This is a genomic window from Photobacterium atrarenae (assembly GCF_024380015.1).
GTDB lineage: Bacteria > Pseudomonadota > Gammaproteobacteria > Enterobacterales > Vibrionaceae > Photobacterium > Photobacterium atrarenae.
Window position 1 is genome coordinate 3,070,728 of record NZ_CP101508.1, and the last position, 57,671, is coordinate 3,128,398.

General features: G+C 54.0%; 43 protein-coding genes, 2 tRNA genes and 6 rRNA genes (2 of these 51 cut by a window edge). 21 read left to right on the forward strand and 30 right to left on the reverse strand.

Translation table 11 applies throughout. The features are described from left to right. From NNL38_RS14195 to rplU, 5 genes are all read right to left on the reverse strand, one after another. Positions 1-566 carry the 5' portion of a threonine/serine exporter family protein gene (locus NNL38_RS14195; RefSeq protein WP_255388663.1) on the reverse strand. 229 nt of this gene lie to the left of the window's left edge, so only the first 566 of its 795 coding nucleotides appear in the window; the start codon lies at positions 564-566; the stop codon falls past the left edge of the window. A 126-nt stretch (positions 567-692) separates the two neighbouring features. Continuing rightward, a complete protein-coding gene (gene cgtA / locus NNL38_RS14200) occupies positions 693-1,862 on the reverse strand; it encodes an Obg family GTPase CgtA (protein ID WP_255388664.1) in 1,170 nt (389 codons plus the stop codon). Between the two features lie 87 nt (positions 1,863-1,949). Then, positions 1,950-2,876: a DMT family transporter gene (locus NNL38_RS14205; RefSeq protein WP_255388665.1), complete on the reverse strand. Its 927-nt coding sequence runs from the start codon at positions 2,874-2,876 to the stop codon at positions 1,950-1,952. A gap of 65 nt (positions 2,877-2,941) precedes the next feature. Beyond that, a complete protein-coding gene (gene rpmA, locus NNL38_RS14210; RefSeq protein ID WP_007467532.1) occupies positions 2,942-3,199 on the reverse strand; it encodes a 50S ribosomal protein L27 in 258 nt (85 codons plus the stop codon). An 18-nt stretch (positions 3,200-3,217) separates the two neighbouring features. Beyond that, positions 3,218-3,529, reverse strand: a complete 312-nt coding sequence (rplU, locus tag NNL38_RS14215; protein WP_255388666.1) for a 50S ribosomal protein L21 — start codon at positions 3,527-3,529, stop codon at positions 3,218-3,220. 464 nt (positions 3,530-3,993) lie between these two features. Here rplU and ispB point away from each other — a divergent pair, with 464 nt between their 5' ends. After that, positions 3,994-4,965, forward strand: coding sequence for an octaprenyl diphosphate synthase (ispB, locus tag NNL38_RS14220; RefSeq protein WP_255388667.1), 972 nt, complete (start codon positions 3,994-3,996; stop codon positions 4,963-4,965). A gap of 158 nt (positions 4,966-5,123) precedes the next feature. Next, positions 5,124-5,318: a hypothetical protein gene (locus tag NNL38_RS14225; RefSeq protein WP_255388668.1), complete on the forward strand. Its 195-nt coding sequence runs from the start codon at positions 5,124-5,126 to the stop codon at positions 5,316-5,318. 82 nt (positions 5,319-5,400) lie between these two features. Here the strand turns inward: NNL38_RS14225 and mdh are convergent, their stop codons facing one another. Further along, positions 5,401-6,339 carry a malate dehydrogenase gene (gene mdh, locus NNL38_RS14230; RefSeq protein WP_255388669.1) on the reverse strand — a complete coding sequence of 313 codons (939 nt, stop codon included), beginning with the start codon at positions 6,337-6,339 and terminating at the stop codon, positions 5,401-5,403. A gap of 377 nt (positions 6,340-6,716) precedes the next feature. Between mdh and argR the strand changes: the two genes are divergently transcribed. From argR to NNL38_RS14250, 4 genes are all read left to right on the forward strand, one after another. Beyond that, entirely contained in the window at positions 6,717-7,187 is a 471-nt protein-coding gene (gene argR / locus NNL38_RS14235; protein ID WP_255388670.1) for a transcriptional regulator ArgR, read from the forward strand. A gap of 291 nt (positions 7,188-7,478) precedes the next feature. After that, the gene (locus tag NNL38_RS14240) at positions 7,479-8,447 is read left to right on the forward strand and encodes a TAXI family TRAP transporter solute-binding subunit (protein WP_255388671.1); all 969 of its coding nucleotides are present in this window, start codon (positions 7,479-7,481) and stop codon (positions 8,445-8,447) included. Between the two features lie 131 nt (positions 8,448-8,578). Next, on the forward strand, positions 8,579-11,161 hold the full coding sequence (locus NNL38_RS14245) for a TRAP transporter permease (protein ID WP_255388672.1): 2,583 nt from the start codon (positions 8,579-8,581) through the stop codon (positions 11,159-11,161). 72 nt (positions 11,162-11,233) lie between these two features. Then, on the forward strand, positions 11,234-11,683 hold the full coding sequence (locus NNL38_RS14250) for a universal stress protein (RefSeq protein WP_255388673.1): 450 nt from the start codon (positions 11,234-11,236) through the stop codon (positions 11,681-11,683). A gap of 82 nt (positions 11,684-11,765) precedes the next feature. On the opposite strand, the gene NNL38_RS14255 is transcribed toward NNL38_RS14250, so the two are convergent. Both NNL38_RS14255 and mpl read right to left on the reverse strand, forming a co-directional pair. Beyond that, positions 11,766-12,398 (reverse strand): flavin prenyltransferase UbiX, encoded by a 633-nt coding sequence (locus NNL38_RS14255; protein ID WP_255390660.1) that lies wholly within the window; start codon positions 12,396-12,398, stop codon positions 11,766-11,768. A gap of 11 nt (positions 12,399-12,409) precedes the next feature. Next, positions 12,410-13,768, reverse strand: coding sequence for a UDP-N-acetylmuramate:L-alanyl-gamma-D-glutamyl-meso-diaminopimelate ligase (mpl, locus tag NNL38_RS14260; RefSeq protein ID WP_255388675.1), 1,359 nt, complete (start codon positions 13,766-13,768; stop codon positions 12,410-12,412). 209 nt (positions 13,769-13,977) lie between these two features. On the opposite strand from mpl, the gene fbp reads away from it, so the two are divergent. Beyond that, on the forward strand, positions 13,978-14,997 hold the full coding sequence (gene fbp, locus NNL38_RS14265) for a class 1 fructose-bisphosphatase (RefSeq protein WP_255388676.1): 1,020 nt from the start codon (positions 13,978-13,980) through the stop codon (positions 14,995-14,997). Between the two features lie 170 nt (positions 14,998-15,167). Continuing rightward, complete coding sequence (ppa, locus tag NNL38_RS14270) at positions 15,168-15,698, forward strand: inorganic diphosphatase (RefSeq protein ID WP_255388677.1); 531 nt, start codon at positions 15,168-15,170, stop codon at positions 15,696-15,698. Positions 15,699-15,960: 262 nt separating this feature from the next. Here the strand turns inward: ppa and NNL38_RS14275 are convergent, their stop codons facing one another. From NNL38_RS14275 to tamA, 3 genes are read right to left on the reverse strand one after another with little or no spacing between them, the layout of a single operon-like run. Further along, entirely contained in the window at positions 15,961-16,308 is a 348-nt protein-coding gene (locus NNL38_RS14275; protein ID WP_255388679.1) for a gamma-glutamylcyclotransferase family protein, read from the reverse strand. 11 nt (positions 16,309-16,319) lie between these two features. Then, positions 16,320-20,069 (reverse strand): autotransporter assembly complex protein TamB, encoded by a 3,750-nt coding sequence (tamB, locus tag NNL38_RS14280; RefSeq protein ID WP_255388681.1) that lies wholly within the window; start codon positions 20,067-20,069, stop codon positions 16,320-16,322. Beyond that, positions 20,066-21,787, reverse strand: coding sequence for an autotransporter assembly complex protein TamA (gene tamA, locus NNL38_RS14285; RefSeq protein WP_255388682.1), 1,722 nt, complete (start codon positions 21,785-21,787; stop codon positions 20,066-20,068). Before tamA ends, tamB begins: the two co-directional genes overlap by 4 nt. Positions 21,788-21,956: 169 nt before the next feature. Between tamA and msrA the strand changes: the two genes are divergently transcribed. Continuing rightward, a complete protein-coding gene (gene msrA, locus NNL38_RS14290; protein ID WP_255388683.1) occupies positions 21,957-22,598 on the forward strand; it encodes a peptide-methionine (S)-S-oxide reductase MsrA in 642 nt (213 codons plus the stop codon). A 4-nt stretch (positions 22,599-22,602) separates the two neighbouring features. Here msrA and NNL38_RS14295 read toward each other — a convergent pair whose 3' ends face one another. Continuing rightward, positions 22,603-22,812, reverse strand: a complete 210-nt coding sequence (locus NNL38_RS14295; protein ID WP_255388684.1) for a DUF1107 domain-containing protein — start codon at positions 22,810-22,812, stop codon at positions 22,603-22,605. Positions 22,813-23,097: 285 nt separating this feature from the next. Here NNL38_RS14295 and NNL38_RS14300 point away from each other — a divergent pair, with 285 nt between their 5' ends. The 7 genes from NNL38_RS14300 (at position 23,098) to NNL38_RS14330 (ending at position 29,734) form a co-directional block, all read left to right on the forward strand. After that, positions 23,098-23,649: a YtfJ family protein gene (locus NNL38_RS14300; protein WP_255388685.1), complete on the forward strand. Its 552-nt coding sequence runs from the start codon at positions 23,098-23,100 to the stop codon at positions 23,647-23,649. 433 nt (positions 23,650-24,082) lie between these two features. After that, positions 24,083-24,817: a zinc uptake protein ZrgA gene (gene zrgA / locus NNL38_RS14305; RefSeq protein ID WP_255388686.1), complete on the forward strand. Its 735-nt coding sequence runs from the start codon at positions 24,083-24,085 to the stop codon at positions 24,815-24,817. A gap of 55 nt (positions 24,818-24,872) precedes the next feature. Continuing rightward, the gene (locus NNL38_RS14310) at positions 24,873-25,568 is read left to right on the forward strand and encodes an ABC transporter ATP-binding protein (RefSeq protein WP_255388687.1); all 696 of its coding nucleotides are present in this window, start codon (positions 24,873-24,875) and stop codon (positions 25,566-25,568) included. Then, complete coding sequence (locus tag NNL38_RS14315; protein WP_255388688.1) at positions 25,565-26,824, forward strand: ABC transporter permease; 1,260 nt, start codon at positions 25,565-25,567, stop codon at positions 26,822-26,824. Before NNL38_RS14310 ends, NNL38_RS14315 begins: the two co-directional genes overlap by 4 nt. 10 nt (positions 26,825-26,834) lie before the next feature. Next, positions 26,835-27,317: a DUF3299 domain-containing protein gene (locus NNL38_RS14320; RefSeq protein WP_255388689.1), complete on the forward strand. Its 483-nt coding sequence runs from the start codon at positions 26,835-26,837 to the stop codon at positions 27,315-27,317. Positions 27,318-27,864: 547 nt separating this feature from the next. Beyond that, positions 27,865-28,506, forward strand: coding sequence for an NAD(P)-dependent oxidoreductase (locus NNL38_RS14325; RefSeq protein WP_255388690.1), 642 nt, complete (start codon positions 27,865-27,867; stop codon positions 28,504-28,506). A gap of 340 nt (positions 28,507-28,846) precedes the next feature. Then, the gene (locus tag NNL38_RS14330; RefSeq protein ID WP_255388691.1) at positions 28,847-29,734 is read left to right on the forward strand and encodes a TIGR03899 family protein; all 888 of its coding nucleotides are present in this window, start codon (positions 28,847-28,849) and stop codon (positions 29,732-29,734) included. A 201-nt stretch (positions 29,735-29,935) separates the two neighbouring features. On the opposite strand, the gene NNL38_RS14335 is transcribed toward NNL38_RS14330, so the two are convergent. The 14 genes from NNL38_RS14335 to cysG form a co-directional block, all read right to left on the reverse strand. Continuing rightward, positions 29,936-30,012 (reverse strand) — tRNA-Asp (locus tag NNL38_RS14335). Between the two features lie 56 nt (positions 30,013-30,068). After that, positions 30,069-30,184: ribosomal RNA gene (rrf, locus tag NNL38_RS14340) — 5S ribosomal RNA — on the reverse strand. A 127-nt stretch (positions 30,185-30,311) separates the two neighbouring features. Then, a 23S ribosomal RNA gene (locus NNL38_RS14345) occupies positions 30,312-33,196 on the reverse strand. A 267-nt stretch (positions 33,197-33,463) separates the two neighbouring features. Further along, positions 33,464-33,539 (reverse strand) — tRNA-Glu (locus NNL38_RS14350). Positions 33,540-33,606: 67 nt separating this feature from the next. Continuing rightward, a 16S ribosomal RNA gene (locus NNL38_RS14355) occupies positions 33,607-35,158 on the reverse strand. Positions 35,159-35,448: 290 nt separating this feature from the next. Continuing rightward, positions 35,449-35,564: ribosomal RNA gene (gene rrf, locus NNL38_RS14360) — 5S ribosomal RNA — on the reverse strand. A gap of 127 nt (positions 35,565-35,691) precedes the next feature. Further along, positions 35,692-38,576 (reverse strand): 23S ribosomal RNA (locus NNL38_RS14365). Positions 38,577-38,907: 331 nt separating this feature from the next. Beyond that, a 16S ribosomal RNA gene (locus tag NNL38_RS14370) occupies positions 38,908-40,459 on the reverse strand. Together the 16S, 23S and 5S rRNA genes with 2 tRNA genes alongside form the textbook arrangement of a ribosomal RNA operon. Positions 40,460-41,204: 745 nt before the next feature. After that, a complete protein-coding gene (gene cysQ, locus NNL38_RS14375) occupies positions 41,205-41,945 on the reverse strand; it encodes a 3'(2'),5'-bisphosphate nucleotidase CysQ (protein ID WP_255388692.1) in 741 nt (246 codons plus the stop codon). Positions 41,946-41,960: 15 nt separating this feature from the next. Continuing rightward, positions 41,961-42,584 carry an adenylyl-sulfate kinase gene (gene cysC / locus NNL38_RS14380; protein ID WP_255388693.1) on the reverse strand — a complete coding sequence of 208 codons (624 nt, stop codon included), beginning with the start codon at positions 42,582-42,584 and terminating at the stop codon, positions 41,961-41,963. Positions 42,585-42,619: 35 nt separating this feature from the next. Continuing rightward, a complete protein-coding gene (locus NNL38_RS14385) occupies positions 42,620-44,347 on the reverse strand; it encodes an SLC13 family permease (protein WP_255388694.1) in 1,728 nt (575 codons plus the stop codon). A gap of 4 nt (positions 44,348-44,351) precedes the next feature. Then, positions 44,352-45,782 carry a sulfate adenylyltransferase subunit CysN gene (cysN, locus tag NNL38_RS14390; RefSeq protein WP_255388695.1) on the reverse strand — a complete coding sequence of 477 codons (1,431 nt, stop codon included), beginning with the start codon at positions 45,780-45,782 and terminating at the stop codon, positions 44,352-44,354. Positions 45,783-45,792: 10 nt separating this feature from the next. Beyond that, positions 45,793-46,701, reverse strand: coding sequence for a sulfate adenylyltransferase subunit CysD (gene cysD / locus NNL38_RS14395; RefSeq protein ID WP_255388696.1), 909 nt, complete (start codon positions 46,699-46,701; stop codon positions 45,793-45,795). A 13-nt stretch (positions 46,702-46,714) separates the two neighbouring features. Next, positions 46,715-48,121 (reverse strand): siroheme synthase CysG, encoded by a 1,407-nt coding sequence (gene cysG, locus NNL38_RS14400; RefSeq protein WP_255388697.1) that lies wholly within the window; start codon positions 48,119-48,121, stop codon positions 46,715-46,717. Positions 48,122-48,533: 412 nt separating this feature from the next. Here cysG and NNL38_RS14405 point away from each other — a divergent pair, with 412 nt between their 5' ends. The 3 genes from NNL38_RS14405 to NNL38_RS14415 all read left to right on the forward strand — a co-directional run bounded on the left by NNL38_RS14405 (position 48,534) and on the right by NNL38_RS14415 (position 51,792). Then, positions 48,534-50,492, forward strand: coding sequence for a bifunctional 2',3'-cyclic-nucleotide 2'-phosphodiesterase/3'-nucleotidase (locus NNL38_RS14405; RefSeq protein WP_255388698.1), 1,959 nt, complete (start codon positions 48,534-48,536; stop codon positions 50,490-50,492). A 94-nt stretch (positions 50,493-50,586) separates the two neighbouring features. Further along, positions 50,587-51,156: a Crp/Fnr family transcriptional regulator gene (locus NNL38_RS14410; protein WP_255390661.1), complete on the forward strand. Its 570-nt coding sequence runs from the start codon at positions 50,587-50,589 to the stop codon at positions 51,154-51,156. A gap of 171 nt (positions 51,157-51,327) precedes the next feature. Beyond that, a complete protein-coding gene (locus tag NNL38_RS14415; RefSeq protein WP_255388699.1) occupies positions 51,328-51,792 on the forward strand; it encodes a GNAT family N-acetyltransferase in 465 nt (154 codons plus the stop codon). Between the two features lie 67 nt (positions 51,793-51,859). On the opposite strand, the gene NNL38_RS14420 is transcribed toward NNL38_RS14415, so the two are convergent. Then, a complete protein-coding gene (locus NNL38_RS14420; RefSeq protein ID WP_255388700.1) occupies positions 51,860-52,549 on the reverse strand; it encodes a LysM-like peptidoglycan-binding domain-containing protein in 690 nt (229 codons plus the stop codon). Between the two features lie 121 nt (positions 52,550-52,670). On the opposite strand from NNL38_RS14420, the gene bamJ reads away from it, so the two are divergent. Together bamJ and NNL38_RS14430 are read left to right on the forward strand one after the other, a co-directional pair. Then, the gene (gene bamJ / locus NNL38_RS14425; protein ID WP_255388701.1) at positions 52,671-53,291 is read left to right on the forward strand and encodes a BamJ family beta-barrel-assembly machinery protein; all 621 of its coding nucleotides are present in this window, start codon (positions 52,671-52,673) and stop codon (positions 53,289-53,291) included. A gap of 225 nt (positions 53,292-53,516) precedes the next feature. Further along, positions 53,517-54,008, forward strand: a complete 492-nt coding sequence (locus tag NNL38_RS14430; RefSeq protein WP_255388702.1) for a DUF2780 domain-containing protein — start codon at positions 53,517-53,519, stop codon at positions 54,006-54,008. Positions 54,009-54,165: 157 nt separating this feature from the next. Here NNL38_RS14430 and NNL38_RS14435 read toward each other — a convergent pair whose 3' ends face one another. The 3 genes in view from NNL38_RS14435 to NNL38_RS14445 are tightly spaced (each overlapping or abutting the next) and all read right to left on the reverse strand, a layout consistent with a single transcriptional unit that may run on beyond the window. After that, a complete protein-coding gene (locus NNL38_RS14435; RefSeq protein ID WP_255388703.1) occupies positions 54,166-54,927 on the reverse strand; it encodes a phosphoadenylyl-sulfate reductase in 762 nt (253 codons plus the stop codon). Beyond that, on the reverse strand, positions 54,920-56,611 hold the full coding sequence (cysI, locus tag NNL38_RS14440; protein ID WP_255388705.1) for an assimilatory sulfite reductase (NADPH) hemoprotein subunit: 1,692 nt from the start codon (positions 56,609-56,611) through the stop codon (positions 54,920-54,922). The genes NNL38_RS14435 and cysI overlap by 8 nt, the downstream gene beginning before the upstream one ends. Then, positions 56,611-57,671, reverse strand: the 3' portion of a protein-coding gene (locus NNL38_RS14445) for an assimilatory sulfite reductase (NADPH) flavoprotein subunit (protein ID WP_255388706.1). 751 nt of this gene lie beyond the right edge of the window; the window shows 1,061 of its 1,812 coding nt (coding positions 752-1,812); its start codon lies beyond the right edge, outside the window; its stop codon occupies positions 56,611-56,613. The genes cysI and NNL38_RS14445 overlap by 1 nt, the downstream gene beginning before the upstream one ends.

Sequence of the window (57,671 nt, forward strand, 5' to 3'; positions counted from 1 at the left end):
CCGGAAATCAGGGTTGTGACAAAAGCCGTGATGCCAAAGTTCACCAGCGGATTAAAGTGGCGATGGCCGATTTCCTGGCGCACCGTCATCCCGATCGCCGAGGCGACAAAGGTCAGCCAGAACACCGGCCAGTCCGCACCGGCCAGACGGCTGAACGAGGCACAGGACAGGCCTATCATCCCGACCACCAGCCAGCGGTTATAGCGCAGCGGCTGGATCCGGTTGAGCCGCTGATGGACCTCTTCAATCCCCAGTACCCCGCGCTCGGCCATGATGCACACTCGCTGAATCTCCGTCACCACCTGCATGCTAATCCCGCGATCCTGACAACGCCGGGTGGTGGTAATACAGCGACCATTGCTCAAGGTGGAGATCACCATCGAGCTGGCCGAGAGCGACACCTCGACGCTCTCCACCCCCAGTGCCAGCCCGAGCCGGCGGGTGACATCCGTCACCAGGGTACTTTCAGCCCCGTGTTGCAACAGCCGCTGCCCGGCCAGAACGGCCAGCCGGGAAATTTCCCGCTGCGCCGGCTCTGTTAACATCCGCGGCTCCGTTTCCGCCATTTGTCACTCTCCCTTGTTATCCCAATCTCACAATTATCGGGCTATCCGGATTGTGCTGTGTTGACCAGACACAAAAAAGCCGCTCCCAGGAGCGGCTTTAGCGATCAGAACGACCCTCAGAAACAATTATGGCTTGTAGATAATTTCCACATCATAATCATCTTCGTTCCAGTCATCCCAGTCGTCGTCATCGTCATCTTCGACTTTTTTGACCTGCTCTTCATGGTAATCATCCCACTTGAACGCGACTTTCTTCTCTTCCGTCTCTTCTTCTTCGATGATCTCTGCCGGCATTTTCTCGATCTGAGCCATCAGATCATAGGTCAGCTCTTTGGTCCCCATCCGGTTCAGGGCAGAGATACAGTAGTAATCTCCTTCCCATGCCAGCGCATCCAGGATCTCATCAATTTTAGCCTGCGCTTCTTCTTCCGGCAGCAGATCCACCTTGTTGAACACCAGCCAGCGTGGCTTGTTCGCCAGCTTCTCGCTGTACTGCTCCAGCTCATTGAGGATGGTAAAGGCATTTTCAATCGGATCAGAACCATCGGCCGGCAACAGATCGATCATGTGCAGCAGCACCCGGCAACGCTCCAGGTGTTTCAGGAAGCGGATCCCCAGACCAGCGCCGTCAGCCGCACCCTCGATCAGCCCCGGAATATCGGCCACGACAAAGCTGCGCTCGTTATCGACCCGGACCACACCCAGGCTTGGCACCAGGGTGGTAAACGGGTAATCCGCAACTTTCGGCTTCGCCGCAGAGACCGAGCGAATGAACGTCGACTTACCGGCATTTGGCAGTCCCAGCATCCCGACATCCGCCAGTAGCAGCAGCTCCAGACGCAGCTGGCGGACTTCGCCTTTAGTACCCATGGTTTTCTGGCGCGGCGCACGGTTGACCGAGGACTTAAAGCGGGTATTTCCCAGCCCGTGGAAGCCCCCTTTGGCCACCATGATTTTCATCCCGTGCTGGGTCAGGTCAGCAATCACCTCACCGGTTTCTTCATCCAGCGCCCGGGTCCCGACCGGGACAGACAGCACGCAGTCTTCACCCCTTTTGCCGGTACAGTTGCCGCCGCGACCATTTTCACCACGCTGAGCCGCATGGAATCGTTCAAAGCGGTAGTCAATCAGGGTGTTCAGGTTCTCATCTGCCAGCAGGTACACGTCACCGCCATCACCACCGTCACCGCCATCCGGGCCCCCTTTCGGGACATATTTCTCACGTCGGAAACTGACGGTGCCGTTGCCACCGTCTCCAGCATCAACTTTAATTACCGCTTCATCTACAAACTTCATTCTATTCTCCGCACTATGGCGTTTTCATTCTTTCGACCAGGCATGTCACCAGCCCAATCGCTATTAACCTATTGTAACGGACCTGAGCTAGTTATGCTGCCTGATCAGCCGGTGGCCAATGGCACTGAACATCGCCCCGCAAACCACGACGACAGCTCCCAGGTAACCCAGTGTATTGAGTGGCGTCGCCGCAACAAACTGTGGCCAGAGCCAGCTGGCAAGGTCGACAAACAAAATCGTACACAGGGGGGTTAAGGTGATCACCGCGCTCACTTGCGAAGCCTGCCAGCGAGCCATCGCTTCGGCAAAGGCACCATAGCCCACCAGGGTATTGATACAGCAGAACGCCAGCATCCCCAGTTGCCGGGGATCCATCTGCTGGATCTGCGCCGGTGAAGCCAGTGGCGTCAGCAGGATCGTACAGATCACATAGATCATCAGCAGGATCTGAGGTGAGCTGAACTGCTTCAGCATCACTTTTTGCGCCAGGGCATAAACAACCCAAACCACGGCAGCCATCAGGGCAATCATCACGCCCAGGGTGTAGTCCGACAGGCTGGTGAACAACTCAATCAGCCGGGTGTTAAAAAACAGCCCCAGCCCCAGTACCAGGCAACTGACCCCGATGATTTGGTGCCGGCCCAACTGCTCTTTGAACAGCCAGATACTCGACAGCAGCAACAACAGCGGTGCCAGCTGAATGATCACCCCCACCACGGCCGGGTTAAGATATTCCAGCGCGGTGTTAAACAGGACAAAATTGCTGGCAAGGCCGAGGCTCGCGACCAGTAAAATCAGGCCGCCGGAGACTTTCAATGCGCTGACTTTAGGCAGCTGGCCACGCCACTGAAGCCACGCCCACAGCCCAATCGCTGCCGTCAGGAAACGGTACCAGACAATGGTCTCGGGCGACATCACCTCCACCGCCTGCTTCATCGCAATCGGTAGCGCGCCCCAGAACAGAACCGTGACCAGGGCCAGCAACAGCCCGGCGGTCGGGTGTTGATTCGGCATACCCCTTCCCCATAACAAAAAGCCCCGCCGAAAGGCAGGGCTTTATCATTCTTGTCGAGCCTGAATTATTCAGCTTCGATAGAAACGAATTTACGGTTCTTAGGACCTTTAACTTCGAATTTCACTTTGCCGTCAGACAGAGCGAAAAGCGTGTGGTCTTTACCCAAACCTACGTTGTTACCAGCGTGGAACTTAGTACCACGTTGACGAACGATGATGTTACCTGCCAGTACAGATTCGCCACCGAAACGCTTAACACCTAGGCGTTTGCTTTCTGAATCGCGACCGTTACGAGTAGAACCGCCAGCTTTTTTGTGTGCCATCTTTAAATTCTCCTGTTATTAAGCGCTGATGCCAGTGATTTTGACTTCAGTGAACCACTGACGGTGGCCCGCTTGCTTACGAGAGTGCTTACGACGACGGAACTTAACGATTTTAACTTTATCGCCACGACCGTGAGTAACAACTTCAGCAGTTACTTTACCGCCAGCTACAAAAGGTGCGCCTACAGTAACTTCTTCGCCGTTGGCTACCAGAAGAACTGAATCAAACTCAACGCTAGCACCAGTTTCTGCGTCTAGTTTTTCTAAGCGAATGGTCTGGCCTTCGCTTACACGGTGTTGTTTACCACCACTTTGGAAAACAGCGTACATGTCTTACTCCGCTTTTCCGCATAGGCCATTTGCCGGATGAATTCTTGGCTATGGGTATGCGCTTAATCTTGTCATCAATAGGGCGCGAATGTTACGTGAAAAAGGGACTTGTGGCAACCCATTAAGCAAAGAAAATTGGTGAAAAGCTAGCCAGCGGTGAAAGACCCTGATTTAACTCTCGCCTAAGTTATGAAGACAGCGCATTTTTAGTGTAGTATTCGGTAATTATTTTGGTGTCAATTCACAATAACTAACTCGACAAATCAAGATCTAGCGAAAAAATGCCTCTATGGCACAAATGCAACTCAGCCGAGCAGTCAACCGGGCGACTTCAAGTATCATCAACACTTTGCCCGACCCGACCACTGGCGCTTGAGCTCGCTGGCACTTGAGATCGATTGGTGATCGAGTTGAATACCCTGAATCATTCCGCCTGGTGCGGCAACAATTTTGCTGGATGTACAATGGACTTCAAAGCTATCCAAGCGCTTACCGCCAAAGATATGGCGGAAGTCGATGCGAAGATACTGGCGCAGCTGAACTCTGAAGTGGCGCTGATCAACCAACTCGGTTTCTATATTGTCAGCGGGGGCGGGAAACGCCTGCGCCCAATCCTGGCCGTCCTGGCAGCCCGGGCGCTGGGTTACGAAGGCGACAAGCACACCACCGCCGCCGCCTTCATCGAATTTACCCATACCGCGACCCTGTTGCACGATGACGTGGTGGACGAGTCGGATATGCGCCGCGGCAAAGCCACAGCCAACGCCATGTTCGGCAACGCGGCCAGCGTGCTGGTCGGCGACTATATCTACACCCGCTCGTTTCAGATGATGACCAGCCTGCGATCCTTGAAGATCCTCGACATCATGAGTGAAGCGGTGAACGTGATCGCCGAAGGTGAAGTGCAGCAATTGATGAACTGCAATGATCCTGACACGACAGAAACCAGCTACATGCAGGTGATCTACTCCAAGACCGCCCGCCTGTTTGAAGCCGCAACGCAGGTCGCAGCCATCCTGGCCGAGTCGCCGGAAGAGGTCGAAATTGCCCTGCAAAACTACGGTCGCTACTTGGGCACCGCATTCCAGCTGATCGACGATGTGCTGGATTACACCGCCGATGGCGAGGAAATGGGCAAGAACGTCGGCGATGATCTGGCCGAAGGCAAGCCAACCCTGCCGCTACTCCATGCCATGCAGCACGGCAATGCCGAGCAGGCCGCGATGATCCGCGAAGCCATTGAGCAAGGCAACGGTCTGGACAAGCTCGAGCCAATCCTGGCCTGTATGCGCGAGGTAGGCTCCCTGACCTATACCCAGCAGCGGGCAGAAGAAGAAGCCGAAAAGGCGATTGCCAGCCTGGCAGTTCTGCCGGAGTCTGAGTATAAAGAAGCGCTCATCGCCCTGGCACATCTGGCGGTCAAACGCAGCAAATAACTGGCCAGCCGAACCGCCGCGAAAGCCTGCCGATTGTGCAGGCTTTTTTGATCAACCTTGATCACAACAGCTGCCACACGCTCCCTCCACAGCGACAAATGCCGCCCCCGTCCGTGTTCTATAGTTAAAGCAGATCCAAAACGATCCAATGGAGGTCGATGATGCAAGCCAAAGATCTAAAGCCCGGCATGTGGGTGGAATGTCGTGAAGGCGTCGCCGAAGTGATTGATATCGATGTCGAGCACAATACCGCCATCGTTGAGAACTTGCGCGATCACAAGCGCATCAATATCAACTGTGACGACATCAATGAGCAGCCTCAGCTCCATACCGGCTGCGACAGTTATTACTGAGTCGGGTCGCGCCAGCGCTGGAAAAAAGAAAGCGGCCCGCAGGCCGCTTTCGATTGATGGGAACTCAGCATCAAGCCGCGGCTTATTTCGCTGCGAACTCTTCGCCTTTGGCAATATCGCCTTTCAGCGTATCGAGCATGCTTTCCAGTGCTTCTTGTTCAAACGCACTCAGCTTGCCGTAATCCATGATCTCTTCTACGCCGTCTTTACCCAGCAGAACCGGCTGTGCAAAGAAGCGCGCGTGCTGACCGTCGCCTTCCACGTAAGCGCACTCAACCACGCCCTGCTCGCCTTGCAGCGCGCGAACCACAGACAGACCAAAGCGACAAGCCGCCTGACCCATCGACAGCGTTGCAGATCCGCCACCAGCTTTGGCTTCAACCACTTCGGTCCCCGCATTCTGAATGCGTGGCGTCAGCGCCTTGATTTCTTCCTCAGTGAACTCAACACCCTCCACCTGAGACAGCAGCGGCAGAATCGTGACACCTGAGTGACCGCCGATCACCGGCACGCGTACCTGGCCCGGATCCAGATCTTTCAGCTCAGCGACGAACGTCTCAGAACGGATCACATCCAGCGTGGTGACACCGAACAGTTTACGCTTGTCGTAAACGCCGGCTTTTTTCAGAACATCAGCAGCAATCGCAACCGTCGTGTTCACTGGGTTGGTAATAATCCCGACCACAGCATTCGGGCAAACCACAGCGATCTTCTCAGCCAGTGATTTGACGATCCCAGCATTCACATTGAACAGATCCGCACGATCCATACCCGGTTTACGCGCCACACCGGCAGAGATCAGCACCACATCCGCGCCTTCCAGGGCCGGCGTTGGATCTTCACCACCGTAACCTTTGATCGAAACCGGCGTCGGGATATGGCTCAGATCAGCCGCAACCCCAGGGGTTACCGGTGCGATGTCATACAGCGCCAGGTCAGAGCCGGCAGGCAGACGGTTTTTCAATAGCAGGGCCAGGGCCTGGCCGATACCGCCAGCAGCGCCAATCACAGCAACTTTCATGTTCGTTCTCCTTTACGATAGAAGTATATTTTTCAGACCGAAGACCAATCAAATGAAATCACTAACTTCACTAAACACATGATTTCATTTGATTGGTATGCACCGACGTTATAGCAACAAGTCCCGAAATACAATCAAACCCCACTCGCTTTGAGAGCTTACGCATAGGCATGTACAAAATGCGCTACATGTTTATAACATTATTTGTTGCGCAATGCAGCTCTCTCCAGACGCCGCGAGTGATCTCCTGATAAATAGTTATGCACTGATAACCGCTATAATGGTGACAAGCACGCCAGTTTCGGCCAACACTGTTTGCTCCGGCCCGGGGGCTGTGACAGAATACGGCACCTCGTCCCTGTATATGAAATTTACTTATGCGAAATTCAGATAAACAAGAGCGCTTGATTAAAGCATTCAAAGCCATTCTCAAAGAAGAAAAATTCAGCTCACAAGGCGAAATCGTCGACGCATTGAAAGCTCAGGGGTTCGACAATATCAACCAATCTAAAGTCTCCCGCATGCTGACCAAGTTTGGCGCGGTGCGCACCCGCAATGCCAAAATGGAAATGGTCTACTGCCTGCCGGTTGAGCTGGGCGTGCCGACCACCAGCAGCCCGCTGAAAGAATTGGTGATGGAAGTGGGTTATAACAACGCCCTGGTGGTGATCCACACCGGTCCAGGTGCAGCGCAGGTGATTGCCCGCCTATTAGATTCACTTGGCAAGGCGGAAGGGATCCTGGGGGTAGTTGCCGGGGACGACACCATTTTCATTACGCCAACCCAGGCCCTGACGACCAAAGAGCTGTTCGACTCGGTATGCGAGCTATTTGACTACAGCGCTTGAAAATTTCCGAAGACTCTCTCTCTATAAAATGAGAGAGAGTTCACAATCAGACAAACTGACCGCCATCACCAACAAATTGCACAAGCTATTGATTGGTCTAAATAATTATTCTCCTTCGCTGCTTTTTCCTGCCGTTTTCCCTGCCTTCCTTTCCATACATTCTTTAACATAATTTCAAATTTTCCCTAGGCTTTTGTTATCATCATTTTGATTTGCTTAGGCAAATATGCCTTTTCCACCGATGGATCACGTTTCCATTCTGGAGATAACAACAATTAGGAAGGGATTAACATGGCATTAAAACAACTCTTGAAGATCAGCGCATTAGCCGCCGCTGTCACGACCAGTGGCATGGCCGGCGCCCAGGACTTTATTACCATCGGCACAGGCTCTGTCACCGGTGTGTATTATCCAACCGGTGGCGCTATCTGTAAGCTGGTCAACAAGGAACGCAAACAATACAATGTTCGCTGTTCGGTTGAATCAACCGGCGGCTCTATCTATAACGTCAATACCATGCGGGCTGGTGAGCTGGACTTTGGGGTCGTTCAGTCAGACTGGCAATACCATGCCTACAACGGCACCAGTAAATTTGAAGAGCAGGGTCCGTACAAGAAAGTCCGCGCCGTCTTTTCTATTCACACCGAACCGTTCACCGTGATCGCCCGGGCAGATGCCGGCATCAATGGTGTGGCCGATCTGAAAGGCAAGCGGGTCAACATCGGGAACCCGGGCTCGGGCGACCGTGCCACCATGGGCGTGGTGATGGACGCTATGGGCTGGACCAATGAAGACTTCAAACTGGCTTCTGAGCTGAAAGGCTCCGAACGCTCACAAGCCCTGTGTGATAACAAGATTGATGCCTTCGTTTACGTGGTTGGCCACCCAAGCGGCTCTGTCAAAGAAGCAACCACGTCTTGTGATGCCAAGCTGGTTCCGGTCACCGGTGCCGCCATCGACAAGATCGTTGCCGATAACCCGTACTATGCCAAAAGTACCATCCCGGGCGGGATGTATAAGGGGACCGACTCTGATACCAACAGCTTCGGTGTAGCAGCGACCCTGGTCTCGTCAACCGACGTCTCTGACGATGTGGTTTACGCCCTGGTGAAGTCCGTGTTCGAGAACTTCGATACCTTTAAGCGCCTGCACCCGGCGTTTGCTAACCTGAAACCTGAAAATATGGTGAAAGACGGCCTGTCGATCCCGCTCCACCCAGGTGCGGTTCGCTACTACAAGGAAAAGGGTTACCTCAAGTAATCCTGCCGGAACCATCACATAGCACCTTGTGCTATTCATGCGCCGCACACGCGGCGCATGCTGTTTCACCTTCCTATAAAAACAACAATCACAATTGACAAAACTACCTAGTCCATCAAGAAGGATGATGCATGACGAAGACAACTGAGACGTCGACAGAGGTGCAGGAAATGGTGGCTCAGGCAGATACCGGGGCCAGAAAACCCGTCGGTATCCCCGGCCGAATTCTCTGGTTCGTGCCGCTGTGCTGGTCACTATTCCAGTTATGGTACGCTTCGCCCCTCCCTTTTATCTTTGACTTTGGTGTCCTCAATGACACCGAAGCCCGCTCTATCCACCTGGCGTTTGCGATTTTCCTGGCCTTTACCGCCTATCCGGCCCTGGCCCGTTCGCCGAGAGACCGGATCCCGGCTATTGATTGGTTGTTGGCCCTCGCCGGCAGCTTTTCCGCGGCCTATATCTACCTGTTCTACACCCAGCTGGCCAACCGGGCCGGCGCCCCGACCGGACCGGATATTGCCATTGCCGTGACCGGGATGATCCTGCTGCTGGAAGCCACCCGCCGCGCCCTCGGCCCGCCGTTGATGGTGGTGGCCGCAGTCTTCCTGCTCTATACCTTCGGCGGCCCGCACATGCCGGATGTCATCGCCCACAAAGGCGCCAGCCTGAACAAGGCCATGTCCCACCTGTGGCTCACGACCGAGGGGGTATTTGGGATCGCGCTGGGGGTCTCGACCTCGTTCGTGTTCCTGTTTGTCCTGTTCGGCGCGATGCTCGAACGGGCCGGCGCCGGGGCCTACTTTATTAAAGTGGCGTTCTCCCTACTGGGTCATATGCGTGGCGGTCCGGCCAAGGCAGCCGTAGTCGCATCCGGCCTGTCCGGTCTGGTGTCCGGCTCGTCGATTGCCAACGTGGTCACGACCGGAACATTCACTATTCCGCTGATGAAAAAAGTCGGCTTCCCGGGCACCAAAGCCGGCGCGGTGGAAGTGGCCGCCTCGACCAATGGTCAGCTGACCCCGCCGATCATGGGGGCCGCGGCCTTCCTGATGGTGGAATATGTCGGCATTTCCTACGTCGAAGTAATTAAGGCTGCGCTGCTGCCGGCGCTGATCTCCTACATTGCCCTGCTCTACATCGTCCACCTGGAAGCCTGTAAAGCCGGGATGACCGGACTCAAGCGCCATTACAAGCCGACCCTGGCCCAAAGCCTGTTGTCGTTCAGCGGCACGATCCTGGGGCTGATTGTCCTAAGTGCGGCGGTCTACTACGGCATTGGCTGGACAAAAGATGTCTTCGGCGCGGCGGCCACCTCAATGATTGCCGTGGTGATCCTGATCGCCTATGTAGCACTGGTCAGACTTGCCTCTCGCTATCAGGATCATCTGCTCGAAGATCCGAATGCGGAGATCACCGAAGTGCCGGATCCGGGTCCGACCATCAAGTCCGGCCTCTACTTCCTGCTGCCGATTGTGGTGCTGGTCTGGTGCCTGACGGTCGAGCGCTTCTCGCCGGGACTCTCTGCCTTCTGGGCCACGATCTTTATGATCTTCATTCTGCTGACCCAACGCCCGCTGCTGGCAATGTTCAATCAGGAGAAATCACTGATGCAAGCCGCCCTGGAAGGCGGTGTGGATCTGCTGGAGAGCCTGGTCTCCGGCGCTCGCAACATGATCGGGATAGGTGTCGCCACCGCTGCGGCCGGAATTGTGGTCGGGGTGGTCACCCTGACCGGAATCGGCCTGGTGATGACCGAGTTCGTCGAGTTTATCTCAGGCGGTAACATCATGCTGATGCTGCTGTTCACTGCACTAATCAGCCTGATCCTCGGCATGGGCCTGCCGACAACCGCCAACTACATCGTGGTCTCCACCCTGATGGCCCCGGTCATCGTCACTCTGGGCGCCCAAAGCGGGCTGATCATTCCACTGATTGCCGTGCACCTGTTCGTGTTCTACTTCGGGATCCTCGCCGACGATACCCCGCCGGTGGGTCTCGCCGCCTTTGCAGCCGCTGCCATCGCCAAGAGCGATCCGATCCGCACCGGTATTCAGGGCTTTACCTACGATATCCGGACTGCAATCCTGCCGTTTATGTTTATCTTCAACACCCAGTTACTGTTGATGAATATCGACTCCTGGTGGCACCTGTTCCTGACCGTCAGCTCCGCAGTGATCGCCATGCTGACCTTCTCCGCAGCAACCCAGGGATGGTGGTTTACCAAGACCAAATGGTGGGAAGTGATTGCGCTATTGTTGATCACCTTCTCACTTTTCCGTCCGGGTTTCTGGTGGGATATGGTCTATCCGCCTAAGGTGGAACAACCGGGGGTGGCCATTCATGAAGTTGCCGGTCAGCTGGCGATCGGTCAACCGCTGGAACTCCAGGTCAGCGGGGAAAACCTCGAAGGCAAGCAAATCAGCAAGCATGTGCTGCTGCCGTTTGACCCGGATGCCGCCGATGCCGAGGCGCGGATCGCCTCGACCGGCCTGATGCTGCGCCAGGACGGCGACAAAATGCTGGTCGATCTGATTGAGTTCGGCAGCGCGGCCGAAGCTGCCGGGATCGATTTTGACTGGGAAATCACCCAAGTGAGCCTGCCGGCCGAGCGGCCGATGAAGGAGTGGGTCTTTATTCCAATCCTGCTGCTCCTAGGCGCTTTAGGCTGGAATCAGCGCCGGCGTGCCCGCCAGCATGTTACTGCCGACGCATGACAAAGGACAAAAGATACAGGTCTAAACTATAGGGAGAGCATGCTCTCCCTTCACTGCTGAGAGAATAATAATATGTACAGACAGATATTAGTGCCCGTCGATTTAAATGAAGAAGGGTTTGCCGACAGAGCCGTCGAGCAAGCGGTTTGGCTGGCCCGGCAATCCAATGCCACCATCCATTTGCTCAATGTCCTGCCCGGGATCCATATGTCGATGGTCTCGAGCTACTTCCCCAAAGATGCCGCACGTCAAATGATGCAGGATGCCCAGCACCAGCTGAAAGAATTTGCAGCCCAGCATATCCCTGACGAAATCGTTCATCACCATTATGTCTCAGAAGGGAAAACCTGGGCGACAATTTTAGAACACGCCGAACGAGTCGGTGCGGATTTGATTGTGCTCCCAAGCCACAAACGTTCAAGGCTCGACAAGGTCATGCTGGGCTCGGTGGCGTCCAAAGTGGTGGAGAACTCCCCGATCACCGTTATGGTGATCAAGCCTCAGGTGCACCTCCCCGAATAACTACCGACGTCCTGAATAGGTATAGTCAACAAAAAGCCCGCAGTTGCGGGCTTTTTCAGAAAAGTCCAGTCAAACGAGCAGCTTAGTGAGATGATGAAGCCGCACGCTGATCGTAACCCCAGCGCGGCACCAGCCCCTGATCAACCCCGAGATGGTCCAGGATCCGGGCCACCATGAAGTCGACCAAATCGTCAATACTGGCCGGCTGATGGTAGAACCCCGGCGCAGCCGGCATAATCGTCACGCCCATCTGGGACAGCTTGAGCATATTTTCCAGGTGCAGGGTCGAAAACGGCGTTTCGCGCACCACCATCAACAACTGGCCTCGCTCTTTGAGCACCACATCCGCCGCACGCTCAATCAGGTTATCCGACATCCCGTGTGCGACCGATGCCAAAGTCCCGGCCGAGCACGGACACACCACCATCTGCTTCGGCGCTGCAGAGCCTGAGGCCACCGGTGAGAACCAGTCTTCTTTGCCACACACTTCCAGCTTCTCAGTATCGCAGTTAAGATGCGCGACCAAGGCCTGCTTCGCCGCCTCCGGGCCGGACGGTAACTTAAGACCATGTTCGGTCGCCAGTACCACCCGTGCCGCCGAGGAAATCAGCAGGTAAACCTGGTAATCCGCTGCCAGCAGGCATTCCAGCAGGCGAAGGCCGTAAGGCGCGCCGGAGGCGCCAGTCCAGGCCAGGGTGATCCGTTTATCGTGCATAGGCTCTCCCATTATTTCTTCCCTGCCAGGGCGGTCAGCAACTTCTCATGGATCCCGCCAAAACCGCCGTTACTCATTACCAGTACCTGATCGCCCGGCTGCGCAGCGGCGGCAATTTTCGCCACCAGCGCATTCAGATCACCACCGGTTTGCGCCGGTTGGCTGCAAGCCTCAGCGATTTCGTTTACCGACCAGGGAATATTATCCGGCTGATAAATGAACACTTCGTCGGCCTGGGCCAGCGCCGGGGCCAGATCCTGCTTGTGTACACCGAGCTTCATGGTATTGGAGCGCGGCTCCAGCACCGCCAGGATCCGCGCGTTGCCGACTTTGGCCCGCAAGCCGCCCAGAGTCAGTTCGACCGCGGTCGGGTGGTGAGCGAAATCGTCATAGACGGTAACCCCGCCCTGCTCGCCTTTCAGCTCCAGGCGACGTTTGGTATTGATAAATTTTCCCAGCGACTCACAGGCCAGATCCGGCGTCACGCCGACATGACGGGCCGCGGCAATCGCCATCAACGCGTTGCTGACATTATGATCCCCGACCAGATCCCAGCGCACCGTGCCGGCCAGCATGCCATCTAAATACACCTCGAAACAGCTGCCATCCGCGACTTGTTTGCAGGCCTGCCAATTGCCATTTTCACCGGTATATTCCAGCTCGCTCCAGCATCCCATCTCCAGGGTTTGCTCGATATTAGCAACGCCTTTAGGCGCCAGGATCCGGCCATTGCCCGGCACCGTACGCACCAGGTGATGAAACTGGCGTTGGATCGCTTTCAAATCATCAAAAATATCTGCGTGATCGAACTCCAGGTTGTTCATCACCAGGGTTCGTGGTCGATAATGAACAAACTTAGAACGCTTATCGAAAAAAGCACTATCGTATTCGTCCGCTTCGACGACGAAGAACATACTTTCCCCTAACCTCGCGGAAACACCGAAGTTTCCGAGCACGCCACCGACCAAAAATCCCGGCTGATAACCGCAATCTTCCAGGATCCAAGCCAGCATACTGGCCGTCGTGGTCTTGCCATGCGTGCCGGCAACCGCCAAAACCCAGCGATCGTGCAGCAGGATCTCCTGCAGCCATTGCGGTCCGGAGGTATAGCGCAAGTTATGATTCAGTACATATTCCACACAAGGGTTGCCGCGGCTCATGGCATTACCCACCACCACGAGATCCGGGGCCGGGTCGAGCTGTGCCGGGTCATAACCCTGAATTATTTCAATGCCTTGCGATTCAAGCAAGGTGCTCATGGGCGGGTAAACGTTTGCATCGCAGCCGGTCACCTTGTGGCCCAGCTGGCGGGCCAAGATCGCGGCACCGCCCATAAATGTGCCGCAAATTCCGAGAATATGGATATGCATAACTGTCGGCTCACTGGATTAATTGTTGTTTATTTCACGCGAAAGCGTTACTTCAGTACCATAAAAAAGATCTTTATATACAATTCTTTATACGCAAATAAAGCACGTAATCACAGGCACCTTGCCTGACAAAAGGTACATAAATTGTCCACCAGAGACATTGTACCTGACTTAACAGCCCCAATGACAACAAGATGCAAGGATTGTATATGTCCGATATGAGAACCCTTGGCGAGTTCATTGTCGAGAAACAAACTGACTTCCCCCACGCCAGCGGTGAGCTTTCTTCACTGTTGGGTTCGATTAAGCTGGCAGCGAAAATCGTCAACCGTGAAATCAACAAAGCAGGTCTGGTCGATATCACCGGCTCTGTTGGCGGAGAGAATGTGCAAGGCGAAGAGCAGCAAAAGCTGGACGTTTATGCCAACGACAAATTTAAAGCTGCCCTTGAAGCCCGTGATCAGGTGTGTGGTGTCGCCAGTGAAGAAGAAGACGAAGCCGTCGCCTTCAACAAAGAGCTGAACCGCAACGCCAAGTATGTCGTTTTGATGGACCCACTGGATGGTTCTTCGAATATCGACGTAAACGTTTCCGTCGGCACCATCTTCTCGATTTACCAGCGTGTCTCGCCAGTCGGCACGCCACCGACCGAGGAAGATTTCCTCCAGCCGGGTCACCGCCAAGTTGCCGCGGGTTACATTATCTACGGCTCGTCAACGATGCTGGTATACACTACCGGCAATGGGGTCCACGGCTTTACCTACGATCCGTCCCTGGGGGTATTCTGCCTGTCGCACGAGAACATGGAGATCCCGCAAGACGGCCGGATCTACTCCATCAACGAAGGCAACTACATCCGCTTCCCGATGGGTGTGAAGAAATACATCAAGCATTGCCAGGAAGATGTCCCGGCGGATAACCGCCCATACACCTCACGCTATATCGGCTCGCTGGTTGCAGATTTCCACCGCAACCTGCTCAAAGGCGGCATCTACATGTACCCGAGCACCGCCACACACCCGAACGGCAAACTTCGTCTGCTGTATGAGTGCAACCCGATGGCCTTTTTGATCGAGCAGGCGGGCGGTGTCGCCTCTGACGGCAAAAACCGGATCCTGGACCTCAAACCAACTGAGCTCCACCAGCGGGTGCCGTTCTTTGTCGGCTCAACCCACATGGTTCGTAACGTGGAAGCCTTCCTGGCCGAGTTCCCGGACACCCACGAGTAAGCCCCCAAAGCTCACTTTCAACAGGCTGCTCCGGCAGCCTGTTTCTTTATCCGCCATTTTCATCGCCGCCCCGGGGAAAACGCGGGTCCAAATAGACAACGCGCAGATGAAGTTGGTATGATTATTTCTACACATCTACATCCAGTTAATTCACCAAAAGGAAAAACATCATGAGCCTTAACCAGGTGCCAGCAGGAAAGGACATGCCGGAAGATATCTACGTGGTTATCGAGATCCCAGCCAACGCAGATCCAATCAAATACGAAATCGACAAAGACACCGGTGCTGTATTTGTTGACCGTTTTATGGCAACACCAATGTTCTACCCATGCAACTATGGTTATGTAAACAACACGCTGTCTCTTGACGGCGACCCAGTTGATGTTCTGGTTCCAACCCCGTACCCACTGGTACCAGGTTCCGTGATCCGCTGCCGTCCGGTTGGCGTACTGAAGATGACTGACGAGTCTGGTGAAGACGCGAAAGTGGTAGCAGTGCCGCACAGCAAGCTGACCAAAGAGTACGACCACATTCAAGATGTTCAGGATCTGCCTGAGCTGCTGAAAGCACAGATCACGCACTTCTTCGAGCGTTACAAAGAACTGGAAGCCGGTAAGTGGGTGAAAGTTGACGGTTGGGAAGATGCAGCAGCAGCGAAAGCTGAAATTCTGTCTTCTTTCGAGCGCGCGCAAGAGAAATAATACCAATCAAAGTAAGTGTTCAGAAATAGCGCAGGAAAAATGTTTGAGAACAAGGCAGGATTTTCAGATAAGTAGTTATTCTACAATCAAAAATTCTAACGCAGTTATCGAGCATTTGAACAAGCTAGGATGACCCCTTATTTACTGCGATTGGTATAACCTGTTGCTGAGCGCTTAAAAAAGCGCGCCTTGCTCTGCAGCAAGGCGCGCTTTCTTTTATCCGGCTATCCGGCAAGAGTACCCTCAATACGGACTAGCACGTTTACCGCTGGCACCAGTCGCCATGTGCAATCACCGGCAACCCGGCCACCGACCGCACATAAAGATAAATCCACGCCAGACCGAAGTCGGTCTCGATTTGCTCCCGGGTATAAACGGCCGGGTACTCCTCCAGGACATCCAGCGCGGCAAAGGTCACGCTGTCCACTTCATAGACCTCTCCCACCAAGGCGCTGCCCGCAGGCTGACGGACTGCCCCGGGATACCCACCGAAGTCATACAGCAGGTAACCACACGGCAGCTGGCAGCGGCCCAGCAGGAGCGCTTGGCGCAACAGTCTGTGGTTAGATTGGCCCGCACGCAGCGTGCCGTAAACAAACACCTTCTCCATGGTCGCGCCCCTTAGTTAAACTCAAACTGGTACAGCAAGTCGACCGCACTGTCGAGCCCGGAGACGGCCTCGATATAGAGATCCTGCATCAACCGATAACGCACCGTAAACTCGCCAATTGAGTCGAAGATCCCAACCCCGTATTTCACCTGTAGCCCCGGGGCAATATAGCCACTGATTGTCACCTGGGAGCTGTCCCCGGAGCCGGCGGTATCGAGAGCCAGATCCTGAACACCGAAGGCCTTACCGACATCGCCCACCAGCTGGCCGCTTTTCGCCAGCCCCATGCTAATCAGCGCGGTAGTCATAGCACTACCGCTGTCACCGGACTCGGCATCGATATCTTTCCCGCGCAGCAGGTAGGATAAAGCGTTTTGCTGTGGCATCGCCGGGTCGGAAAAAATATCCGCCTTAGGCTTGTCCGCCGGACCGCTAACCCGGATCCCCGCCGTCACGTCATCTTCAATGCTGTCTGGGTTCCGAATCGCTTCAATCGCCAGGTAAGGCTGATCCGCCGGGCCGGTAAACAGGATTTGTCCCTTGCGGATCAACAATTCCTGGCCAAACGAGCGATAGGTACCATTGCGCAGGTTCACTTCCCCGTAAACCATCGGCCCCTTGTCCTGTTGGCGAACATTGAGCTCACCCACCAGCCCGGCTTTCAGACCAAAGGCTGACAGTTTGACGTTATTGCCGATTTTCACCCGGACATTGGTTTTCACCGTAAACGGGATCGCCGGTTCAGTTTCTATCGGCTGCAAGTCATCGGTCAGCAGGATCTCATCATCCGAGACCGCCACGGCGGATTCCGGCAGCTGATCAACCGTGATCCGCCCCCAGGGAATCGCCACCACGCCCGTAATCTCGGCCAACTTCGGCGCCGCTTTAATCGTCAGATCCGGCGACACTTTCAATGCCAGCATCGGTGGTACATTCACTCTCAGCTCACGACCGTTAATCTGCAGCTGACTTTGCCAGGCCGCCAAATCCTGCCAGTTTCCCCTCCCTTGCAGCCGCAGCTTTCCGTCCGGTGTCAGCACCTCACCGCGCAGCGTGCCACTATAGCCGCTGAAGCTGGCGGTAATATTGGCCTGGTTAATATCAAGCGGAACCTGACGGCCGACCGCCTTCACCCGGGAAATATCCAGCAAGCCATTGATCGCCGGGTGCATTACCGGCCCACTGATCAGCAGATCCGCATCCACCTGGCCATCGAACTGATCATAGCCTTGAATCAACGGGGTGAGGAAGCCCAGCGTAAAGCGATCAATTTGCACCCGGGCATCCAGTTGCTGTTCACCCGTCAGCTCGGTGATCCGGGCCCTGCCGCTGATATCCCCGTTATCCCGAATGGCAATGGCCCACTCAGAGCGCAATACGTTCCGCTTCAGCTCGGCATTGAGGGTGACCCGATCCCAGCCCACTTTCATAGGCTCAGCTTCCGGGTCGTCCTGTTTGACCACGGAACCCGACGGCAGCAACACCTGGGCTTTCACGTAAGGGGTAGCCTCCGGCGCCCAGGTTGCTTCAACATTTGCCCCCAGGGCGCCTTTCAACTCAACCGTTTCCGGCATAAAGGGCGCAATCAGGGTAAAGTCAAAGTTGTTCACCGCCAGTTTCGCACGGCCCGAGGCACCGGCTTCCATGGCTTCACTCAGGCACAGGGCGGATTTATCCTGCTGCCAGCAATGCGGCGCGACGCTGACCAGCTGATTTTGAAAGCCAAAGCCCAGTTTGGTCGGCCGATTCAAACGCCACGGACCAATCTCCGTGCCAATTTCACCTTGCTGCAATACCCCTTGCCAGCCTACTTCGCGGTTGAGCTTCCCGCTCAGTTGCAGTGCGGCGCTGACCGGCTCAGCATCCAGATCCAACACCAACTGGTGCTTAGCTTCCGTCCCTTGGAAAGCCAGTGACAGCGTCTTGAGCTTAGCACCTTCCGTCACGCCATTACTGGCATTCAGCCGGATATCCGCTTTCAGCGTCGGCATCGGCGTCACCCGGCCTTTCAGGCTCAGCTGCTCCAGCGTCGCCAGCTCCTGCCAGGCCAGCCCGTTGGCGTCGAGCTGCAAATCAATGTCCGGCTCAGCCATTTTGCCGCTCAAGGCAATGTTCCCCTGGATCCGCCCCTTGGCATCCGGCAGCGAGCGGGACAGATCCGGCGCATTGACCTGTGCTGTCATATCCCAGGTCTCACTCAGCCTGCCTTTCGCGGTGAGGCCATTCGGCCCATGCTGCAGGCGCAGGCGCTCAGTCAATAGCTCAATATTGCCCTGGCCACTTTTATCACTGGCATTGAGCTGACCATCTAATGTCAGACGTTGCTCCATCAGTAAGCCGTCCACCGCCAGCTCCGGCAATTCAACAAACCAGCCCCCCTGCTCGGTCAGCCCACCCGATGTACGCAGCTTGCCGCTTAGTTCCCCTTTGGCTTCAGGCCACTCCAGTCCGGGTTGAATGTGGCTGAAATCCAGCGCCCCCTGCCAACGGACCTGATCTTTCCAGCTGGCTTTGGCACTGCCGGTAATGGTGCCGCCCAGGGTATCCACCACCAGCTTCTTCAGCGTCACTTGGGTCAGATCGCCCTGGCCTTCTAGCGCCGTTTTTACCGCAGGCATCGGCGCCCCGTCGACAGCTGTCGCCACGGTAAAGGTAAAGCCATTGAGATCACCGGCCGCTTTCACCGCAGTGTCAGCGACTTCAAACTCTGCGTCTTGATCAATCGGCCACTGGATATGCTGGCTGGTGATCTCCAGATCAAACGGCAGCGCCGGGTCCAGCGGCGACAAGGAGCCTTTGACCAAGGCATCTATCGTTCCCTTCAGACTGGCATCCAGCGAGAGCGCACCCAGCGAGCCACCCGCCTGAAGCTGCAATTGATGGTTTTGCAGCGGCGCCATCGCAATATCCAGGCCTGCATCAAGCTCAAGCGGATAATCGGCCGCCAGGGTCACCGCAGCCGTGGCATCCAGCTTGGCTTGCGGCACATCCACCAGCAGTTTGTGAATAGTGATCTCACTGCCTTCGGCGGTCGCAGCCAGATCCAGTAGATGAACCTGCTGCGGCGCCTCCCCCTGCAAGGTGAAATTCTTCACCGTAAAGCGCTGCACATCAATCGCCAGCGGCAACACGACTTCCGGTAAAGTGATCGGTTCAGCCGCAGTATCTGCCGCCGGCGCTGCATCAGATGAGCTCTCGGCCGGTGCAGTTGGCGCCAGGGTTAAATCGATATGCTCCCAGTCGGTCGGTTTGAGCACTAAGCGAGAGCCTTCCATTTCCGCTGCGGTCGCAAAATGCTGCCAGGTCACCTGATTGCCCAGGATATCCAGTGCAATGTCATCCAAGACCACCCGCTCGACGCGGATGGGCAGTGGCATCGCAATTTCAGTGACCGGCTCAGCCGGCGGCTCTGGCACCTCGGCTCCGGGCGGCGGCAGTTCCGGCATCGAAAACTGAACGTCGGAAATCCCCAGCTCGGTGAGACACACCGCCGGTATCAACAGACAGTTGTCGTCAATCTCCAGCCGGAGGCGGTCAACCGACAGGGCTATCGGCGACTCGTCATACTGTACCGATTCGAGGGTAAAGCCGCGCAGCAGGCTGCCCGAGGAATCCGCCACCGATAAGGCCGGCAAGGCTTTCTGTGCGCCCCACACCGCCACTTTAACCCCTGCCGGGGTATAGAGTAATGCGGCAACCGTCATCACGATCACCAGCAACAGGGCCAGTACTCCCCATGCAATTCGTTTCAACCAGATCATATTTCAGGCCCCAGCGTAAAGTGGATCTGGAACTTATCCCTGTTCTTATCTAATCCCAATGCAAAATCAAGGCGGATCGGCCCCACCGGCGACACCCAGCGCACGCCGGTCCCAACTCCGCGATACCAGTCTGGACCATCTGTCCAGGAAGAGCCGTAGTCAAAAAACAGCGCCCCCCACCAGTTTTCATAAACGCGATACTGGTATTCCAGAGTTGAGGTCAGCATATATTTACCCCCGACCAGCTCTCCCTTGCTGTCTTTGGGGGCGATGGATTCGTAACTGTAGCCACGCAGACTGAAATCACCACCGACGAAAAAACGCATCGATGGCGGCACATCTTCAATCCGCTCTGCGATCACGGCGCCGCCATCAATCCGGGCAATCCCGCGATGATCCTCACCGGCGCTACGGATCCAGGCCGTCCGTCCCCGGAAATGGGCCACACGGGTGTCCGATCCCCACATCGGATCGGAGTACTCCACCGAGATAAGCTGTTTGTCGCCCCAGGTAGGTAACGTTCCGCCCCGGAGCCGGGTTCGATCATAGCTGATCCCCGGGATCAACATTCTCAGTACGCCGGACTCATCCGCGCCCTGGTTATAGTTCTCATACAGATAACGCAACGAGGCAACCCGTTTCCACCCGGACTCCAGCTCCCAGTGGCGCTCGACCCCCAGGCTGGTTTCGGTACTGACCGTGTCATGGTTATCGACATAGCGGATCCCGCCGACGATCTGGTAATAGTCATTCAGCACATCTTCCAACGGGATCTTGTAAACAGCCTCAACCTTGGGCTGAATCTCGGAAATCTCAGTCTTGATATCCAAGCTGTGCCCGGCACTGTTGAGCCAGGGTTTGCGCCAGTTAAATTTCAGCCGCGGCCCCACATCGGTCGAATAACCAATACCTGTTTCGACCTGGTTTTTGACCTGTGGCTTGAGGGCAACTTTTACTGGGATCTGATCCCCTTCCAGGTGCTCGATATCGCCGCCGACAAAGATCGAGGAAAACCAGCCTACTCTCGACAAACGCTGATTAAACTCTCCCAGACGGGAGGCCAGATAGGGATCCCCTTCTTCATAAGGGATCAATGAGCGCATCCGCGATTCTTCAATCTGGCTACCAGTAAACAAAGTTTCCCCAAAGCGGTAACGCTGCCCCGCCGCAAACTCGATCATGATAAAGGCTTCACTGCGAGTCGGCGCAACCTCCAGTTTGCTCTGCGTCAGCTCTGCATCAAAATAGCCCTTACGCAAGGCCAGGCTGCTGAGGGATGATTTGAGGGACTCATATTTGCCATGATTGAGGACTCTGCCGATACCGAGCCCGGAGGTTCGTACCAGCTCGAGAAAATCCGGATCATTTTTCGCCATACCGGTGATCCGGATATCACTGCGGGCAATCCGGGTTTTCGGTCCCGCATCGACTGTTACCGTCAGGTGCGTGTTGCCGTCTTCTTCCTCAACGGCATAAGAAAAAGTCGGCTGGTAGCGCCCCAGTGCTTTCAGGGCATCCTCAATTTCGTCTTCAAGTTGCTCACGAAAGCGACCCGAGGTGCTGTAATCATCTTTTGGGATCGCCGAAACATAGGCTTCAACATTCTCGTTAAGTTTTCCGCTTAATCCCTTAATGGATAAGGTTGTTCCTGCCGAAACTGTGGCAGAAAAGGTCATCGCAAGGGCGGTAAGGCTAAACCGCTTAAACTGTTTATTCATTCTTCACTGACTTCACTAGTGAACATTATTGTTGTTTCTTTATATGCATCAGTCATTCTGACAAAGGGACACGCTAACTGCCAGTTTTTCAGCCAATGGATTCACGGTATTGATTGTCGTTCCGGTTTCCTCTACTTTCTTTGTTAAGACTGGGTAAAAGGAAATAACAATGTCTGCAACAAAACAACAGATGATTGCGCCGGAGACGGCTTTAATCGGCCGCGCAACCCCCATCATCCCCTCTCTGCCCCACGCGGTGAACGGTACGCCGCTGGATGACCACATCCCTGCCGGCCTGGACAGCATTATTCTGGGCATGGGTTGTTTCTGGGGAGCAGAGCGACTGTTCTGGCAACTTCCCGGGGTATACAGTACCTCAGTGGGCTACAGCGGTGGGTTTACGCCGAACCCGACCTACGAAGAAGTCTGCAGCGGCAAGACCGGACATGCCGAAGTCGTACGGGTTTTGTTCGACCCGGAAACAATCTCACTGGAAGCGTTATTGACGAAGTTCTGGGAGAACCACGATCCAACCCAAGGCATGCAGCAGGGCAATGACATCGGTACGCAGTACCGCTCTGTAATTTACATGACATCTGAAGCACAGTTGGCAAGCGTCCAGGACAGCAAAGCACGCTACCAGGTAGCCTTAGCCGAGCAGCACATTGAGCAGGCGATTACGACAGAAGTCGAGCACGCCGGAACCTACTATTTTGCCGAAGATTATCACCAGCAGTATCTGGCAAAAAACCCAGACGGCTATTGCGGCCTGGGTGGCACCGGCGTTTGCCTGCCACCCCAGTTAGCCTGAGCCTTTAAGCAACATCTGCTTCCAGGAGCTGAATTTCCCGATTCACTTCCGAGAGTACAGCCAGGGCTTTGAGGTCCTGGCTTTTCGGCGGTAACAAACGTCCGCGGTCAAACTCAAATGCCCCCACCCCCATAATAAACAGGCGGCCCCGATAGTAACTCTTCACATAACGTGCTACCTGGCCCGGGCGATAATGTTTAAAAACCCTTAACATACAGTCCCCTTATCATTGGTATTGCATCAGACCATGTTGTAACGAATTTGTTCGCCAGTTATCTCCCAAGTGTGACGGATGATAGCTTCAAGTCCCCCGAAATAAGTATTCAATGTAGAACATAAAGCGTCTCATTGCATAAAACTGTTCTCATTTTTCAGCATTCAAGAATTAACCTCGAAGAAGAATGAGTGATTCAGATCGACTTTTTTCAACTGGTTTTACCAGTTGGTATCAGGTGTTCTAAGATAATTGAGCGTCTATCTAAAAATGGAATAAATACAAATGAATAAGAAGCCAATCATCGCATTACTTGCCGCCCTTCTACCTGGTATTTCGGCGGCACATACCCTTCAAATTGGTCAGCCACTTCCTGTTGCTACGGTCACAGAGCATGGTGAGATCACACTCCGGGGAGATGACATTGCTTATCAAAATTGGAATACCAGCCAGCTGGGCGGCAAAGTTCGCGTGATCCAGGCGATTGCCGGTCGCAGCTCGGCCAAAGAAATGAATGCCGAGATGATGCAGGCCATCACCGCAGCCGGCTTTCCTGCCAAGCAATATCAGACCACAACCATTATCAATCAGGATGATTCGATCTGGGGGACCGGTGGGTTCGTGAAATCATCAGCCGAAGACAGCAAGCGGGAGTTTAGCTGGTCTTCCATGGTGCTGGATGCCGAGGGTCAGGTCCACGCCACTTGGGAGCTGCAGGAAGAAAGTTCCGCTATCATCGTGCTCGACAACGCCAGCAATGTCCTGTTTGTCAAAGAAGGCAAGCTGAGCCAGGATGAGATCACCGAAGCCATCAATCTAATCAAAAGTCAGCTGTAACCCGCTTAAATGAACACGAACGGCAACAAAATCATGCATCTTCACAATAAGTAATGTTATATTATTACAGTTGTGACAACCAATGGACCTGCTGCCTACGTGTATCGGTATTCGCCCGGGTTAACCCGTTTTTGCTTGATTCTGTCTCTTGGCCTGATCGCGATGATCGGGCCAATTTCAGTGCTGCATCAACTGGATGCCGATGCCCCGTATCATCATGAACAAACCTGTAGCATCTGCCATCTAGCCACCGATACTACATTTATCGCCTCGCTTCCCATATGGCAAACAACGTCAGCGCTACTTCATGCTGTACCGCCACAATGCCGAGTTAGCTATGATTTGCCCTCTCGGCCCCACGCGCGCGCGCCGCCAGCCAACACCTGTGATTCATTTTTCTCATCTTAATTTTTTATGATTTACAGGAGTTATTATGCCTTCTTTTCGTCTTTCTCACTGTGCGCTGATACTGGGCGCCCTAACATCCACCCAATACGCGCTGGCGGACCACCACACCTATCGGCAACACGACGCTCATGTCCACGGAGTGGTCGAAATGAACCTCGCTCAGGATGGCAAGGAGGTATTGCTAGAGATCACGGCGCCCGGTGCTGACGTCGTTGGCTTTGAACACACCCCGGAAACACCGGCACAGCAACAGGCCTTAACAGAGGCCATTCGCCAGCTGAAGCAAACCGATACCTTGCTTTCACTTACCCCCGCAGCGCATTGCCAGCTCACCGAAGTCAGAGTTGAAGAAACGCTGACGCACGCGCATGCGGCGCATGACGACCATGACCATCACGATCATGAGAGCCATGATGAGCATGAGCATGAACATGAACATGAAAACCATAATGAGCATGACCAGGTGCATCACGATCATGAAGACCATGACGACCACGACCAGCATAATCATGAAAACCATGACGATCATGACCACGCTCACGAAAGCCACGACGCGCATGAGCATCACGAGGCACATCAACACGGCGAGTTTTCGGCGCAATACACCTACCACTGTGACCACATTGAGCAACTTAACACGATGCAGGTCCATTGGTTCCGCCACTTCCCGAACACCGAGAAAATGACGGTTCAGGCAATCACCGATAAGCGCCAGAAAGCCGCGCAGCTGACACCGGATCAGACAACCTTTACCTTCTGATGGCTCAATAAAGATCAAACATGGTGGGAAGGGCACTTCCCACCAAGGGTATGATATGAACGTAATCGAAGTCTCAAACTTAAGCTTTCGCTGGCCGGGGCAGGAGCGCCCGCTGCTTGACATTCCGTCTCTGACCATCCGCCAGGGCGAAAAAGTATTCCTCAAAGGGCCCAGCGGCAGTGGCAAATCCAGTCTGCTCGGCCTGCTGGCGGGGATCACCGAACCAGATGCCGGAGAGATCATCCTGCTGGAACACCCCTTCAGTACACTCAAGCCAACTCGGCGCGATCAATTTCGAGCCAACCATATCGGGTATATTTTTCAGATGTTTAATCTGTTACCTTACCTGTCGGTGCTGGACAACGTCCTGCTCCCCTGCCGGTTTTCCCCGCGGCGGACACAGAAACTCAATGGTGCGATGACCCAGGAGGCCCGGCGGCTGATCAAGCAACTTCATTTGCCTGAGTCGACCTTAACCCAGCCCATTAACACACTCAGTATCGGCCAGCAACAACGGGTTGCCGCAGCCCGGGCACTGATCGGCCAACCAGAGCTGCTCATCGCCGACGAGCCGACTTCGGCGCTGGATCACGATAACCGGGAGGCCTTTGTTCAGCTGCTAATGGATGAATGTGATAAATCCGGCACGACTTTACTGTTTGTCAGCCATGACGCCACCCTGGAGCCGCTGTTTGATCGGCATCTGGCGCTGAACAACCTGAACCGGGCTGCACAGAGGAGCGCACTATGACTGCGATTATCCGACTGGCCTGGCAGAGCCTGGCTAATCGCAAAGCCACAGCAATGCTGACCCTGTTGACCGTGGCCATTTCCGTCACCCTGTTGTTGGGCGTTGAACGCGTGCGCACCCAGGCCAAAGCCAGCTTTGCGAATACGATTTCCAATACCGATCTCATCGTCGGCGCGCGCGCCGGGCAAGTCAATTTATTGCTGTACTCGGTGTTTCGGATCGGCAATGCCACCAATAATATCGACTGGCAAAGCTATCAGGACATTCGCCAGCACCGCAGCGTGAAATGGGCTATTCCGATCTCTCTGGGAGACTCCCACCGCGGCTTCCGGGTGATTGGCACCAATACCGCCTATTTCGACCACTACCAATACGGACGCAAACAGCCGCTGCAATTTGCTGATGGGGGTGCATTTTCCGGTTTGTTTGAAACCGTCATCGGTGCCGACGTTGCCCGGCAGCTGAACTACAAACTGGGAGATGAGATCATCATCGCCCATGGCATCAGTGATAAATCCTTCAGCCGCCACGACAATCTTCCCTTCAAGGTCGTCGGGATCCTTGCCCCAACCGGCACCCCGGTTGATCGCAGTGTTCATGTCTCTTTAGAAGCCATCGAAGCGATCCATGTCGGCTGGGAATCCGGGGCCCGGTTGGGTGCCACCCCGGACGCCGCCACCCTAGCCCATTACGAGTTCAAACCCAAGCAAATCACCGCATTCATGCTGGGCCTGAATTCCAAGATCCAGACCTTCGCCATGCAACGTTATATCAACACCTATGCCAGCGAGCCGCTGAGTGCCATCATGCCGGGGATTGCCTTGCATGAGCTGTGGGACATGATGTCTATTGCCGAGCAAGCGTTGTTGATCGTCTCCGGCTTCGTCGTTGTTGCCGGCCTGCTGGGGATGCTCAGTAGTCTACTGACGAGCTTAAACGAGCGCCGCCGGGAAATGGCGATCCTGCGCGCTATGGGGGCCCGCCCTGGCCATATTTTCTTCTTGTTGATCAGTGAAGCCACCATGCTGACCGCTGCCGGGATCATACTTGGGCTCGGGGTGCTCTATGGTCTGATGGCGCTTGCCCAGCCGGTTATTCAACAGTACTTTGGGCTATTTATTGAAATCAGTGCCCCGACAAGCTATGAGTTTTCGCTACTCGGGATTGTCCTTGTGGCGGGGATGCTGGTTGGCTTAGTCCCGGCATTACGTGCCTATATGCATTCGCTTGCCGACGGCATGACAATTAAAGTTTAAGGAAGCAACAATGAAAAAATGGCTACTACTCCTTTGCTGCTGGCTGCCGCTGTTGGCCCACGGCAGTGAAATCTTAACTCTAGACTGGATCGATCTGGTACCTGAAAAAGAGCGCAATCAATTTAATCAAAATGCGATGCCGGTTTTGGATCACCAGGGAAATGCCGCGAAGCAGTCAATAATCGGTGCTGTTCGCCCGGAGCTCAACGGCAGTGAAGTGAAGATCCCCGGGTTTGTCATTCCGTTGGAAGGGGACGATAAGGCCATTACCGAATTTTTACTGGTGCCTTATTTCGGGGCCTGTATTCATGTACCGCCACCACCACCGAATCAAATCATCTATGTAAAATTTGCCAAGGGCGCACCGATCCAGCAGCTTTGGGATGTGGTTTATGTAGTCGGTAGATTACAAACACAGCATATCAGCCACGAGGTAGCAGAAGTGGGATATCTGTTAGAAGGCACAGCATTGGAAGCATATGATGATATGTAGCCGCCACTAAGAGGATCACGCCACGTGGATCAAACTGGCTTATCTTGCTGAAGCACTGTGACTATACATTCATCGCCAGATAAGCCAGCATTGAGGCATAACCCAGGATCAACAGCACGTCAGTCAGTCGTTTTCCAGACTTCTTCATCTGTACCTCCATCATCTTCAGTCCCATCTTCTACTTTCGTCTAACACGCAACAAATTTAACCATTGATTAACACAAAAGTCACGCATCTTAACCAGTGCTGATAAAAGTAATACCATTGCTCCGATGCACTTCACAGGCCAACGCGCCTCAACCTGACCTGCGCTCTCAAACGACAAACCGGTTCTGCTTTCGCCCAGCGATGATATAACGCCTTCACCTGTACGGATTCGCCCGCGCCTCATCCGTTGTGAATAAACGAGCACTTTATCCACCAGTTATGAGGAATATCCTTAACCTCACTCAAGGCAAGCGATAGGGCGAAAAATAAACAGTTGACAGACCATTTGTCTTTATGTGAAGATAAATTTATCTTAACGTCAAGATAAATGGAGATAGCAGTGAAAGTACTCGTACTCGGCGCAACAGGGAATATCGGTGGCCATATTCTGGCAGAAGCGTTAGCACGCGGACATGAGCTGACCGCCCTCATCCGCGAGGCCAGTAAAGCCGACACTTTGCCTGCTGGTGTCAAAGCCGTGATCGGCGACATTAATACATTAGAGGCGAATAACGATGTATTCCGCCATCAAGATGTTGTCATTGCTGCGATTCGGCCACCACAAGGTCAGGAGCAGAAACTGGTTGAGATGACTGACAAACTACTCAAGGCAACAGACAAACACAACGTACGCCTGGTGCTGTCAGGTGGCGCCGGTGGTCTGCTCTCACCCAAGGCCGATCAGCGACGTCTGACTGATGATCCGGATTACGTTGGTTCTGGCTGGAAAGCGATCGCCATTGCTTGCGCAGAGCAACTGACCCATTGTCAAGAGAGCGCATTCTCGCACTGGACTTATCTGGCACCTGCAGCCTTTATTGGCGGCACGGAAAAGCGTGGTCAGTTCCGGCTTGGCACAGATACCCTGATCGTTGACGAGAAGGGACAATCCAAGATTTCATTGCCGGATTTAGCAACAGCTGTAGTTGATGAAGTTGAGGTGCCGCAGTTCAAAGGGACTTGCTTCACCATTGCTTATTAAGGTGCCATGATTCAAGGCAAACGCACCATGCCCCAAGAGATGCCGGTTGCTCAGCACTGGCATCTTATACCAATCAAAGTAAATCAGTGATCAGAAATAGCGCAGGAAAAATGTTTGAGAACAAGGCAGAATTTTCAGATAAGTAGTTATTCTACAATCAAAAATTCTAACGCAGTTATCGAGGGTTTTAACAAGCCAGGATGACCAGTTATTTACTGCGATTGATATTAAACCCTTCCGCTACTTCACCTCCCTCCATTTATGCCCAAGAGGAAGTAAGTTGCCAATACAGTAGCTTTCCTGATAATAATGACGTGACCCTTTTGATAATGAGCCAGCGATGAGCCAGACAGAACAAGATGAGACCCCGGCAGAAATCAACCCACCCGCCACGCCGGCTATAGATAAAGAAGAAAAAACAACACATATTCTCAATAGTCACAGTCGAGCCAAAGCCCTTGCCAGTGAATATACGGTCGACTATCTGATCACCCGCAATTCAGAGCATGACCTTCTTGAGCGGGCCAGATTAAGAGAGCAAAGTGAAGCCAAGCGCCAGCAGGAGAACCTTGAGCAGATAATCAAGCAGGCCTACGACAGCTGTAGCGACGATAAAGCCGGTATGCCCGATCCCGACTGGATGCATCACTTTCTGTCGATTGCCAAGTACATTCGAAGTGCTGCTATGCAGAAACTCTGGGGCCGGGTACTCAGGCAGGAGATCATTTCGCCGGGTGCGACGTCAATCCACACGCTCGATACCCTGAAGAAAATGACTCAGCGAGAAGCGCAGACCTTTCACCGCGCCTGCATGTTGGCCTGCCACTTTGGCGGGGATGAGCACAAAAAGCTACTAACCGGGATTAACCCACGTCAGACAGCCTTATCCCTGTTTCGACCACGTCCTGCCGATAAGCTACCTCTGGGGAGCTTCCAACTACCATACTCCAGCCTGTTAGTGTTAATGGATTTAGGCCTGATCCTGCGGGGAGAATTAGAATCCGGGGAGATCGCTACCGACACTCCACTGGCATTCGGCTATCAGGGTTACCAGTACCGACTGAGAACACCAAAGAAAGGCATCACCTTTACCTATTACCGCCTCTCCCCTACCGGACAGGAGATTGCCTGCCTGCTGGGCAGAAAACACCATGAACCGTTCAAAGAAAGTCTACTGGAGATCCTGGCCAAGCATTTCGTTGTTGAAGAGATCAATCTGTCGGTGTAGTGCCTTCATGATCTTGGTGGTTCAAAGGAGGCTCTAGTTCCACAAGCAGCATTTTAGGAAAAGATGACAAAGCTCCAAACGTAAAAAAGCCCGAATCTTTCGTCGGGGACGCCTAGTCTCGGGCTATCCGGCCGAAGGACGGACCTTCAAAATCAACAAATGTAAAAAGCCCCGCTATTTCTAGCGGGGCTTTCAAAGAAGTGGCGGAGCGGACGGGACTCGAACCCGCGACCCCCGGCGTGACAGGCCGGTATTCTAACCAACTGAACTACCGCTCCACACGGCACTTAATCGAAGTCTTACTGTGATGGCTTCAATCAAGTTAATGTTCAAAGCCTGGCGATGTCCTACTCTCACATGGGGAGGCCCCACACTACCATCGGCGCTGTTACGTTTCACTGCTGAGTTCGGCATGGGATCAGGTGGGTCCATAACGCTATGGTCGCCAAGCAAATTCTGTTTATCTTACGCCTTCGGCGGAAGATACAATCTCGGAAAATCTGACCAGTATTCTCAAACACTCCATTCAAGTGCTTGCGGAGTCCGTACTTCGTAAACAAAACCCCTTGGGTGTTGTATGGTTAAGCCGCACGGGCAATTAGTACAGGTTAGCTCAACGCCTCACAGCGCTTACACACCCTGCCTATCAACGTCGTAGTCTACGACAACCCTTCAGAAGGCTTGAAGCCTTGGGGATGACTCATCTTGAGGCTCGCTTCCCGCTTAGATGCTTTCAGCGGTTATCGATTCCGAACTTAGCTACCGGGCAATGCGTCTGGCGACACAACCCGAACACCAGCGGTTCGTCCACTCCGGTCCTCTCGTACTAGGAGCAGCCCCTCTCAATCATCCAACGCCCACGGCAGATAGGGACCGAACTGTCTCACGACGTTCTAAACCCAGCTCGCGTACCACTTTAAATGGCGAACAGCCATACCCTTGGGACCGACTTCAGCCCCAGGATGTGATGAGCCGACATCGAGGTGCCAAACACCGCCGTCGATATGAACTCTTGGGCGGTATCAGCCTGTTATCCCCGGAGTACCTTTTATCCGTTGAGCGATGGCCCTTCCATTCAGAACCACCGGATCACTATGACCTGCTTTCGCACCTGCTCGAACCGTCATTCTCGCAGTCAAGCGGGCTTATGCCATTGCACTAACCTCACGATGTCCGACCGTGATTAGCCCACCTTCGTGCTCCTCCGTTACGCTTTGGGAGGAGACCGCCCCAGTCAAACTACCCACCAGGCACTGTCCGCAACCCCGATAAAGGGCCGACGTTAGAACATCAACACTACAAGGGTGGTATTTCAAGGACGGCTCCACAGATACTGGCGTACCTGCTTCGAAGCCTCCCACCTATCCTACACATGTAGGGTCAATGTTCAGTGCCAAGCTGTAGTAAAGGTTCACGGGGTCTTTCCGTCTAGCCGCGGGTACACAGCATCTTCACTGCGATTTCAATTTCACTGAGTCTCGGGTGGAGACAGCGTGGCCATCATTACGCCATTCGTGCAGGTCGGAACTTACCCGACAAGGAATTTCGCTACCTTAGGACCGTTATAGTTACGGCCGCCGTTTACCGGGGCTTCGATCAAGAGCTTCTCCGAAGATAACCCCATCAATTAACCTTCCGGCACCGGGCAGGCGTCACACCGTATACGTCATCTTTCGATTTTGCACAGTGCTGTGTTTTTAATAAACAGTTGCAGCCACCTGGTATCTGCGACTGCCAGCAGCGCCAAGAGCAAGTCTCTTTACCGCCGGCAGCGTACCTTCTCCCGAAGTTACGGTACCATTTTGCCTAGTTCCTTCACCCGAGTTCTCTCAAGCGCCTTGGTATTCTCTACCCGACCACCTGTGTCGGTTTGGGGTACGATTCCTTGCTATCTGAAGCTTAGAGGCTTTTCCCGGAAGCATGGCATCAATGACTTCACCGCCGTAGCGGCTCGACATCAGGTCTCAGCCTTGTAATCCCGGATTTGCCTAAGATTACAGCCTACACCCTTGAACCTGGACAACCGTCGCCAGGCCCACCTAGCCTTCTCCGTCCCCCCATCGCAATAGCAAGAAGTACGGGAATATTAACCCGTTTCCCATCGACTACGCCTTTCGGCCTCGCCTTAGGGGTCGACTCACCCTGCCCCGATTAACGTTGGACAGGAACCCTTGGTCTTCCGGCGAGGAGGTTTTTCACCCCCTTTATCGTTACTCATGTCAGCATTCGCACTTCTGATACCTCCAGCATGCCTTACAGCACACCTTCAACGGCTTACAGAACGCTCCCCTACCCAATACATAAAATGCATTGCCGCAGCTTCGGTGTATCGCTTAGCCCCGTTAAATCTTCCGCGCAGGCCGACTCGACCAGTGAGCTATTACGCTTTCTTTAAATGATGGCTGCTTCTAAGCCAACATCCTGGCTGTCTGAGCCTTCCCACATCGTTTCCCACTTAGCGATAACTTTGGGACCTTAGCTGGCGGTCTGGGTTGTTTCCCTCTCCACGACGGACGTTAGCACCCGCCGTGTGTCTCCCGGATAGTACTTACTGGTATTCGGAGTTTGCAAAGGGTTGGTAAGTCGGGATGACCCCCTAGCCTTAACAGTGCTCTACCCCCAGTAGTATTCGTCCGAGGCGCTACCTAAATAGCTTTCGGGGAGAACCAGCTATCTCCAGGTTTGATTGGCCTTTCACCCCTAGCCACAAGTCATCCGCTAATTTTTCAACATTAGTCGGTTCGGTCCTCCAGTGCGTGTTACCGCACCTTCAACCTGCCCATGGCTAGATCACCTGGTTTCGGGTCTAATCCCAGCAACTGCACGCCCAGTTAAGACTCGGTTTCCCTACGGCTCCCCTATACGGTTAACCTTGCTACTGAAATTAAGTCGCTGACCCATTATACAAAAGGTACGCAGTCACACCCGAGGGTGCTCCTACTGCTTGTACGTACACGGTTTCAGGTTCTGTTTCACTCCCCTCACAGGGGTTCTTTTCGCCTTTCCCTCACGGTACTGGTTCACTATCGGTCAGTCAGGAGTATTTAGCCTTGGAGGATGGTCCCCCCATCTTCAGACAAGATAACACGTGTCCCGTCCTACTCGTTTTCACTGATAAGGTGTTGTCGGTTACGGGGCTATCACCCTGTATCGCGGCACTTTCCAGAGCCTTCACCTGACACCAAATCAACTTAAGGGCTAATCCGGTTTCGCTCGCCGCTACTGCCGGAATCTCGGTTGATTTCTCTTCCTCGGGGTACTTAGATGTTTCAGTTCCCCCGGTTCGCCTCATTAAGCTATGAATTCACTTAATGATAACTGCTGCTGCAGCTGGGTTTCCCCATTCGGAAATCGTAGACTCAAGTGGCTCTTACTGCCTCATCTACGCTTATCGCAAGTTAGTACGTCCTTCATCGCCTCTGACTGCCCAGGCATCCACCGTGTACGCTTAGTCACTTAACCATACAACCCCAAGGGGTCTGTATCGCAAACGACCAAGGTTTCCATCAATGACTTGACGGATTAGTTTGTTTTGCCGGACTCTTCTTACACAAGACACTTGAATGTGTGTTGCTTGAGAACTCGTTCCATCTTTCGATGAAACTTTAGTATTGAATGTCAAACATTCAATTTACTAGTCAGCTTTCCAGATTGTTAAAGAGCATGTGTTTCGTTATCTCCGCAGAGATAAAACACTTTCTAACGACACTCGTAAGTATGTTTAGAAAGTGGCGTCCCATAGGGGAGTCGAACCCCTGTTACCGCCGTGAAAGGGCGGTGTCCTAGGCCTCTAGACGAATGGGACACTGTTGTCTTTTACTATTAACCAGGCAATCTGTGTGGACACTGCATCAAACAATGCGCCATATCGTTAAGGAGGTGATCCAGCCCCAGGTTCCCCTAGGGCTACCTTGTTACGACTTCACCCCAGTCATGAACCACACCGTGGTAAACGCCCTCCCGAAGGTTAAGCTATCTACTTCTGGTGCAGCCCACTCCCATGGTGTGACGGGCGGTGTGTACAAGGCCCGGGAACGTATTCACCGTGGCATTCTGATCCACGATTACTAGCGATTCCGACTTCATGGAGTCGAGTTGCAGACTCCAATCCGGACTACGACGCACTTTTTGGGATTCGCTCACTATCGCTAGCTCGCCGCCCTCTGTATGCGCCATTGTAGCACGTGTGTAGCCCTACTCGTAAGGGCCATGATGACTTGACGTCGTCCCCACCTTCCTCCGGTTTATCACCGGCAGTCTCCCTGGAGTTCCCACCCGAAGTGCTGGCAAACAAGGATAAGGGTTGCGCTCGTTGCGGGACTTAACCCAACATTTCACAACACGAGCTGACGACAGCCATGCAGCACCTGTCTCAGAGTTCCCGAAGGCACCAAAGCATCTCTGCTAAGTTCTCTGGATGTCAAGAGTAGGTAAGGTTCTTCGCGTTGCATCGAATTAAACCACATGCTCCACCGCTTGTGCGGGCCCCCGTCAATTCATTTGAGTTTTAATCTTGCGACCGTACTCCCCAGGCGGTCTACTTAACGCGTTAGCTCCGAAAGCCAGAATTCAAGATCCCAGCCTCCAAGTAGACATCGTTTACGGCGTGGACTACCAGGGTATCTAATCCTGTTTGCTCCCCACGCTTTCGCATCTGAGCGTCAGTCTTTGTCCAGGGGGCCGCCTTCGCCACCGGTATTCCTTCAGATCTCTACGCATTTCACCGCTACACCTGAAATTCTACCCCCCTCTACAAGACTCTAGCCTGCCAGTTCCAAATGCGATTCCGAGGTTGAGCCCCGGGCTTTCACATCTGGCTTAACAAGCCGCCTGCATGCGCTTTACGCCCAGTAATTCCGATTAACGCTCGCACCCTCCGTATTACCGCGGCTGCTGGCACGGAGTTAGCCGGTGCTTCTTCTGTCGCTAACGTCAAACAACCAGGCTATTAACCTGGCCGCCTTCCTCACGACTGAAAGTGCTTTACAACCCGAAGGCCTTCTTCACACACGCGGCATGGCTGCATCAGGGTTTCCCCCATTGTGCAATATTCCCCACTGCTGCCTCCCGTAGGAGTCTGGACCGTGTCTCAGTTCCAGTGTGGCTGATCATCCTCTCAGACCAGCTAGAGATCGTCGCCTTGGTGAGCCGTTACCTCACCAACCAGCTAATCTCACCTGGGCTAATCCTGACGCGAGAGGCCCGAAGGTCCCCCTCTTTGCTCCGAAGAGATTATGCGGTATTAGCCATCGTTTCCAATGGTTATCCCCCACATCAGGGCATATTCCCAGGCATTACTCACCCGTCCGCCGCTCGCCGCCCTTAACGTTCCCCGAAGGTTCAGTTAAGTCGCTGCCGCTCGACTTGCATGTGTTAGGCCTGCCGCCAGCGTTCAATCTGAGCCATGATCAAACTCTTCAATTAAAGTTTTGTTGTTTCCGAAGAAACGGCTCAGTGATTACTGATAAATTGACTGTGCCGATACCTAAGTATCGATTTGGTCACTCAGTTCACTGATAAATCTTTTGACTATCATTTCACGAGTGCCCACACAGATTGCATGGTCAAATTGTTAAAGAACTGTGCTTTCAGCGCCTTAGCGCTCAAGCGAGGTGCGTATGATACGCTTCCCACTTTGAAAGTCAACATAAAACTCTAAGAAACTTTAGAACTTTATGGTGACTTGCTTGAACTTCAAGCAAGTGCGAATCGAAGCCTGGCGATGTCCTACTCTCACATGGGGAGGCCCCACACTACCATCGGCGCTGTTACATTTCACTGCTGAGTTCGGCATGGGATCAGGTGGGTCCATAACGCTATGGTCGCCAAGCAAATTCTGTTTATCTTACGCCTTCGGCGGAAGATACAATCTCGGAAAATCTGACCAGTATTCTCAAACACTCCATTCAAGTGCTTGCGGAGTCCGTACTTCGTAAACAAAACCCCTTGGGTGTTGTATGGTTAAGCCGCACGGGCAATTAGTACAGGTTAGCTCAACGCCTCACAGCGCTTACACACCCTGCCTATCAACGTCGTAGTCTACGACAACCCTTCAGAAGGCTTGAAGCCTTGGGGATGACTCATCTTGAGGCTCGCTTCCCGCTTAGATGCTTTCAGCGGTTATCGATTCCGAACTTAGCTACCGGGCAATGCGTCTGGCGACACAACCCGAACACCAGCGGTTCGTCCACTCCGGTCCTCTCGTACTAGGAGCAGCCCCTCTCAATCATCCAACGCCCGCGGCAGATAGGGACCGAACTGTCTCACGACGTTCTAAACCCAGCTCGCGTACCACTTTAAATGGCGAACAGCCATACCCTTGGGACCGACTTCAGCCCCAGGATGTGATGAGCCGACATCGAGGTGCCAAACACCGCCGTCGATATGAACTCTTGGGCGGTATCAGCCTGTTATCCCCGGAGTACCTTTTATCCGTTGAGCGATGGCCCTTCCATTCAGAACCACCGGATCACTATGACCTGCTTTCGCACCTGCTCGAACCGTCATTCTCGCAGTCAAGCGGGCTTATGCCATTGCACTAACCTCACGATGTCCGACCGTGATTAGCCCACCTTCGTGCTCCTCCGTTACGCTTTGGGAGGAGACCGCCCCAGTCAAACTACCCACCAGGCACTGTCCGCAACCCCGATAAAGGGCCGACGTTAGAACATCAACACTACAAGGGTGGTATTTCAAGGACGGCTCCACAGATACTGGCGTACCTGCTTCGAAGCCTCCCACCTATCCTACACATGTAGGGTCAATGTTCAGTGCCAAGCTGTAGTAAAGGTTCACGGGGTCTTTCCGTCTAGCCGCGGGTACACAGCATCTTCACTGCGATTTCAATTTCACTGAGTCTCGGGTGGAGACAGCGTGGCCATCATTACGCCATTCGTGCAGGTCGGAACTTACCCGACAAGGAATTTCGCTACCTTAGGACCGTTATAGTTACGGCCGCCGTTTACCGGGGCTTCGATCAAGAGCTTCTCCGAAGATAACCCCATCAATTAACCTTCCGGCACCGGGCAGGCGTCACACCGTATACGTCATCTTTCGATTTTGCACAGTGCTGTGTTTTTAATAAACAGTTGCAGCCACCTGGTATCTGCGACTGCCAGCAGCGCCAAGAGCAAGTCTCTTTACCGCCGGCAGCGTACCTTCTCCCGAAGTTACGGTACCATTTTGCCTAGTTCCTTCACCCGAGTTCTCTCAAGCGCCTTGGTATTCTCTACCCGACCACCTGTGTCGGTTTGGGGTACGATTCCTTGCTATCTGAAGCTTAGAGGCTTTTCCCGGAAGCATGGCATCAATGACTTCACCGCCGTAGCGGCTCGACATCAGGTCTCAGCCTTGTAATCCCGGATTTGCCTAAGATTACAGCCTACACCCTTGAACCTGGACAACCGTCGCCAGGCCCACCTAGCCTTCTCCGTCCCCCCATCGCAATAGCAAGAAGTACGGGAATATTAACCCGTTTCCCATCGACTACGCCTTTCGGCCTCGCCTTAGGGGTCGACTCACCCTGCCCCGATTAACGTTGGACAGGAACCCTTGGTCTTCCGGCGAGGAGGTTTTTCACCCCCTTTATCGTTACTCATGTCAGCATTCGCACTTCTGATACCTCCAGCATGCCTTACAGCACACCTTCAACGGCTTACAGAACGCTCCCCTACCCAATACATAAAATGCATTGCCGCAGCTTCGGTGTATCGCTTAGCCCCGTTAAATCTTCCGCGCAGGCCGACTCGACCAGTGAGCTATTACGCTTTCTTTAAATGATGGCTGCTTCTAAGCCAACATCCTGGCTGTCTGAGCCTTCCCACATCGTTTCCCACTTAGCGATAACTTTGGGACCTTAGCTGGCGGTCTGGGTTGTTTCCCTCTCCACGACGGACGTTAGCACCCGCCGTGTGTCTCCCGGATAGTACTTACTGGTATTCGGAGTTTGCAAAGGGTTGGTAAGTCGGGATGACCCCCTAGCCTTAACAGTGCTCTACCCCCAGTAGTATTCGTCCGAGGCGCTACCTAAATAGCTTTCGGGGAGAACCAGCTATCTCCAGGTTTGATTGGCCTTTCACCCCTAGCCACAAGTCATCCGCTAATTTTTCAACATTAGTCGGTTCGGTCCTCCAGTGCGTGTTACCGCACCTTCAACCTGCCCATGGCTAGATCACCTGGTTTCGGGTCTAATCCCAGCAACTGCACGCCCAGTTAAGACTCGGTTTCCCTACGGCTCCCCTATACGGTTAACCTTGCTACTGAAATTAAGTCGCTGACCCATTATACAAAAGGTACGCAGTCACACCCGAGGGTGCTCCTACTGCTTGTACGTACACGGTTTCAGGTTCTGTTTCACTCCCCTCACAGGGGTTCTTTTCGCCTTTCCCTCACGGTACTGGTTCACTATCGGTCAGTCAGGAGTATTTAGCCTTGGAGGATGGTCCCCCCATCTTCAGACAAGATAACACGTGTCCCGTCCTACTCGTTTTCACTGATAAGGTGTTGTCGGTTACGGGGCTATCACCCTGTATCGCGGCACTTTCCAGAGCCTTCACCTGACACCAAATCAACTTAAGGGCTAATCCGGTTTCGCTCGCCGCTACTGCCGGAATCTCGGTTGATTTCTCTTCCTCGGGGTACTTAGATGTTTCAGTTCCCCCGGTTCGCCTCATTAAGCTATGAATTCACTTAATGATAACTGCTGCTGCAGCTGGGTTTCCCCATTCGGAAATCGTAGACTCAAGTGGCTCTTACTGCCTCATCTACGCTTATCGCAAGTTAGTACGTCCTTCATCGCCTCTGACTGCCCAGGCATCCACCGTGTACGCTTAGTCACTTAACCATACAACCCCAAGGGGTCTGTATCGCAAACGACCAAGGTTTCCATCAATGACTTGACGGATTAGTTTGTTTTGCCGGACTCTTCTTACACAAGACACTTGAATGTGTGTTGCTTGAGAACTCGTTTCATCACGCTTCAATGAAGAGAAATGAAACTTTAGTATTGAATGTCAAACATTCAATTTACTAGTCAGCTTTCCAGATTGTTAAAGAGCATAACGCACAAAGCGTTAATCAATAACTGGCGTTATTGATTAGCGCTTTCGCGAGTTCTAAAACCATTTCACCAAGCAATCTGTGTGGACACTGCGTCAAACAATGCGTCATATCGTTAAGGAGGTGATCCAGCCCCAGGTTCCCCTAGGGCTACCTTGTTACGACTTCACCCCAGTCATGAACCACACCGTGGTAAACGCCCTCCCGAAGGTTAAGCTATCTACTTCTGGTGCAGCCCACTCCCATGGTGTGACGGGCGGTGTGTACAAGGCCCGGGAACGTATTCACCGTGGCATTCTGATCCACGATTACTAGCGATTCCGACTTCATGGAGTCGAGTTGCAGACTCCAATCCGGACTACGACGCACTTTTTGGGATTCGCTCACTATCGCTAGCTCGCCGCCCTCTGTATGCGCCATTGTAGCACGTGTGTAGCCCTACTCGTAAGGGCCATGATGACTTGACGTCGTCCCCACCTTCCTCCGGTTTATCACCGGCAGTCTCCCTGGAGTTCCCACCCGAAGTGCTGGCAAACAAGGATAAGGGTTGCGCTCGTTGCGGGACTTAACCCAACATTTCACAACACGAGCTGACGACAGCCATGCAGCACCTGTCTCAGAGTTCCCGAAGGCACCAAAGCATCTCTGCTAAGTTCTCTGGATGTCAAGAGTAGGTAAGGTTCTTCGCGTTGCATCGAATTAAACCACATGCTCCACCGCTTGTGCGGGCCCCCGTCAATTCATTTGAGTTTTAATCTTGCGACCGTACTCCCCAGGCGGTCTACTTAACGCGTTAGCTCCGAAAGCCAGAATTCAAGACCCCAGCCTCCAAGTAGACATCGTTTACGGCGTGGACTACCAGGGTATCTAATCCTGTTTGCTCCCCACGCTTTCGCATCTGAGCGTCAGTCTTTGTCCAGGGGGCCGCCTTCGCCACCGGTATTCCTTCAGATCTCTACGCATTTCACCGCTACACCTGAAATTCTACCCCCCTCTACAAGACTCTAGCCTGCCAGTTCCAAATGCGATTCCGAGGTTGAGCCCCGGGCTTTCACATCTGGCTTAACAAGCCGCCTGCATGCGCTTTACGCCCAGTAATTCCGATTAACGCTCGCACCCTCCGTATTACCGCGGCTGCTGGCACGGAGTTAGCCGGTGCTTCTTCTGTCGCTAACGTCAAACAACCAGGCTATTAACCTGGCCGCCTTCCTCACGACTGAAAGTGCTTTACAACCCGAAGGCCTTCTTCACACACGCGGCATGGCTGCATCAGGGTTTCCCCCATTGTGCAATATTCCCCACTGCTGCCTCCCGTAGGAGTCTGGACCGTGTCTCAGTTCCAGTGTGGCTGATCATCCTCTCAGACCAGCTAGAGATCGTCGCCTTGGTGAGCCGTTACCTCACCAACCAGCTAATCTCACCTGGGCTAATCCTGACGCGAGAGGCCCGAAGGTCCCCCTCTTTGCTCCGAAGAGATTATGCGGTATTAGCCATCGTTTCCAATGGTTATCCCCCACATCAGGGCATATTCCCAGGCATTACTCACCCGTCCGCCGCTCGCCGCCCTTAACGTTCCCCGAAGGTTCAGTTAAGTCGCTGCCGCTCGACTTGCATGTGTTAGGCCTGCCGCCAGCGTTCAATCTGAGCCATGATCAAACTCTTCAATTTAAGATTTTGTTTGGCTCAATGAATACTGATTGTTCTAACTAAGTTAGAACGAATTGACTGTGCCAAATAACCGAAGTTATTTGTTTTGGTCACTCAGTTCATTGATACCTATTTTGCTTTCACTTTTTAAAAGTGAAGACAAAAAGTTTTGACTATCATTTCACGAGTGCCCACACAGATTGCATGGTCAAATTGTTAAAGAGCATTGACTCGGATTTCGTTCCGGTCAGGGCTGCGCATTCTACACAAGCCTTTTTCCCCGTCAAGCACTTTTTTGAAATTCTTTTCAGACTCAAACCAGCGCTTAACCTACCTTCGTTAAAGAAGAGTCGGCTTTTTATCGCCTTAACACTCAATCTCGAAGAGGACAGCCATTCTAGACGTTTTAAAAACCGTGTCAAGCACCATTTTTAATTAACTTTCTTACCCAGAACACCGACTAACAAGTTATGCACAGCTTGTAAATAACTTACTCACTGCCCGCCTCCCCTGTCAATGAGGCGGCATTATAGAGAGCCTCCGGGAGATGGCAACTAGTTTTTTGACTTTTTCTGTCAGCTGGCGAGATTTCAGCCCATAACTATCAAAAGTGACAGTAAAGACACCATATCTCGACCCTGACAACTCTAAAGCCAATACGCAGTAGATTAAAAGTAGTCGAAAATGACTCACGTGGATCTTAATTTTGAGTCAAATAAAAACGGGCAGCGACAGGCTGCCCGTTGTTTTGGCCTCGCAGGAAAAGCTAAACCGTTACAATAAAGTGAGGGTTCAACAGCGTTTCCCGGTGATAGTGCAGCGGCTCACCATCCAGTTGTTTAACGGTCGCGCCAGCACTCTCAGCGACACATTGGCCTGCAGCGGTATCCCACATCATAGTCGGACCTAAGCGCGGGTAATATTGCGCGCGTCCTTCGGCAACCAGGCAAAACTTCAATGAGGAGCCGACTTCAGTCATCTTATACTCCTCCAGTTGCTCCAGAAAAGCAGCCATATCAGGACTCGGGTGAGAGCGGCTACCAACCACAGTCGGCACCGTTGCCGGTCGAACCTTAATTTGATCACGCCCTGCTTTTGTTTCTAACCAGGCTTTATTGCCATCCCCCAACCAGAATTTCCCGAGCGCCGGCGCATGGACCACCGCCAATACCGGCTTCCCTTCCTCAATCAGAGCAATGTTGACCGTGAACTCACCATTTTTGCGTAAAAACTCTTTCGTGCCATCGAGCGGATCCACTAGCCAGAAGCGCTGCCAGTGTTGGCGCTCCGGCCACTGGGTATGGGCAGACTCTTCAGACAGCACCGGGATTTCCGGTGTCAGTTCAGCCAGTTGCTCAATAATGATGGCATTCGCGGCAAGATCCGCCGCCGTCACCGGACTGCTATCTGCCTTCTCTGAAACCTCAACATTGGCATGATAATGCTCCATGATGGAGGCCCCGGCTTCTTTGGCGATGTGATAAATCGATTCGAGTAGCGTACTCACCCGCGATGACTCCTTTTATTGGCGGATAATCTGACGTTCTTTTAACGACTCCAAACACAGCTCAACCAGCTCAGCAATTGATGCGTCGCCTGCTGGCAAATGGATCTCTGGTGATTCAGGTGCCTGATACTCAGAATCGATCCCTGTGAATTGTTTAATTTCACCTGCTCGCGCCTTCTTATACAAGCCTTTGGGATCACGCTTCTCACATTCCGCCAGCGGGGTATCGACAAAAACTTCAAGAAACTCACCCTGAAGTAACATATCCCGTACCAGTTGGCGCTCATGACGATGCGGTGAAATAAAAGCTGTCAGGACAATCAGTCCGGCATCGGCCATGAGCTTGGCAACTTCACCAATCCGGCGAATGTTTTCCCGGCGATCTTCTGACGAAAAGCCCAGATCACGACACAACCCGTGCCGGACATTATCACCATCCAACAAGTAGGTGTGATACCCCAGCTCGGCCAGGCGCTCTTCCAAGGCACCGGCGATGGTTGACTTCCCGGCACCACTTAACCCGGTAAACCACAATACAGCAGGCTGCTGAGACTTTTGCTGTGCCCGGCTGGCTTTATTGACCTGATGGCGGTGCCATACCACATTTTCATTCTTATGCGGCTCAATGACTGCTGTCATAATAAACTCCGTTTAAACGATGCCAATCGTTAGCATTAAAATGGAAAGAGTTGCGGGATCAATGCCAGCACAACTACGGAATACACCACAGAAACAGGCAGCCCAACTCGCAAATAATCTTTCAGCTGATAGTTCCCGACGCTATAGACCAGCAGATTGGTCTGATACCCGTAGGGAGAAATAAAACTGGCGCTGGCGCCAAACAAGATGGCCATGATGAACGGCATCGGATCCGCGCCGTAGCTGACGGCCAGGCTGTAGGCGACCGGAAATGACAGGGCTGCGGCCGCATTATTGGTGACCAGCTCAGTCAACACTAACGCCAGTAAGTACACAGCCACCAACGCGCCGTATAAGCCCCAGCCATTGAACGAGCTCATCAGCAGATTTCCCATCCGCTCGGACAAACCGCTGGACATCATCAACTGGGCCACAGACAAGGCTGAGCCGACGATCACCACAATATCCACCGGAAACCGCCGTCGGATCTCGGCAAATGAAATGATCCCAGTGGCAATCAGCAGCAGTAAGTATGCTGCCAGGCCGTTGATGATCGGCAGCACATGCAGCAAAGCTGCGGCAATGACCGCCAGAAAACCAAACAACACACTCAAGCTTTTCAGGCTGTCCAGCCGGGCGCTCGAATCCAGTCCGTTCACCAACACAAATTCGCGGTTGAGCTGTTGTTTCTTGTCATGGAACGTTTTCCCCGGTACGACCACCAGGGTATCTCCGGCATGTAGTTCAATATTGCCGAGGCCACCGCCCAGCCGCTCATGCCCGCGGCGGATCGCCACCACCACGGCATCAAACCGCTCGCGAAAGCGAACACTTTTCAGGGTCTTGCCGCGAATACCGGCCGAATGGCTGACAATCACTTCCATCATCGACTGGCCGTTCAAATGGTGCTGACCAAACAGGTGCAGGCCATTGATTTCCTGCAATGTCGTGACACTTTCCACATCACCGCAAAACAGCAAGCTGTCGCCAGCCATCAAGCGGGTATCCGGACAGACCGGCGCAATAGTTTTACCGTCGCGGATCACTTCCGCCAGAAACAAACGGCGCAGGGCCCGCAGGCCATTTTCAGCCACAGTTTTACCGGCCAGTGGCGAGCCGCCTTCAATTTTGGCTTCAAGGAAGTACGGCAAATCATCCTGACTCTGATCATCATAGACAGGGAGCAGGTAGCTGAGCGGGATCAACACCATCAGGCCGACCACCAGCACCGCCAGCCCGATGGCGGTGGGTGCAAAAAATCCCAACCCGGGCAAGCCGGCATCTTCGACAAAGCTATTGATAATGAGGTTGGTCGAGGTCCCGATCAGGGTCAGCGTGCCACCGAGTATCGCAGTGTACGACAGCGGGATCAGCAATCGTGACGGGGCATGGCGCTGATTGCGTTTAATTGCCCCGATGAGCGACACCACGACTGCGGTATTGTTAGTAAATGAAGATAGAAAAGCGGTCGACAGTCCCAACTTGGCGACGACCGAGGATTGACCGCCCTGAGAGATCTGACGACCGACCCAACTGATCAGGCGCGTTTTCTCCAGAGCAATGGAAACAAGGATCAGCAGCACCAGGGTTAACAGTGATGAATTGGTAAAATTGCCTGCCAAGGTCGGCAGATCAATCATCCCGGCCTGAAAACCGACAAACGCTGCCCCGGCAAATAAATAAGCCGGTTTGATCCGTGTTGTCAGCAAACAGGTCACGATCACCATTAACATGGCCAGGACTGTTCCTTGTTCCCAACTCATGCCATTACCCCAGTAGGTTACGGATATCTTTCGCTTCCCAATGCGGGAAGTGTTTGCGGATCAGCGTGTTGAGCTCTAGCTCAAAAGCACTGAACGACGAGTTCTGCGCCTGACTTGATTCAGCCAACGCTTCACGCACCATCCCGGCCCCCACCGTCACATTACTCAGCCGATCAATCACGATGAAACCGCCGGTATCTGCGCACGCCTGATAAGCATCCACCGCAATGGCCTCGGTTAACGCCACTTCACACAAGCCAATGCCGTTCAAAGGTAGACTCTCGGTCTGGAAGGTCTCCAGGTTATTGATATCGACCTGATGACGGATCGCTTCTACCGTTCCGACGGTTTTCTTCCCGGCCACTTTAATATCGTACTGACGGCCCACTTCCAACGGCGTTTCTGCCATCCAGACAATATCGGCCAACAGGCGGTTGCTCAATGGCACGTTCGCATCCCCAGCCACCAGCGTATCGCCACGGCTGATATCAATCTCATCCGTTAACGTCAGAGTGACAGCCTGACCCGGGTGAGCCTCCGGCAAATCGCCATCAAAGGTGACAATCCGGGCCACCGTGGATGCTTTGCCGGAGGGCAACGCTTTCACGGCATCCCCAACTTTCACCACGCCGGAGGCCAGCGTCCCAGCAAAGCCACGGAAATCCAGGTTCGGGCGGTTGACATACTGCACCGGGAAGCGCAGTTCACCCACTTCTTTTTCCTGGCCAATGTCGATATTTTCCAGAATACTCAGCAACGGCTCGCCGTCGTACCACGGCGTCTGTCCGCTGGCATCCACCACGTTGTCGCCTTCAAGGGCGGACAAAGGTACCAGCTTGATATCCAGCTCGCTGTTGAGTTTCTCGGCAAATGTCAGGTATTCATCCCGGATCGTCTCAAACCGGGCCTGCTCAAACCCAACCAGATCCATCTTATTGATTGCGACCACAAAATGGCGGATCCCCAGCAAGCTGGCGATATAGGAATGGCGACGGGTCTGATCCAGTACGCCTTTGCGGGCATCTATCAAAATCACAGCCACATCACAGGTGGAAGCACCGGTCGCCATATTCCGGGTGTACTGCTCATGCCCCGGGGTATCAGCGATGATGAACTTACGCTGCTTGGTCGAGAAATAACGGTACGCCACATCAATGGTGATCCCCTGCTCACGCTCGGCCTGGAGACCATCCACCAGCAGCGCCAGATCCGGCTTCTCGCCGGTGGTGCCCACTTTCTGGCTGTCAGCGTGGATCGCGGCCAGTTGATCTTCATAAATTTGCTGAGAGTCATGCAGCAGACGGCCAATCAGGGTACTTTTCCCGTCATCCACCGAGCCGCAGGTCAAGAATCTAAGCAGAGACTTGTTCTGGTGCTGGTCGAGGTAGGCTTCAATCCCCAACTCGGCCACTTGTTGTTCAATTACGCTGTTCATTGTGCTCTCCTTAGAAGTAACCCTGGCGTTTTTTCAGCTCCATTGAGCCGGACTGATCATGGTCAATCGCCCGCCCCTGACGCTCACTGGAAGTCGCGACCAGCATCTCTTCAATAATGCCCGGCAGCGTATCCGCTTCAGATTCAATCGCACCAGTCAGCGGGTAGCAGCCCAGGGTGCGGAAACGCACACTTTTGTGCTCGATCTTCTCGCCCGGCTGCAACTCCATCCGATCATCATCGACCATGATCAACATGCCATCACGCTCAACCACCGGCCGAATCGCAGAGAGGTACAGTGGCACAATTTCAATGCCTTCCAGATAGATGTATTGCCAGATGTCCAGTTCGGTCCAGTTCGACAGCGGAAAGACCCGGATGCTCTCGCCTTTATTGATCTGGCCGTTGTAAGTCTTCCACAACTCCGGGCGCTGGTTTTTCGGATCCCAGGTGTGGTTTTTGTCCCGGAACGAATACACCCGCTCCTTGGCGCGCGATTTTTCTTCATCCCGGCGGGCGCCCCCGAACGCGGCATCAAAGCCATACTTGTTCAGCGCTTGCTTCAGGCCCTGGGTTTTCATGATATCGGTATGCTTGGAAGAACCGTGCTTGAACGGGCTGATCCCCATCGCCAGCCCTTCCGGGTTTTTATGCACCAGCAGATCAAAGCCGTATTTCTCCGCCGTGCGATCCCGAAATTCGATCATCTCGCGGAATTTCCAGTCGGTATCCACATGCAGCAGCGGGAACGGGATCTTGCCCGGATAAAACGCCTTACGCGCCAGATGCAACATCACCGATGAGTCTTTCCCGATGGAATACATCATCACGGGGTTATCGAACTCAGCAGCCACTTCGCGGATGATGTGAATGCTCTCCGCTTCCAGCTGCTTGAGATGGGTTAATCGTTTAGGGTCCATCACTCTCTCCATTCTATGCCAGCTTGACCACAGCAGGCTGCTGAGGCTGTTCCTGCTTGCCGAACCAATGTAATTTTTCTGATAAGTTAACCACTTCTCCCACCACGATCAGGGACGGGGAAGCTGCCTGCTCTGCCAGTGTTGCCAGCTCACTGAGCCGACCTTTCAAAACTTTCTGGGTTGCCTGGGTGCCGCGTTCGATAATGGCAATCGGCGTGTCTGCGGCGCGGCCATGGGTCAACAACTGCTGCTGAATATGGCTCGACTTCATCAACCCCATGTAAATCACCAGAGTCTGCTTGCCACGGGCCAGCGTCGACCAGTCCAGCTGATCGCTCCCCGGCTTCAGGTGACCGGTAATAAACATCGCCGTTTGGGCGTGATCGCGATGGGTCAACGGGATCCCGGCATACGCCGTGGCCCCGGCAGCTGCCGTGATCCCCGGCACCACCTGAAACGGGATCCCGGCATCGAACAGCACTTCCAGCTCTTCGCCACCCCGACCAAAGACAAACGGATCACCGCCTTTCAGGCGCACCACCCGCTTGCCCTGTTCGGCATACTTGACGATCAACTGGTTGGTCTCTTCCTGCGGGACACTGTGGAAGCCGGCTTTTTTGCCAACACACACCAGCTCCGCATCGCGGCGAACCAGCTCCATCACTTCATCGGACACCAGATAGTCGTACAGCACCACGTCGGCTTGCTGCATCAGTTGCAACGCCCGCAGGGTTAACAGTCCGGGATCGCCCGGGCCGGCACCTATCAGGGCCACCTGCCCTTGCGGGGCAACCTGATGCGAGAGCGCCTCCAGCTCCTGCTCTGCCGCCTGCGCCTGACCGGCTGCGACCAGCTCAGCAAAACGTCCGCCAAAGGCTTGCTCCCAGAACATGCGACGGCCCGTCAGGGTGGTGACGGTTTCAGACAGACGCCGACGAAAACGTCCGGCAATGGTTGCCATCTGGCCCAGATGCGCCGGCAACAGGGCTTCGAGTTTCTCCCGCAGCAAGCGGGCAAGAACCGGCGCTTTTCCGGACGATGAAATCGCGACAATGATCGGCGAGCGATCGACAATGGAAGGCACGATGAAACTGCAGCGCTGAGTATCATCTACCACATTCACCATCACCTGGCGCTGATTGGCAGATTGGTAAACCAGCGCATTGACAGCTTTACGATCGGTGGCAGCAATGGCGAGGAAAATACCGTCGAGATGCGACGGCTCGAATGTGTCGGCCAGGTGCGTGACCTGACCCATTTGAATCGCCTGTTGAAAATCCGGATTCAGTGCAGGGGCGATCACCCGGACATCTGCACCAGCCTTTAATAATAAGCGGGTTTTGCGCCATGCAACCTCACCGCCACCGACCACCAGGCAAGGCCGTCGCTTCAAGTCTGCAAAAATTGGCAAGTAGTCCATGTCCTGCGCCCTCTGTACTGATAACTCTCAGCACTATAGACGGGGCAAGATATTACCTGAAATTCTAAAATTTCATTTTTTATTCCAAAAAGTTTGAGGTTGGTCAATGTCGAACGGATAAAGAGGCTGAGTCTGCGAAGGTGGGACGGTCCGGTAGGTTCAATGCCTGATTCGAGTCATTTAACATCGGTTTAACCCTTGATGATAGGCCGATTGGACTTATGTTATGCCATTTTCATCTGATGTAGTGTGCACCGCCGTCTGGGAAGAATTGCCTGCTTAACCAGTCAAGGGGGCTGGCTAACCTTAAATATGAGACACCGGGCACAATATGCCTTCCCTTTCACGTTACCATCATCATTCTTTTGATACGTTAAGCACGCTTTGACAACTCACTGTTCCGGAGAAAATCATGAAATTATCTGTCAAGCCCCTGTCTGTCGCCGTTCTGGGCGGTTTGCTGACCCTGGCCGGTCCGGCTGCCGCAGAGACGATCAAGCTACGTATTCTCGAAACCACCGACATCCATACCAATGTCATGGATTATGACTATTACAAGGATAAGCCGACCCTGAAAACCGGTCTGGTCCGGACCGCGACTCTGGTCAAGCAGGCCCGCGCTGAAGTGACCAACAGTATCCTGGTGGATAACGGGGACCTGATCCAGGGCAGCCCGATGGGCGACTACATGGCAGCCAAAGGGATCAGTACCGGGGAAGTCCATCCGGTGTACAAGGCGATGAACCAGCTCGATTATGATGTCGCCAACCTGGGGAATCATGAGTTCAACTACGGCCTGGACTTCCTGAAAAAATCACTCGATGGCGCCGCCTTCCCGTACATCAACGCCAACGTGATTGATTTGAAAACCGGTCAGAACCTGTTTACCCCGTACCTGATCAAAACACACAAATTTCAGGATACCGATGGCCAAACCCACGATGTCAAAGTCGGTTATATCGGCTTCGTCCCGCCGCAAATCATGATTTGGGATAAAAAGAACCTGGAAGGGAAAGTCAAAGCGCTTGATATCAAGCAGACTGCCGAGAAATTTGTCCCGCAAATGAGAGCAGAAGGTGCCGATATCATCGTGGCGATCCCGCACTCCGGGGTTTCAGCCGATCCGTACAAGGTAATGGCGGAAAACTCGGTGTACTACCTCACCCAAGTTGAAGGGATCGACGCCATCGCTTTTGGCCACTCCCACGCCGTTTTCCCGAGCAAAGCCTTTGCCAACCTGCCCAATACTGATGTCGACAAAGGCACCATCAACGGCGTCGCGGCGGTGATGCCGGGACGCTGGGGCGATCACCTCGGGGTGATGGATCTGGTGCTGGAGAAAAGCGGCGACGGCTGGACTGTTGCCAATGCGCAGACCGAAGCCCGCCCGATTTATGATAAATATGAGAAAAAACCGCTGGTCGAAGCCGATGCCAAGCTGGTTGCTGCGGTTGCCAACGATCACACCGCGACCCGTGATTTCGTCAACCAGCCAATAGGCAAAGCCAGCGATGTAATGTACAGCTATCTGGCCCTGGTGCAGGATGATCCGACGGTACAAATCGTCAACCTGGCGCAGAAAGATTACGTGGAGCGCTTTATTCAGGGTGACCCGGACTTAGACGGGCTCCCGGTGCTCTCTGCCGCTGCGCCGTTCAAAGCCGGGGGACGGGCCAACGATCCGGCTAACTACACCGAGGTTGAAGCCGGTCAGCTGACGTTCCGCAACGCCGCCGACCTGTATCTGTACCCCAACACCCTGGTGGCGTTGAAAGTCACCGGCAAGGAAGTGAAAGAGTGGCTGGAGTGCTCAGCGGCCCAGTTCAACCAGATCAACCTCAACAGCGACCAGCCACAGGGGCTGATCAACTGGGACGGGTTCCGCACCTATAACTTTGATGTGATTGACGGCGTGCAGTACCAGATTGATGTCTCGCAGCCAGCCCGTTACGACGGGAACTGTAAGCTGATCAACGGTCAGGCCTCGCGGATCCGCGAGCTGACCTTTAATGGCAAACCGGTGAATCCGGAGCAGCCGTTCCTGATCGCCACCAACAACTACCGAGCCTACGGGGCCAAGTTTGCCGGCACCGGCGATGCCTTTATCGCATTTGCAGCCCCGGATGAAAACCGCACCGTACTGGCCAACTATATCAGCCGGATCAGCAAAGCTCAGGGTCAGGTCGTCCCGAAAGCCGATAACAACTGGCGCTTTGCCCCGCTGCAGAGCAAGCAGCCGCTGGACATTCGCTTCGAAACCTCGCCAAGTGAGAAAGCTGCGGCCTTCATCAAGGCCAACAGCCAATATCCAATGAAGCAAGTAGCGACCGACAAGATTGGATTTGCCGTTTATCAGATCGATCTCCAGTGATTCCGGTCCCCGGCGATTGCAAACCAAATCATACCGCAGCCAGGCTGCGGTATTTTTTTGCTATGATGCAAAAAACACCGCCAAGAACCTCATGATGAACGAAGAACTGCAACATTTTCTCAGCCAGTTAGGCGCGTCTCCGGCTGCGATCACCCAAGCCCTGAACGCCGCCGAGCTGATGGAACTGCCGACCCGTCACGTGCTGCTCAATCAGGGAGAGTCTCCGACCCACGGCTATTTTCTGCTCGATGGTGTCTGTCATGCCTGTTACCTGACCGCAGAAGGCAAACAGTACAGTAAAGAGTTCTACTGGGATCAGGACGTCCTGCTCGGTTTTGAAAGCCTGCTGAGCGAGCAGCCGTCCCCATTTCTGCTGGAAACCCTCTCGGCAAGTCGTTTGCTGGCTCTGCCACTGAGTCTATTCCGCGTCTGGCGGGATGAAGGTGAGCCGCTGTTCACCCGCCTGCTGGAAAGACAGTTGCTGTTTAAAGAGCAGAAAGAACGCTTTATGCTGATGCACACACCCGAAGAGCGCTACCGGCTATTCAGCAGCAGCTTTCCGGCACTGATGTCACGAGTCACGGACTACCAGATCGCCTCTTATTTAGGGATCAATCCCAGCAGTCTGAGCCGCCTCAAACAGCGCCTGGCGCAGGATGAGTAAACCGCATGCTTAGACCAGACCCAGCACCTGAACTGAAGCAAGAAACGTCTTAACCCAAGTAAATGTCCGAACGCCCCGGATCTGTTAGGGTCATGGCTTTACACGAGCCGACGAAACCGAGCGCATTCAACCCAGAGCGCGAGGCCAAAGCACCAAGCCAAGGAGAGAACCATGCAATGGCAATGCCTGACATTTGAGCAACTGACCACTCATCAGCTTTATGAACTCCTCAAGCTCAGAGTCGATGTGTTTGTGGTCGAACAAGACTGCCCCTATCCGGAACTGGATAACAAAGATCAGCTGCCGCACACCCGCCATTTACTGGGCTACCAGCAAGGTAAGCTGGCCGCATACCTGCGACTGCTAGCACCGGGCAGTACCTACCCGAACGCCAGTATCGGCCGGGTCCTGACCGCCGAATTCGCCCGCGGCAACGGGGCCGGCCATGCCCTGCTCAAGGAAGGGTTAGCGCATGCCGAGCGATTGTGGCCGGATCACAGCCTGGATATCGGGGCCCAATCGCATTTGCAGCCTTACTATGGCCGTTACGGATTTGAGCCGATTTCAGAGGAATATTTAGAAGACGGGATCCCGCATATCGACATGCGGCTGCGCAAAGGAAAAGTTCTGGGCTAAACCGGAGGGTTTGCCCCCAAGCATATCCTTAGGGGCAAACCATCCATGTGTAGTACAAATGGCTCGTTTACTGGCTGCGGACAAAACTGCCGTCCGAGCGACGGAAGAACATCACCGGCTCTCCCGAGCGACCCTCGATTTGCAGCACGTCCAGATCGCCCTGCGCTGTTTGTTTATAACGCAGCAGCTGGCCGGCTTTGATCTGGCTGAGCGGCTTGTCTTTGCCTTCAATCGCAGCGACCGCATAGAGATCGCCCAACGGCAGGGACTTATCCCGGAAGATATTGGCCAGCGTCTCGCCCTGCTTGACCTGGTAGGTTTGCCAGGCTAAAGCTTTTGCAGGTGAAGTTTCAGTCGATGAAACACCCACTGCTGACGAGCCGTTCGAAGTCTCTGCAACCTGACGCTCCGGCCGCTTCGGAGAAGGCGGCTCTGCACGCTGACCAACCGGCGGCAGATCCTGGCGCTGCGGCGTTCCCAAATCCAGCGTGACTTCCCGTCGCACAGATTCGCTCTGGTTTTCCGGTTGCGGTGCCTTCGCCGGCAGCAGGAGTAAAACCCCCACCACAGGGATCAGCACCGCCAGTGCCCGGCGATGCAAACGCGGCAGAGCTGCCCATTTGTTTTTCAGGGGCAAAAGCGCCGCCGCAAACCGGGCTTTTACCTGATTAACGTTCAGCGCTTTTAACTGGCTCAGGGAAAAGCGGGGAAACGTAAATTCACTCTTTTTCTTTGAACGGCGTTTGGCCTGTCCCATAGTCACACTCCGGCACTCTCAACTCACGCTATCAATCGACATCTTGTCACAAAAGTTTACCCCTCGGGGTTGAAACTGTTATCCTGCCTGCTTTATTCACTCTACTGAAAGAGATGACATTATGTCTGACGTTAAACTAGATACAGTCGAAACGAAAGCAAGCTACGGTATCGGTCTGCAAATGGGCCAACAGCTGGCACAAAGCGGTCTTGAAGGCCTGAACGTTGCAGCTATTGCCAAAGGTATTGCCACTTCACTGACTGGCGAGATGCCAGAAATCGAAGTTGACGATATCAACAATGCACTGCGCGAGCTTCACACACGTGCAGAAGCCGTACGCCAGGAGCAAGCCAAAGCAGCTGCCGCTGAAGGCGAAGCTTTCCTCAAAGATAACGCACTCCGCCCGGAAGTAACAGTGACTGAGTCTGGTCTTCAGTACGAAGTTCTGGTTGAAGGCAACGGCGAAATCCCAACTTCAGACAAGCAAGTTCGTGTTCACTACCACGGTGAGCTGACTGACGGCACTGTATTCGACAGCTCTGTTAGCCGCGGCCAGCCAGCTGAATTCCCAGTAACCGGCGTGATCGCTGGCTGGGTTGAAGCCCTGCAAATGATGCCTGTTGGCTCAAAGTGGAAACTGTACATCCCACAAGACCTGGCCTACGGTGAGCGTGGCGCTGGCGCTGCAATCCCACCATTTGCAGCCCTGGTCTTCGAAGTTGAGCTGCTGGACATCCTGTAAGTCTCAACCAAGCGCGACTCAGAAATCACAAGAAGCGGTGCCTCTGGCACCGTTTTTTTTATGCCTGATTCACGACTTCACAACAGTAACCGCCGTCATCCAAGTTGTCAGAGCGCCTCTTAAGCCGCGCCACTAAAGTTGCCATATTTTCACCAAAACTTGACTTCTGCTGTCTCAATTGCCGCTACGCTTATAGCTAAGTCCTTTCAATCATGAGAAATTGCTATGGAAAAAGCTTCCGCTTCAATACTTAACCGCTTCGTCATTCCAGCCGCCCTGATCACCACCTTGCTGTTACCAACCACCAGCACTGCTTTCAGCCTTTCCGACCTGTTCGGCGGCGGTGAAGAAACATCTGCCATCGCGAGTAATCCGCTGACCGAACTCATAACCAGCCAGCTAGATGTCAGCCCCGAGCAGGCAGCCGGTGGTGCCGGTGCGTTGTTGTCTCTGGCCTCCAGCCAACTGAGCGGCGACCAGGCTAGCGAACTGAGCAACATGATCCCCGGCGCCGACAAACTCAGTGCCGCCATCCCGACCGGGCTGAGCGGGATGTTGTCCAACATGGAAACCATCAACAAAGTATTCTCCACGCTGGGTATGGATCCGAGCATGGTCAGCCAGTTTATTCCGCTGATCATGAAATTTGTCGGCAACCAGGGGGCCAGCGCCGGGTTGATGGACGCACTCGGCTCTGTCTGGCAGCCCGCAGGATAAACCCGATACCGGCAGTGAGGATATAAGGCTCGCTGGCTGAACCTGTCAGCAAGACGTCAAATCTGCTGTGAATTCAGCCGCTTTCCTCCCATAAAAGAAAACCTTATCTGCTTTTCAGCAGATAAGGTTTCATCGTCAGGGCACCGTTCAGGTGAGATCAGATCCCGGAGCCATCGGCCTCGACATCATCTTCATGCAATCCGCACTCGCGCTTGAGGCCAAAGAAACGGGTTTCCTGCTCCGTCATTCCCGGCTCCCACTTGCGCGTGGTGTGGGTGTCGCCCACCGACAGGTATCCCTGCTCTCGTAACGGATGATACGGCAAATCATGCTCAGTCAGATACTGATGAATATCTTTATTCGACCAGTCGATCAAGGGCAGAAACTTAAACACCCCGTTTTGGATCGCCAGCACCGGCAGGCTCGCCCGGCTGTCCGACTGCTCACGGCGTAGTCCGGAAAACCAGGCGCCCACTTGCAGTTCATTCAGCGCCCGGCGCATCGGCTCCACTTTATTCAAGCGGTTATACTGCTTTATCCCATCAACCCCCTGCTCCCACAACTGACCATAGCGTGCTTCCTGCCAGGCCGCACTTTGCTCAGCCCGATACACATGCAAGTTCAGCGACAGGCGCTCGGTCAGGTGATCAATGAACTGATACGTCTCCGGAAACAAATAACCGGTATCGGTCAGGATCACCGGGATATCCGGCTTCACCTGAGTCACCAGGTGAAGCATCACTGCCGACTGGATCCCGAAGCTGGAAGCCAGAGCAAACTCGCCGTCAAGGTGCTCCAGTGCCCAGCGCACACGCTCCTGTGCCGAAAGCTGCTCCAACTCTGCATTGACTTCAGCCAGTTGCAGGATCTGATCGACCTTATTTTTTCCAGCCAGCGCTGCCAGCGATAACTTAGGCATAAAAGTCCCTCTTTGATACAACGACAGGATCAATGATCCCGGCCCGGATCGTAAAGTCCCCGAACCCTTCGCCTGCTTCCCGCTCCGTTGCCCAGCGCCCGACCAGGCTATCAATTTCTTCCATGATCTGAGCAACTGTAATGTTTTCCCGGTACATTTTCGGGATCCGGGTGCCATTGCGATTCCCGCCCAGGTGGAGGTTATAGCGCCCCGGCGCCTTACCCACCAGGCCGATTTCCGCCAGCATCGCCCGGCCACAGCCGTTCGGGCAGCCGGTCACCCGCAGGATAATATTCTCATGGTCTGCCAGGCCATGTTTCGCCAGCACGGCTTCCACATCGGTGACGAACGCCGGCAGGAAGCGCTCAGCTTCCGCCATCGCCAGTGGACAGGTCGGCAGGGACACACAAGCCATCGAGTTTTTGCGTTGCTCACTGATCGCATCATCGATCAAGCCATGATCGCGGGCGATCTTTTCGATCCTTTCCTTCTCGCCGGCCGGTACCCCAGCCACAATCAGGTTCTGGTTCGCCGTCATCCGGAAATCACCCTGGTGCACCCTGGCAATTTCGGCCACCCCGGTTTTCAGCGGTTTGCCCGGATAGTCGAGCAACCGGCCGTTTTCGATAAACAGGGTCAGGTGGTACTTGCCGTCAATGCCTTCGACCCAGCCGATGCGATCGCCGCGCTCAGTGAATTCATACGGACGACTGTCGGCAAACGCCACCCCGGCGCGCTTTTCAACTTCCGCCTTAAAGACGTCGCTACCGACCCGATCCAAGGTGTACTTGGTTTTGGCATTCTTCCGGTTCGAGCGATTACCCCAGTCACGCTGAGTCGTTACGACCGCTTCAGCCACGTCCAGCGTTTTCTCCAACGGAATGAAGCCGAAGTCATCCGCCCGACGCGGATAAGTTGCCTTATCGCCATGGGTCATGGCCAGGCCACCGCCGACGAGGACGTTGAAGCCCACCAGCTTGCCATTGTCGGCAATGGCGACAAAGTTCAGGTCGTTGGCGTGAACATCCACGTCATTTTGCGGCGGGATCACCACCGTCGTCTTGAACTTGCGCGGCAAATACGTGCTGCCCAAGATCGGCTCTTCGTCGGTCGTTTCCACTTTCTCGCCGTCCAGCCAGATCTCGGCATATGCCCGGGTCTTTGGCAATAAGTGCTCACTGATCTTCCTGGCCCACTCGTAGGCCTCCTGGTGCAACTCCGACTCCACCGGATTCGTGGTACACAGTACGTTTCGGTTCACATCGCCGGCGGTGGCAATCGAGTCAATTCCGATGCTGTTCAAGGTCTGGTGCATCAGCTTAATATTTGGCTTGAGCACGCCGTGGAACTGAAATGTCTGACGGGTAGTCAGGCGGATACTGCCGTACAGGCTGTGATCGGCCGCAAACTTGTCGATGGCCAGCCATTGGGTCGGGGTGATCACTCCACCCGGCATCCGTGCCCGCAGCATCACGTTGTGCAGCGGCTCCAGTTTCTGCTTCGCCCGCTCATTGCGGATATCCCGATCATCCTGCTGATACATGCCGTGAAACCGGATTAACTGGAAGTTATCGGCGGTAAAACCACCAGTGATCCGATCGTTCAGGTCGTCAGTGATCGTCCCGCGCAAGAAGTTACTTTCACGCTTCAGGCGTTCGTTATCTGATAATTTTTGCTCGCTCATTAGTACACGTCCCTCTGATAACGCTTGTTCTTGCGCAGTTCATTCAAGTACTGCTCAGCCTGTTCTCGGCTGTATTTCCCTTGCTGCTCGGCGATGGTAAGCAACGCCTCATGAACATCTTTGGCCATGTAGTTGGCATCGCCACACACATACACGTGGGCACCATCTTGCAGCCACTGCCAGACCTGGGCCGCATGCTCAAGGAGCCGGTGCTGAACATACACTTTCTCCACCTGATCGCGGCTGAACGCTACATCCAGCTGGCTCACCACTCCGGACTTGAGGTACTTCTGCCATTCCACTTGGTAGAGGAAGTCTTCGGTAAAGGTGCGATCGCCGAAGAACAGCCAGTTCTTCCCTACCGCACCGCGGTTATCACGCTCCTGAACAAACGCCCGGAATGGTGCAATCCCGGTCCCGGGTCCGATCATGATCACCGGGGTATTATCATCGGTCGGCAACTTGAAGTTGTTGTTGCCCTCGACAAAGACCTTCACCGGCTCGCCTTCTTCCAGGCGGTGGGCCAGATAGCTTGATGCGCCACCCTGACGGGTCTCATCACCCTGCTGATATTCCACCACTCCGACGGTCAGATGTACTTCTTCACCGACTTCTTCCTGGCTCGAGGCAATCGAGTACAGGCGCGGGGTCAGACGGCGCAACAGACCCAGCAGTTGCTCGGCGCTGAGCTGGGTTTTCTTCTCGGCCAGGACATCAACAACCTGAGTGTTGCCGGCATACTGGCGCAGTTTGTCTTTATCGGCGACCAGCTTCTCGAGCTTTTTGCTGCCGGAAAGCGCTGCAAACTTCGTGACCAGCTGAGGGTTCGCCGCGGTGATCTCATATTTACTGATCAGCGCCTGCTTCAGGGTCATCGCTTCGCCGTCAACCTCAACGGACTCGCTGCCCTCCAGGCCAACCCGGGCCGCCAGAGCATCCGCCAGCGCCGGATCATTGTCGAACCAGACCCCCAGCGCATCTCCCGGCTGATAGTTCAGGCCGGAGCCCTCCAAATCAATCTCGATATGGCGGACATCTTTGCCGGAATTGCGGCCAGTGA

What these genes read in the sequence shown, in the direction of transcription:
- cgtA (WP_255388664.1), bottom strand. Translation starts at nt 1,862, where the DNA reads ATGAAGTTTGTAGATGAAGCGGTAATTAAAGTTGATGCTGGAGACGGT.
- NNL38_RS14205 (WP_255388665.1), bottom strand. Translation starts at nt 2,876, where the DNA reads ATGCCGAATCAACACCCGACCGCCGGGCTGTTGCTGGCCCTGGTCACG.
- rpmA (WP_007467532.1), bottom strand. Translation starts at nt 3,199, where the DNA reads ATGGCACACAAAAAAGCTGGCGGTTCTACTCGTAACGGTCGCGATTCA.
- rplU (WP_255388666.1), bottom strand. Translation starts at nt 3,529, where the DNA reads ATGTACGCTGTTTTCCAAAGTGGTGGTAAACAACACCGTGTAAGCGAA.
- ispB (WP_255388667.1), top strand. Translation starts at nt 3,994, where the DNA reads ATGGACTTCAAAGCTATCCAAGCGCTTACCGCCAAAGATATGGCGGAA.
- NNL38_RS14225 (WP_255388668.1), top strand. Translation starts at nt 5,124, where the DNA reads ATGATGCAAGCCAAAGATCTAAAGCCCGGCATGTGGGTGGAATGTCGT.
- mdh (WP_255388669.1), bottom strand. Translation starts at nt 6,339, where the DNA reads ATGAAAGTTGCTGTGATTGGCGCTGCTGGCGGTATCGGCCAGGCCCTG.
- argR (WP_255388670.1), top strand. Translation starts at nt 6,717, where the DNA reads ATGCGAAATTCAGATAAACAAGAGCGCTTGATTAAAGCATTCAAAGCC.
- NNL38_RS14240 (WP_255388671.1), top strand. Translation starts at nt 7,479, where the DNA reads ATGGCATTAAAACAACTCTTGAAGATCAGCGCATTAGCCGCCGCTGTC.
- NNL38_RS14245 (WP_255388672.1), top strand. Translation starts at nt 8,579, where the DNA reads ATGACGAAGACAACTGAGACGTCGACAGAGGTGCAGGAAATGGTGGCT.
- NNL38_RS14250 (WP_255388673.1), top strand. Translation starts at nt 11,234, where the DNA reads ATGTACAGACAGATATTAGTGCCCGTCGATTTAAATGAAGAAGGGTTT.
- NNL38_RS14255 (WP_255390660.1), bottom strand. Translation starts at nt 12,398, where the DNA reads ATGCACGATAAACGGATCACCCTGGCCTGGACTGGCGCCTCCGGCGCG.
- mpl (WP_255388675.1), bottom strand. Translation starts at nt 13,768, where the DNA reads ATGCATATCCATATTCTCGGAATTTGCGGCACATTTATGGGCGGTGCC.
- fbp (WP_255388676.1), top strand. Translation starts at nt 13,978, where the DNA reads ATGTCCGATATGAGAACCCTTGGCGAGTTCATTGTCGAGAAACAAACT.
- ppa (WP_255388677.1), top strand. Translation starts at nt 15,168, where the DNA reads ATGAGCCTTAACCAGGTGCCAGCAGGAAAGGACATGCCGGAAGATATC.
- NNL38_RS14275 (WP_255388679.1), bottom strand. Translation starts at nt 16,308, where the DNA reads ATGGAGAAGGTGTTTGTTTACGGCACGCTGCGTGCGGGCCAATCTAAC.
- tamB (WP_255388681.1), bottom strand. Translation starts at nt 20,069, where the DNA reads ATGATCTGGTTGAAACGAATTGCATGGGGAGTACTGGCCCTGTTGCTG.
- tamA (WP_255388682.1), bottom strand. Translation starts at nt 21,787, where the DNA reads ATGAATAAACAGTTTAAGCGGTTTAGCCTTACCGCCCTTGCGATGACC.
- msrA (WP_255388683.1), top strand. Translation starts at nt 21,957, where the DNA reads ATGTCTGCAACAAAACAACAGATGATTGCGCCGGAGACGGCTTTAATC.
- NNL38_RS14295 (WP_255388684.1), bottom strand. Translation starts at nt 22,812, where the DNA reads ATGTTAAGGGTTTTTAAACATTATCGCCCGGGCCAGGTAGCACGTTAT.
- NNL38_RS14300 (WP_255388685.1), top strand. Translation starts at nt 23,098, where the DNA reads ATGAATAAGAAGCCAATCATCGCATTACTTGCCGCCCTTCTACCTGGT.
- zrgA (WP_255388686.1), top strand. Translation starts at nt 24,083, where the DNA reads ATGCCTTCTTTTCGTCTTTCTCACTGTGCGCTGATACTGGGCGCCCTA.
- NNL38_RS14310 (WP_255388687.1), top strand. Translation starts at nt 24,873, where the DNA reads ATGAACGTAATCGAAGTCTCAAACTTAAGCTTTCGCTGGCCGGGGCAG.
- NNL38_RS14315 (WP_255388688.1), top strand. Translation starts at nt 25,565, where the DNA reads ATGACTGCGATTATCCGACTGGCCTGGCAGAGCCTGGCTAATCGCAAA.
- NNL38_RS14320 (WP_255388689.1), top strand. Translation starts at nt 26,835, where the DNA reads ATGAAAAAATGGCTACTACTCCTTTGCTGCTGGCTGCCGCTGTTGGCC.
- NNL38_RS14330 (WP_255388691.1), top strand. Translation starts at nt 28,847, where the DNA reads ATGAGCCAGACAGAACAAGATGAGACCCCGGCAGAAATCAACCCACCC.
- cysC (WP_255388693.1), bottom strand. Translation starts at nt 42,584, where the DNA reads ATGACAGCAGTCATTGAGCCGCATAAGAATGAAAATGTGGTATGGCAC.
- NNL38_RS14385 (WP_255388694.1), bottom strand. Translation starts at nt 44,347, where the DNA reads ATGAGTTGGGAACAAGGAACAGTCCTGGCCATGTTAATGGTGATCGTG.
- cysN (WP_255388695.1), bottom strand. Translation starts at nt 45,782, where the DNA reads ATGAACAGCGTAATTGAACAACAAGTGGCCGAGTTGGGGATTGAAGCC.
- cysD (WP_255388696.1), bottom strand. Translation starts at nt 46,701, where the DNA reads ATGGACCCTAAACGATTAACCCATCTCAAGCAGCTGGAAGCGGAGAGC.
- cysG (WP_255388697.1), bottom strand. Translation starts at nt 48,121, where the DNA reads ATGGACTACTTGCCAATTTTTGCAGACTTGAAGCGACGGCCTTGCCTG.
- NNL38_RS14405 (WP_255388698.1), top strand. Translation starts at nt 48,534, where the DNA reads ATGAAATTATCTGTCAAGCCCCTGTCTGTCGCCGTTCTGGGCGGTTTG.
- NNL38_RS14410 (WP_255390661.1), top strand. Translation starts at nt 50,587, where the DNA reads ATGAACGAAGAACTGCAACATTTTCTCAGCCAGTTAGGCGCGTCTCCG.
- NNL38_RS14415 (WP_255388699.1), top strand. Translation starts at nt 51,328, where the DNA reads ATGCAATGGCAATGCCTGACATTTGAGCAACTGACCACTCATCAGCTT.
- NNL38_RS14420 (WP_255388700.1), bottom strand. Translation starts at nt 52,549, where the DNA reads ATGGGACAGGCCAAACGCCGTTCAAAGAAAAAGAGTGAATTTACGTTT.
- bamJ (WP_255388701.1), top strand. Translation starts at nt 52,671, where the DNA reads ATGTCTGACGTTAAACTAGATACAGTCGAAACGAAAGCAAGCTACGGT.
- NNL38_RS14430 (WP_255388702.1), top strand. Translation starts at nt 53,517, where the DNA reads ATGGAAAAAGCTTCCGCTTCAATACTTAACCGCTTCGTCATTCCAGCC.
- NNL38_RS14435 (WP_255388703.1), bottom strand. Translation starts at nt 54,927, where the DNA reads ATGCCTAAGTTATCGCTGGCAGCGCTGGCTGGAAAAAATAAGGTCGAT.
- cysI (WP_255388705.1), bottom strand. Translation starts at nt 56,611, where the DNA reads ATGAGCGAGCAAAAATTATCAGATAACGAACGCCTGAAGCGTGAAAGT.